57 protein-coding genes and 3 tRNA genes (2 of these 60 running past the window's edge) are annotated in these 55302 nt (G+C 71.8%); 25 read left to right on the forward strand and 35 right to left on the reverse strand.

Annotated features, from left to right (window positions below):
* Together ACXDC7_RS05080 and ACXDC7_RS05085 are read left to right on the forward strand one after the other, a co-directional pair.
* Window positions 1-213, forward strand: the 3' end of a protein-coding gene (locus ACXDC7_RS05080) for a methyltransferase (RefSeq protein ID WP_459221418.1). Its footprint begins 651 nt before the window's first position; the window shows 213 of its 864 coding nt (coding positions 652-864); its start codon lies off the left edge, out of view; the stop codon is at window positions 211-213.
* 22 nt (window positions 214-235) lie between these two features.
* Entirely contained in the window at window positions 236-802 is a 567-nt protein-coding gene (locus tag ACXDC7_RS05085) for a type 1 glutamine amidotransferase domain-containing protein (protein WP_459221419.1), read from the forward strand.
* On the opposite strand, the gene ACXDC7_RS05090 is transcribed toward ACXDC7_RS05085, so the two are convergent.
* The 19 genes from ACXDC7_RS05090 to ACXDC7_RS05180 form a co-directional block, all read right to left on the reverse strand.
* Window positions 803-1396, reverse strand: a complete 594-nt coding sequence (locus ACXDC7_RS05090) for a ClpP family protease (RefSeq protein ID WP_459221420.1) — start codon at window positions 1394-1396, stop codon at window positions 803-805. It lies immediately after the preceding gene.
* 1 nt (window position 1397) lies between these two features.
* Window positions 1398-1991, reverse strand: a complete 594-nt coding sequence (locus tag ACXDC7_RS05095) for a ClpP family protease (protein ID WP_459221421.1) — start codon at window positions 1989-1991, stop codon at window positions 1398-1400.
* Window positions 1992-2054: 63 nt separating this feature from the next.
* The gene (locus tag ACXDC7_RS05100) at window positions 2055-3269 is read right to left on the reverse strand and encodes a glycosyltransferase 87 family protein (RefSeq protein ID WP_459221422.1); all 1215 of its coding nucleotides are present in this window, start codon (window positions 3267-3269) and stop codon (window positions 2055-2057) included.
* Window positions 3266-4465 (reverse strand): glycosyltransferase 87 family protein, encoded by a 1200-nt coding sequence (locus ACXDC7_RS05105; protein WP_459221423.1) that lies wholly within the window; start codon window positions 4463-4465, stop codon window positions 3266-3268. The genes ACXDC7_RS05100 and ACXDC7_RS05105 overlap by 4 nt, the downstream gene beginning before the upstream one ends.
* Window positions 4462-5613: a glycosyltransferase family 87 protein gene (locus tag ACXDC7_RS05110; RefSeq protein ID WP_459221424.1), complete on the reverse strand. Its 1152-nt coding sequence runs from the start codon at window positions 5611-5613 to the stop codon at window positions 4462-4464. The genes ACXDC7_RS05105 and ACXDC7_RS05110 overlap by 4 nt, the downstream gene beginning before the upstream one ends.
* On the reverse strand, window positions 5610-7559 hold the full coding sequence (locus ACXDC7_RS05115; protein WP_459221425.1) for a M13 family metallopeptidase: 1950 nt from the start codon (window positions 7557-7559) through the stop codon (window positions 5610-5612). Before ACXDC7_RS05115 ends, ACXDC7_RS05110 begins: the two co-directional genes overlap by 4 nt.
* A gap of 31 nt (window positions 7560-7590) precedes the next feature.
* Window positions 7591-8799 carry a hypothetical protein gene (locus ACXDC7_RS05120; RefSeq protein ID WP_459221426.1) on the reverse strand — a complete coding sequence of 403 codons (1209 nt, stop codon included), beginning with the start codon at window positions 8797-8799 and terminating at the stop codon, window positions 7591-7593.
* Window positions 8800-8864: 65 nt separating this feature from the next.
* Complete coding sequence (gene rarD / locus ACXDC7_RS05125) at window positions 8865-9782, reverse strand: EamA family transporter RarD (protein ID WP_459221427.1); 918 nt, start codon at window positions 9780-9782, stop codon at window positions 8865-8867.
* Window positions 9783-9858: 76 nt separating this feature from the next.
* Window positions 9859-10779 (reverse strand): hypothetical protein, encoded by a 921-nt coding sequence (locus tag ACXDC7_RS05130; RefSeq protein ID WP_459221428.1) that lies wholly within the window; start codon window positions 10777-10779, stop codon window positions 9859-9861.
* A 172-nt stretch (window positions 10780-10951) separates the two neighbouring features.
* The gene (locus ACXDC7_RS05135; protein WP_459221429.1) at window positions 10952-12049 is read right to left on the reverse strand and encodes a 2-oxoacid:ferredoxin oxidoreductase subunit beta; all 1098 of its coding nucleotides are present in this window, start codon (window positions 12047-12049) and stop codon (window positions 10952-10954) included.
* A complete protein-coding gene (locus ACXDC7_RS05140) occupies window positions 12046-14007 on the reverse strand; it encodes a 2-oxoacid:acceptor oxidoreductase subunit alpha (protein WP_343045863.1) in 1962 nt (653 codons plus the stop codon). Before ACXDC7_RS05140 ends, ACXDC7_RS05135 begins: the two co-directional genes overlap by 4 nt.
* A gap of 145 nt (window positions 14008-14152) precedes the next feature.
* Entirely contained in the window at window positions 14153-15286 is a 1134-nt protein-coding gene (locus tag ACXDC7_RS05145) for a uroporphyrinogen-III synthase (protein WP_179444522.1), read from the reverse strand.
* Complete coding sequence (gene cobA, locus ACXDC7_RS05150) at window positions 15270-16007, reverse strand: uroporphyrinogen-III C-methyltransferase (protein WP_459221430.1); 738 nt, start codon at window positions 16005-16007, stop codon at window positions 15270-15272. Before cobA ends, ACXDC7_RS05145 begins: the two co-directional genes overlap by 17 nt.
* Window positions 16007-16411, reverse strand: a complete 405-nt coding sequence (gene nirD / locus ACXDC7_RS05155; protein ID WP_179444520.1) for a nitrite reductase small subunit NirD — start codon at window positions 16409-16411, stop codon at window positions 16007-16009. Before nirD ends, cobA begins: the two co-directional genes overlap by 1 nt.
* Window positions 16408-19017 (reverse strand): nitrite reductase large subunit NirB, encoded by a 2610-nt coding sequence (gene nirB, locus ACXDC7_RS05160; protein WP_459221431.1) that lies wholly within the window; start codon window positions 19015-19017, stop codon window positions 16408-16410. Before nirB ends, nirD begins: the two co-directional genes overlap by 4 nt.
* A 40-nt stretch (window positions 19018-19057) precedes the next feature.
* Window positions 19058-20557 carry an FAD-dependent oxidoreductase gene (locus ACXDC7_RS05165; RefSeq protein ID WP_459221432.1) on the reverse strand — a complete coding sequence of 500 codons (1500 nt, stop codon included), beginning with the start codon at window positions 20555-20557 and terminating at the stop codon, window positions 19058-19060.
* Window positions 20551-22659: a molybdopterin oxidoreductase family protein gene (locus tag ACXDC7_RS05170; protein ID WP_459221433.1), complete on the reverse strand. Its 2109-nt coding sequence runs from the start codon at window positions 22657-22659 to the stop codon at window positions 20551-20553. The genes ACXDC7_RS05165 and ACXDC7_RS05170 overlap by 7 nt, the downstream gene beginning before the upstream one ends.
* Window positions 22659-24080 carry an MFS transporter gene (locus ACXDC7_RS05175; protein WP_459221434.1) on the reverse strand — a complete coding sequence of 474 codons (1422 nt, stop codon included), beginning with the start codon at window positions 24078-24080 and terminating at the stop codon, window positions 22659-22661. Before ACXDC7_RS05175 ends, ACXDC7_RS05170 begins: the two co-directional genes overlap by 1 nt.
* A 78-nt stretch (window positions 24081-24158) precedes the next feature.
* Window positions 24159-25415, reverse strand: a complete 1257-nt coding sequence (locus ACXDC7_RS05180) for a hypothetical protein (RefSeq protein WP_459221435.1) — start codon at window positions 25413-25415, stop codon at window positions 24159-24161.
* Between the two features lie 27 nt (window positions 25416-25442).
* Between ACXDC7_RS05180 and ACXDC7_RS05185 the strand changes: the two genes are divergently transcribed.
* The 4 genes from ACXDC7_RS05185 (at window position 25443) to ACXDC7_RS05200 (ending at window position 30071) form a co-directional block, all read left to right on the forward strand.
* Entirely contained in the window at window positions 25443-25913 is a 471-nt protein-coding gene (locus tag ACXDC7_RS05185) for a MarR family winged helix-turn-helix transcriptional regulator (protein WP_459221436.1), read from the forward strand.
* A 342-nt stretch (window positions 25914-26255) separates the two neighbouring features.
* Entirely contained in the window at window positions 26256-27785 is a 1530-nt protein-coding gene (mptB, locus tag ACXDC7_RS05190) for a polyprenol phosphomannose-dependent alpha 1,6 mannosyltransferase MptB (RefSeq protein ID WP_459221437.1), read from the forward strand.
* 16 nt (window positions 27786-27801) lie between these two features.
* On the forward strand, window positions 27802-29400 hold the full coding sequence (mptB, locus tag ACXDC7_RS05195; RefSeq protein ID WP_179444512.1) for a polyprenol phosphomannose-dependent alpha 1,6 mannosyltransferase MptB: 1599 nt from the start codon (window positions 27802-27804) through the stop codon (window positions 29398-29400).
* Complete coding sequence (locus ACXDC7_RS05200; RefSeq protein WP_179444511.1) at window positions 29397-30071, forward strand: TMEM175 family protein; 675 nt, start codon at window positions 29397-29399, stop codon at window positions 30069-30071. Before mptB (ACXDC7_RS05195) ends, ACXDC7_RS05200 begins: the two co-directional genes overlap by 4 nt.
* Here the strand turns inward: ACXDC7_RS05200 and ACXDC7_RS05205 are convergent.
* Genes ACXDC7_RS05205 through ACXDC7_RS05225 form a run of 5 tightly spaced genes read right to left on the reverse strand, consistent with a single transcriptional unit; the run spans window position 30037 to window position 34413 of the window.
* Window positions 30037-31074, reverse strand: coding sequence for a 3-hydroxyisobutyryl-CoA hydrolase (locus ACXDC7_RS05205; RefSeq protein ID WP_179444510.1), 1038 nt, complete (start codon window positions 31072-31074; stop codon window positions 30037-30039). The genes ACXDC7_RS05200 and ACXDC7_RS05205 overlap by 35 nt on opposite strands.
* Before the next feature lie 12 nt (window positions 31075-31086).
* The gene (locus ACXDC7_RS05210) at window positions 31087-31887 is read right to left on the reverse strand and encodes an exodeoxyribonuclease III (protein ID WP_459221438.1); all 801 of its coding nucleotides are present in this window, start codon (window positions 31885-31887) and stop codon (window positions 31087-31089) included.
* Window positions 31888-31913: 26 nt separating this feature from the next.
* A complete protein-coding gene (locus ACXDC7_RS05215; RefSeq protein WP_459221439.1) occupies window positions 31914-33203 on the reverse strand; it encodes a hypothetical protein in 1290 nt (429 codons plus the stop codon).
* Window positions 33200-34054 (reverse strand): ABC transporter ATP-binding protein, encoded by an 855-nt coding sequence (locus ACXDC7_RS05220; protein WP_459221440.1) that lies wholly within the window; start codon window positions 34052-34054, stop codon window positions 33200-33202. Before ACXDC7_RS05220 ends, ACXDC7_RS05215 begins: the two co-directional genes overlap by 4 nt.
* Window positions 34055-34104: 50 nt before the next feature.
* A complete protein-coding gene (locus tag ACXDC7_RS05225; protein ID WP_459222804.1) occupies window positions 34105-34413 on the reverse strand; it encodes an aldo/keto reductase in 309 nt (102 codons plus the stop codon).
* Window positions 34414-34424: 11 nt separating this feature from the next.
* Here ACXDC7_RS05225 and ACXDC7_RS05230 point away from each other — a divergent pair, with 11 nt between their 5' ends.
* Window positions 34425-35018, forward strand: coding sequence for a hemerythrin domain-containing protein (locus tag ACXDC7_RS05230; protein WP_459221441.1), 594 nt, complete (start codon window positions 34425-34427; stop codon window positions 35016-35018).
* Window positions 35019-35023: 5 nt separating this feature from the next.
* Here the strand turns inward: ACXDC7_RS05230 and ACXDC7_RS05235 are convergent, their stop codons facing one another.
* Both ACXDC7_RS05235 and ACXDC7_RS05240 read right to left on the reverse strand, forming a co-directional pair.
* Window positions 35024-36001: a Dyp-type peroxidase gene (locus ACXDC7_RS05235; protein WP_459221442.1), complete on the reverse strand. Its 978-nt coding sequence runs from the start codon at window positions 35999-36001 to the stop codon at window positions 35024-35026.
* Between the two features lie 12 nt (window positions 36002-36013).
* Window positions 36014-36505 carry a YajQ family cyclic di-GMP-binding protein gene (locus ACXDC7_RS05240; RefSeq protein ID WP_179444503.1) on the reverse strand — a complete coding sequence of 164 codons (492 nt, stop codon included), beginning with the start codon at window positions 36503-36505 and terminating at the stop codon, window positions 36014-36016.
* A 90-nt stretch (window positions 36506-36595) separates the two neighbouring features.
* On the opposite strand from ACXDC7_RS05240, the gene ACXDC7_RS05245 reads away from it, so the two are divergent.
* The 3 genes from ACXDC7_RS05245 (at window position 36596) to ACXDC7_RS05255 (ending at window position 39212) form a co-directional block, all read left to right on the forward strand.
* Window positions 36596-37876, forward strand: coding sequence for an MFS transporter (locus tag ACXDC7_RS05245; RefSeq protein ID WP_459221443.1), 1281 nt, complete (start codon window positions 36596-36598; stop codon window positions 37874-37876).
* Window positions 37877-37878: 2 nt separating this feature from the next.
* The gene (locus ACXDC7_RS05250) at window positions 37879-39060 is read left to right on the forward strand and encodes an anhydro-N-acetylmuramic acid kinase (RefSeq protein WP_459221444.1); all 1182 of its coding nucleotides are present in this window, start codon (window positions 37879-37881) and stop codon (window positions 39058-39060) included.
* A gap of 70 nt (window positions 39061-39130) precedes the next feature.
* Window positions 39131-39212 (forward strand) — tRNA-Tyr (locus ACXDC7_RS05255).
* Here ACXDC7_RS05255 and ACXDC7_RS05260 read toward each other — a convergent pair.
* The 3 genes from ACXDC7_RS05260 to ACXDC7_RS05270 form a co-directional block, all read right to left on the reverse strand.
* Window positions 39184-40182 (reverse strand): MFS transporter, encoded by a 999-nt coding sequence (locus tag ACXDC7_RS05260; RefSeq protein ID WP_459221445.1) that lies wholly within the window; start codon window positions 40180-40182, stop codon window positions 39184-39186. The genes ACXDC7_RS05255 and ACXDC7_RS05260 overlap by 29 nt on opposite strands.
* 17 nt (window positions 40183-40199) lie before the next feature.
* Complete coding sequence (locus tag ACXDC7_RS05265; RefSeq protein ID WP_459221446.1) at window positions 40200-40334, reverse strand: hypothetical protein; 135 nt, start codon at window positions 40332-40334, stop codon at window positions 40200-40202.
* A gap of 234 nt (window positions 40335-40568) precedes the next feature.
* Window positions 40569-40712 (reverse strand): hypothetical protein, encoded by a 144-nt coding sequence (locus ACXDC7_RS05270; RefSeq protein WP_459221447.1) that lies wholly within the window; start codon window positions 40710-40712, stop codon window positions 40569-40571.
* An 86-nt stretch (window positions 40713-40798) separates the two neighbouring features.
* On the opposite strand from ACXDC7_RS05270, the gene ACXDC7_RS05275 reads away from it, so the two are divergent.
* The 4 genes from ACXDC7_RS05275 to rpmG all read left to right on the forward strand — a co-directional run bounded on the left by ACXDC7_RS05275 (window position 40799) and on the right by rpmG (window position 42039).
* Window positions 40799-41569 carry a class I SAM-dependent DNA methyltransferase gene (locus ACXDC7_RS05275; RefSeq protein ID WP_459221448.1) on the forward strand — a complete coding sequence of 257 codons (771 nt, stop codon included), beginning with the start codon at window positions 40799-40801 and terminating at the stop codon, window positions 41567-41569.
* Between the two features lie 79 nt (window positions 41570-41648).
* Window positions 41649-41721, forward strand: a tRNA-Thr gene (locus ACXDC7_RS05280).
* Window positions 41722-41751: 30 nt separating this feature from the next.
* A tRNA-Met gene (locus tag ACXDC7_RS05285) sits at window positions 41752-41825 on the forward strand.
* 46 nt (window positions 41826-41871) lie between these two features.
* Entirely contained in the window at window positions 41872-42039 is a 168-nt protein-coding gene (rpmG, locus tag ACXDC7_RS05290; protein WP_179444499.1) for a 50S ribosomal protein L33, read from the forward strand.
* A gap of 60 nt (window positions 42040-42099) precedes the next feature.
* On the opposite strand, the gene ACXDC7_RS05295 is transcribed toward rpmG, so the two are convergent.
* Window positions 42100-42606 carry a MarR family winged helix-turn-helix transcriptional regulator gene (locus ACXDC7_RS05295; RefSeq protein WP_459221449.1) on the reverse strand — a complete coding sequence of 169 codons (507 nt, stop codon included), beginning with the start codon at window positions 42604-42606 and terminating at the stop codon, window positions 42100-42102.
* Between the two features lie 61 nt (window positions 42607-42667).
* On the opposite strand from ACXDC7_RS05295, the gene ACXDC7_RS05300 reads away from it, so the two are divergent.
* Complete coding sequence (locus ACXDC7_RS05300) at window positions 42668-43393, forward strand: SDR family NAD(P)-dependent oxidoreductase (protein ID WP_459221450.1); 726 nt, start codon at window positions 42668-42670, stop codon at window positions 43391-43393.
* Here the strand turns inward: ACXDC7_RS05300 and ACXDC7_RS05305 are convergent.
* The 4 genes from ACXDC7_RS05305 to ACXDC7_RS05320 all read right to left on the reverse strand — a co-directional run bounded on the left by ACXDC7_RS05305 (window position 43387) and on the right by ACXDC7_RS05320 (window position 45974).
* A complete protein-coding gene (locus ACXDC7_RS05305) occupies window positions 43387-43869 on the reverse strand; it encodes an SRPBCC family protein (protein ID WP_459221451.1) in 483 nt (160 codons plus the stop codon). The genes ACXDC7_RS05300 and ACXDC7_RS05305 overlap by 7 nt on opposite strands.
* Window positions 43870-43885: 16 nt before the next feature.
* A complete protein-coding gene (locus ACXDC7_RS05310; protein WP_179444495.1) occupies window positions 43886-44104 on the reverse strand; it encodes a hypothetical protein in 219 nt (72 codons plus the stop codon).
* A 58-nt stretch (window positions 44105-44162) separates the two neighbouring features.
* On the reverse strand, window positions 44163-45239 hold the full coding sequence (locus ACXDC7_RS05315; RefSeq protein ID WP_459221452.1) for a cation diffusion facilitator family transporter: 1077 nt from the start codon (window positions 45237-45239) through the stop codon (window positions 44163-44165).
* A 216-nt stretch (window positions 45240-45455) separates the two neighbouring features.
* Complete coding sequence (locus ACXDC7_RS05320) at window positions 45456-45974, reverse strand: TetR/AcrR family transcriptional regulator (RefSeq protein WP_459221453.1); 519 nt, start codon at window positions 45972-45974, stop codon at window positions 45456-45458.
* Between the two features lie 94 nt (window positions 45975-46068).
* Here ACXDC7_RS05320 and ACXDC7_RS05325 point away from each other — a divergent pair, with 94 nt between their 5' ends.
* Together ACXDC7_RS05325 and ACXDC7_RS05330 are read left to right on the forward strand one after the other, a co-directional pair.
* The gene (locus ACXDC7_RS05325; RefSeq protein ID WP_459221454.1) at window positions 46069-46881 is read left to right on the forward strand and encodes an ABC transporter ATP-binding protein; all 813 of its coding nucleotides are present in this window, start codon (window positions 46069-46071) and stop codon (window positions 46879-46881) included.
* The gene (locus tag ACXDC7_RS05330) at window positions 46878-48191 is read left to right on the forward strand and encodes an FtsX-like permease family protein (RefSeq protein WP_459221455.1); all 1314 of its coding nucleotides are present in this window, start codon (window positions 46878-46880) and stop codon (window positions 48189-48191) included. The genes ACXDC7_RS05325 and ACXDC7_RS05330 overlap by 4 nt, the downstream gene beginning before the upstream one ends.
* Window positions 48192-48217: 26 nt before the next feature.
* On the opposite strand, the gene ACXDC7_RS05335 is transcribed toward ACXDC7_RS05330, so the two are convergent.
* On the reverse strand, window positions 48218-49156 hold the full coding sequence (locus ACXDC7_RS05335) for a TetR/AcrR family transcriptional regulator (RefSeq protein WP_459221456.1): 939 nt from the start codon (window positions 49154-49156) through the stop codon (window positions 48218-48220).
* A gap of 186 nt (window positions 49157-49342) precedes the next feature.
* Between ACXDC7_RS05335 and ACXDC7_RS05340 the strand changes: the two genes are divergently transcribed.
* The 8 genes in view from ACXDC7_RS05340 to treZ are tightly spaced (at most 21 nt apart) and all read left to right on the forward strand, a layout consistent with a single transcriptional unit that may run on beyond the window.
* A complete protein-coding gene (locus ACXDC7_RS05340; protein ID WP_459221457.1) occupies window positions 49343-50254 on the forward strand; it encodes an ATP-binding cassette domain-containing protein in 912 nt (303 codons plus the stop codon).
* A complete protein-coding gene (locus ACXDC7_RS05345) occupies window positions 50251-51081 on the forward strand; it encodes an ABC transporter permease (RefSeq protein WP_459221458.1) in 831 nt (276 codons plus the stop codon). Before ACXDC7_RS05340 ends, ACXDC7_RS05345 begins: the two co-directional genes overlap by 4 nt.
* Window positions 51081-51662 carry a class I SAM-dependent methyltransferase gene (locus ACXDC7_RS05350; protein ID WP_459221459.1) on the forward strand — a complete coding sequence of 194 codons (582 nt, stop codon included), beginning with the start codon at window positions 51081-51083 and terminating at the stop codon, window positions 51660-51662. Before ACXDC7_RS05345 ends, ACXDC7_RS05350 begins: the two co-directional genes overlap by 1 nt.
* Window positions 51663-51672: 10 nt before the next feature.
* The gene (locus tag ACXDC7_RS05355) at window positions 51673-52746 is read left to right on the forward strand and encodes a LacI family DNA-binding transcriptional regulator (protein WP_459221460.1); all 1074 of its coding nucleotides are present in this window, start codon (window positions 51673-51675) and stop codon (window positions 52744-52746) included.
* A gap of 21 nt (window positions 52747-52767) precedes the next feature.
* Window positions 52768-53217, forward strand: coding sequence for an FAS1-like dehydratase domain-containing protein (locus ACXDC7_RS05360; RefSeq protein ID WP_459221461.1), 450 nt, complete (start codon window positions 52768-52770; stop codon window positions 53215-53217).
* Complete coding sequence (locus tag ACXDC7_RS05365) at window positions 53214-53621, forward strand: MaoC/PaaZ C-terminal domain-containing protein (protein ID WP_459221462.1); 408 nt, start codon at window positions 53214-53216, stop codon at window positions 53619-53621. Before ACXDC7_RS05360 ends, ACXDC7_RS05365 begins: the two co-directional genes overlap by 4 nt.
* Window positions 53614-54636, forward strand: coding sequence for a UDP-N-acetylmuramate dehydrogenase (locus ACXDC7_RS05370; protein ID WP_459221463.1), 1023 nt, complete (start codon window positions 53614-53616; stop codon window positions 54634-54636). The genes ACXDC7_RS05365 and ACXDC7_RS05370 overlap by 8 nt, the downstream gene beginning before the upstream one ends.
* A gap of 20 nt (window positions 54637-54656) precedes the next feature.
* Window positions 54657-55302 carry the 5' end (the start) of a malto-oligosyltrehalose trehalohydrolase gene (gene treZ / locus ACXDC7_RS05375; RefSeq protein ID WP_459221464.1) on the forward strand. 1133 nt of this gene lie beyond the right edge of the window, so the window shows 646 of its 1779 coding nt (coding positions 1-646); it begins with the start codon at window positions 54657-54659; the stop codon falls past the right edge of the window.

Consider the following 55302-nt stretch of genomic DNA (forward strand, 5'->3'; position numbering starts at 1 on the left):
GCCGGGGTCTCGGTGGCGTACCTGTCCGAGATCGAGCGCGGTCGCAAGGAGCCGTCCTCGGAGATGCTCGGCGCGGTTTCCGGGGCGCTCGGCATCGGCCTGGTCGATCTCACCTCCAGCGTCGCCGAGACGCTGACGCGGCGGCCGGCCGGCGAGATCGCGGCGCCGCGCGCCGAGGCCCGCGCCCAGGGGCAGTTCATGTTGGCAGCCTGACCGAACGAGAGGAGCAGTACGCATGACCACAGCAACACTCGACGGACGCACCATCGCCTTCCTGGTCTCCGGCAAGGGGATCGAACAACCCGAGCTCACCGGGCCGTGGCAGGCCATCAAGGATGCCGGCGGCAAGCCCGTCCTGCTCTCGCCGGACGGCGGCAAGGCCGCCACCGTCAACAACGATCTCGACCCGGCCGAGGACTATCCGGTCGACGGGACCATCGCCGATGCCGATCCGGGCGAGTACGACGGCGTGATCATCCCCGGCGGCACGGTGAACGCCGACACGCTGCGGACCGACGAGGATGCCCGCAACTTCGTGCGTGCCGCCGCGCAGGCCGGCCGCCCGATCGCGGCGATCTGTCACGGCCCGTGGCTGCTGGTCGACGCGGGGCTGGTCGAGGGGCGCACGCTGACCTCCTACCCGTCGCTGCAGACCGACATCCGCAACGCCGGCGGCACCTGGGTGGACGAGCAGGTCAAGATCGACGACAGCGCCGCGCCGTTGATCACCTCGCGCAATCCCGACGACATCCCGGCCTTCGTCGACGCGACGATCAAGCAGTTCGCGGGCGATCGGGGCTGATCACCCGGCCGGCAACGAGACGATCTCGTCGGCGAGCCCGTACTCCACCGCCTCGGTGGCGGTGAACACCCGGTCGCGTTGGATGTCGCGCTGCAACTCGGGCACGCTGCGCCCGGTGTGGTACGCCAGCACCTCGTCCTGCAGATTGCGCAGCCGGGTGATCTCCGCGGCCTGCACTGCCAGGTCCGGCAGGGTGCCCTGGCTCTCCATCGACGGCGGGTGCAACAGGATCCGCGCGTGGGGCAGCACGAGCCGCCGGCCGGGCTCGCCCGCAGCGAAGATCACCGCCCCGGCGGAGGCGGCCTGCCCGACGCAGTAGGTCGCCACCGCCGGGCGCAGGAATCGCATGGTGTCGTAGATCCCGAACATCGCCGTCGCCGAGCCGCCGGGGGAGTTGATGTAGAGGTTGATCTGCGCGTCGGAGTCGACGGACTGCAGGTGCAGCAACTGGGCGATGATCACGTTCGCGACGCCGTCGTCGATCTCCGTGCCCAGGTAGACGATCCGGTCGCTGAGCAGGCGGCTGTAGATGTCGCTGGTCCGCTCGCCGCGGCTGGTCTGCTCGACCACATAGGGAATCGAGTAGCTGGCCATCTCAGACCCCCATCCCGATCGGCTGCGTCCGCTGCCGCGGGGCAACCGAGTCGAGCTGGGTGATCACGTGATCGGCGAAGCCGTACGCGACGGCCTCCTCCGCCGAGAACCACCTGTCCCGCAAGGAATCCTCGGTGACCCGGGCGACCTCCTGCCCGGTGTGCTCGGCCGTCAGGCTGAGCATCAACTGGTTCAGGTACGCGAGATTGTCCGCCGCGATCTCGATGTCGATCGCCGTACCGCGGAACCCGGCCGACCCCTGGTGCAGCAACACCCGGGCGCGGGGCAGCAGGTGGCGCTTGCCCGGCGTACCCGCGGTCAGCAGGAACTGTCCCATGCTCGCGGCCAGGCCCATCCCGAGCGTGCTGACATCGTTCGGGATCAGGGTCATCGTGTCGTAGATCGCCAGCCCCGCCGTCACCGAGCCGCCCGGTGAGTTGATGTAGAGCCGGATGTCGGAATCGGGATCCTCGGCCGACAGCAGCAGCAACTGCGCACACAGCCGGTTGGCGACCTCGTCGTCCACCTCCTGGCCGAGCACCAGGATCCGCTGCTCCAGCAGGCGACCCGTCAATTGATCATCGTACGTGTTCATGATCGCCAGCCTGCCCCGGCGTACCGCCGAGCGGGGCGCGATCTGCTGCCAGCAGATCTGCGGTCAGCGGATCCGGGCCGGGGTGCGGGAGGCGGTACGCGAACGCGCCCACCACCAGCAGCCGGCCAGCAGCGCCACGCCGAGCAGCGGGCCGACGGCGGTCGCGAGCTGACCGCCGGCGCCCAGCCGCAGCCCCACCTCGGTATCGACGTTGAGGTCCTGGAACGGCTCCCACGTCGCCCAGCCCCAGTAGCCGACCGCGAGCAGCCGCAGCCACCCGGGCAGCGGCCGCAGCAACGCCAGGACCGCGATCGGCGCCAGCCAGGTGTAGGCATGGGTCCAGGAGATCGGCGCCGCGACCGTCGACCCGAGCCCGACCAGCAACAGCGCCAGCATCGGCTCGCCCGCCCGCGCCACGACCACCGCCGCCAGCAGCGTCAGCGCCACCACCGCGCCGCCGAGCAGCACCGTCAGCCACAGCGGCAGCTCGGGCGTACGCAGGAAGCGGACGGCGATTGCCAGCAGCGACTGGTTGGTCACCTGATAGGGCGCATCGGGCTCGCCGGGGAAATTGCCGGTGGCGATCCGCGCCCAGTAGCCGGCCGACTCGGCGGGCCGCACCGCGAATCCGATCATGGTCGCGCCCGCCGCCGACAACACGGCCACCAGCGCCGGCCGGCGCCGGCCCACCAGCACCAGCGCCACCACGAACAGCGCGGGGGTGAGCTTGATCGCCGCCGCGACGCCGGTCAGCACGCCCGCCGGCAGCAGTCGGTCCGGCACCCCGAACGGCAGCCAGCGCCCGGCCCGGGCGAGCAGGGTCGGCCCCGGCGCGAGGTCCAGCACGCACAGCGCCATCAGGAAGATCCCGACCTGGCCGAGGAAGAAGACCTGCGCGAGCGGGCCGCCGAGCGCGATCGCGGCCGCCGCGACGATCAGCGCCGGCGCGGCCCGCAGGCCGATCCGGGCGAACACCGCGGCGGCCAGGGCGGCATTCAGCAGCGGCCAGAGCAGGTACGCCGCCCCGGGGCCAGCCGCCGCCAACGGGAGCGTCAGCACGGCCGCGAACGGCGGATAGATCATCGGCAGCCGGCCCGGCGGATCGAAGTACAGCGGCTGGCCCGCGGCCAACCGGTCCGCGGCCGCGAGATAGACGTCCAGGTCGACCTGCTGCGGCAGCCACGGCCACCCGCCGGCGTGCAGCAGCGCGGCCAGGAACGGCCAGGGCAACGCGAGCAGCACCGCGGCGAGCTCGCGCCGGCGTACCCGCGGCGTCACGGCACCGGCTCGTCGGATGCGCGCTCGCGCGCCCAGTCCAGGGTCGCCGCGCACAGGGCGAGCGCCAGCAGCGGGCCGGTGGCGACCACCAACTGCTGCAGGCCGGTCAGGTCGAGCGCGGCGTCGCCGCCGGCGTCGATCGACTTGAACGGCTCCAGCGTCGCCCAACCCCAGTAGCCGACCGCCAGCAGGCGGACGCCGAGCGGTGCCGGTCGGAGCAGCGCCACCACCGCGAGCGGCGCGAGCCAGGTGAAGGTGTGCGTCCAGGCGACCGGGGAGGCGAGGCTGGTGCCGAGGCCGACCAGCAGCAGCGCGAAGGTCAGCTCCCCGCGCCGGGCGATCGCCGTGGCCGCGACCAGCACGGCGACCCCGGCGATCGCGCAGGCCACCAGCGCCGCGGTCTGCCAGGCGGCGTCGCCGCCGAAGCGGACGACCACGGCGCCGAGCGACTGGTTGGTCAGCCGGTACATCGAGTCGGTCTCCTGCGGCAGGTCGCCCGAGGCCAGATTTCCCCAGTAGAGCAACGAATCCGCCGGCCGGACCAGCGCTGCCACCCCGGTTGCCACCGCGGCCGTGATCGTCGCGACCAGCGCCGGCCGCCGCCGTCCGAACAGCACCAGCGCCACGATGAACAGCGCCGGTGTCATCTTGATCGCGACCGCCAGCCCGGTCAGCACGCCGCGCGGCCACAGTCGCTCCCGGCCCGGCCAGATCCGGCTGACCAGGGTCGGGCCGGGCGCCAGATCGAGGATGCACATCGCCATCAGCACGACCCCCACCTGGCCGAGGAAGACCACCTGGTCATACGGGCCGCCGAGCATGATCACCGCCGCGGCCGCGATCGGCGCGCGCCAGCCGCGCAGGCCGATCCGGGCGAACACGGCCACCGCCAGCGCCGCATTCAACAGCGGCCAGGTGAGGTAGCCCGTCTCGGCGTCGGTGATCAGCAAGGGCAGTGCCGCGATCGCCGCGAACGGTGGATAGGTCATCGGCAGGTCGCCGGGATCCTCGGCGTACAGAGGAGTTCCGGCCAGCAGGTCCTCGGCGGTGCGGCGATAGACGTCGAGGTCGACCGCCATCGGATTCCACGGCCAGCCGCCCGACAGCGCCAGCGCGGCCAGGAACGGCCACGGCAGCGCCACGACGAATGCGGTCGGGAACCGCAGCCGCCGGACCCGATCCACCGTCGCGGTCACCGCGGCATCCCCGCGCGCTGGGCGGCGGCGCCGGCGATGACCACCGCGAACCAGGCCAGCGTGAGCAGCAGGCTGCCGGCCGCGACCAGTTCACCGCCCACCCGCGACGCCGGCTGCACGCACGCCCACAGCCCGAGCACGGCCGCGGTCAGTTGCCACAGCCACGGACCGCGGCGGACCAGCATGATCGCCGCCAGCGGCAGCGCGATCACCCACGCCTGCGGAAAGGCGAGCGGCATGATCACGACGCCGCCCAGCCCGGCGGTCAGCATCCCCGCCAGGTGCCGGCCCGAGCGGCACAGCGCGAGGCCGGCGGCCAGCGCCGCGGCGAGGACCACGAGCGCCAGCACCGTGCCGAGCACGGTCGTGGTGGGCTGCTCACCGAGCCCCCGGGCGAGCACCGCGGGGAGCGAGCCGTTCGTCTCGCGCTCGTAGGCATTGCCCTCGGCGAGGTGGCGGCCCGCCAGCGTCGCCGACCAATAGCGCAGCGAGGAGATCGGCGCGGCCAGCCAGGCGAGCAGGGTGATCCCGATCGCCGTCGTCGCGCCGAACAGCCCGGCCCGGCGGTGCCGCGGCGAGGCGAGTTGCAGGATCACGACGACCACCGGAAACACCGCCAGCGCCGCGGCGATCCCGGTCAGCACGCCGCGCGGCAGGCGGGGACCCGGGCGCGGGCGTACCAGATCGGCGATCAGCAGGCAGGTGATCAGCACGGTCACCTGGCCGAGGCGGAAGTTGTCGCGGATCGGCACGGCGAGCGTGATCAGCAGCGCGGCCAGCAGCGGCACCCACGCCGAGCGGGCCAACGCCGGCGACCGGTACGCCAACAGCGGCGCCACCAGTAGCGCGGCCACCAGGCCGGCGGTGATCAACACCCAGAGCAACTGTGCCGCCTCCGGGCCGGCGATCGCGAACGGGATGCCGAACAGCGCCATCGCCGGCGGCATGCTGAACGGCACGCCGCCGCCGCCGTAGAGATCCTCCCCGGACAGCAGCCTTCCCGAGGCGCCGATGATCGCCTGCAGGTCGACCATCGCGCCCCGCCACGGGGTCCAGCTCGCGCCGTCCGCGCGCGAGGCCTCGTACGCCCCGGCGATCAGCGGCAGCGGCCACAACAGCCAGCGCCAACGGCCCGGCGCGCGGGTCACCAGATCTTCACGCGGCGATCCGGCGGCAGCCACAGCTCGTCGTCCCCGTCGGTGCCGAATGCCTCGTGGAAGGCGTCGACATTGCGTACCGTCTGGTTGGCCCGGAACTCCGGCGGCGAGTGCGGATCGGTCGCCAGCCGCTGCTTGACCGCCTCGGGGCGCATCTTGGAGCGCCACACGGCGGCCCAGTTCAGGAAGAGCCGGCGGCCGGCCGGCACGCCGTCGATCTCGGCGTCGGGATCGGCGCCGCTCAGGCGCCACGCCTTGTGCGCGATCGACAGGCCGCCGAGATCGCCGATGTTCTCGCCGATGGTCAGCTCGCCTTTCACCGGGCGCCCGTCTGCGCCCTCCGGTGAGAGCTCTGCGTACTGGCCGACCAGCGCCGTCGTGCGCTCCTCGAACGCGGCGCGGTCGGCATCGGTCCACCAGTTGCGCAGCGCGCCGTCGCCGTCGCAGGTCGATCCCTGATCGTCGAAGCCGTGCCCGATCTCGTGCCCGATCACCGCGCCGATGCCGCCGTAGTTCAGCGCATCGTCGGCCTCGGGATCGAAGAACGGCGGCTGCAGGATCGCCGCCGGGAAGACGATCTCGTTGCGCAGCGGGTGGTAGTAGGCGTTCACCGTCTGCGGGGTCATGAACCACTCGTCCGGATCGGTCGGCCGGGTCAGCTTGTCCAGTTGATCATCGAGCTGCCAGGAGGCCACCGCGAGCACATTGCCGACAAGATCATCGGCGCGAAGGTCGAGGGTCGAGTAGTCCTTCCACTTCACCGGATAGCCGATCTTGGGCCGGAACCTGTCCAGCTTGCGCAGCGCCTCCGCGCGGGTGTCCTCGGTCATCCAGTCGAGCTCGCTGATCGATTGCCGGTACGCCTCGATCAGGTTCGCCACCAGCTCGTCCATCCGGTCCTTGGCGGCGGGCGAGAAATGCTTGTCCACATAGAGCTTGCCGACGTCCTCGCCGATCGAGGCCTCGACCAGGTCGACGCCGCGCTTCCAGCGCTCCTTCAACGTCGGCGTACCGGACAGGGTCGTGCCGTAGAACGCGAAGTCCTCGGCGACGAAACGATCATCGAGGTAGCCCGCGAACGCCGATGCCGTCTGCCAGCGCGCCCAGGCGCGCCAGGTCTGCGCCGGCGTCGCCGCGATCAGCTCACCGAGCCCGGCGAAGTAGCTCGGCTGGGCATTCACCACCCGGGCCAACACGGCGTCGTCGAGCTCGGCACCCGCCAGTAGTTGCGCCCAGTCCAGGCCGGGGCTGGCGGCGGCCAGCTCGTCGCGGGTCTGCGGGTTGTACATCTGGCGCAGGTCCCGGGTGCGCACCTTGTCCCAGTGCAGCGCCGCGATCGCCGTCTCCAGCTCCAGTACGCGCGCGGCCTCGCCAGCGGGGTCGTCGCTGCCGATCAGCTCGAACATCCTGCCCAGGTGGGCCGTGTAGGCCTCGCGGATCTCGGCATAGGTGTCGTCGCGGTAGTACTCCTCGTCGGGCAACCCGATCCCGGACTGGCCGAGGAACAAGATCACCTGCTGCGGATCGCCCGGGTCGGCATCCACCGACATCCCCACCAGCGTGCGGATCCCGCGACGGGTGGCCCAACCCATCCAGTGCGCCAGGGATGTCGCGTCGGTGATCTCGTCGGCGGTCGCCAGCAGCGGCGCGAGCGGCTCGGCGCCGCGCTCGGCCACGGTGTCGGTGTCGACAAAGCTGGCATAGAGCGAGGCGATCCGGCGCTGCGGCGTACCGGTCTGGTCGCCGGGGTCGCCGAGGGAGGTGATGATGTCGCGGACGGCCTCCTCGGCGTTGTCGCGCAGCTCGATGAAGGCGCCGGTGCCGGGCTTGTCGTCCGGGATTGTGGCAGTCTGCAGCCAGGCCCCGTTGACGTGGCGGTACAGGTCGTCCTGGGGTCGGGTCGCCTCGTCGGTGTGGGCGAGCAGCTCGGAAGTCACCGGTCGAGGCTAGCGCGTCTCGCGGGCAGACTCAGCGGTTCGTCCAGCCGATGCTCGGCGGGTCCTGGTCGTAGCTGACGATCGCCGTCGTCTCCACCGTGAAGTCCTGCGTGTCCAACGGGATCTCCTCGCCGGAGTCGCGGACGCTGCCGTCCAGGGTGTAGGTGATCGTCAGATCGGCCAGGGCCACCGGTGCGCCCTCCTCCGTGCGTACCTGGACACCCTTCAGCGGATCGTTGGTGAGCTCGGTCCGCACGGAATCTGGGATGATCTCCTGGCCGCTGGTGGTGGTGTCCTTCATCGCGTACGGGCAGTTCTTCGGCTTCAGCTCGTTGCTGCCGATGCAGCGGTCGATGCCCTTGCGGATCTGCACCAGCGCGTCGCGCCGTCCCGCTTCGGTCAGCGCCAGTGGCACCTGGCCGAGGCGTTGATCAGGACGATTGTCGGTGACCCGGAAACGATGATCGATCTGCAGCGCGTCGGTCGTCGAGGTGACCAGGTAGGAGCCGGGGAAGATCGGGTAGTTGCCCGGTCCGTCGAGCCGGGCGCCGTTGATCAGGAACGGCATGTTCAGGTCGGCCTCGGGTGCCTCCAGCGTCGCCCAGGCCTGCGGCATGGTCCAGCGACCATCGATCTTGGCGACATCGAAGACGCCGGAGACCGGCTCGCCCCCGAGCCTGTAGTCCACCTGGACGCGGGTGTCGTCGCTGGCGACCACGGCGATGTCGGTGATCGGCGCGCGGTTCAGCGAGTCGGCCAGCACCTCCGGGGTGAGCAGCCGGCCGTCCGGCGGCGGGGCGGAGGCATGGGCCAGCGCGCCGGCGGCATCGCCGCGTGCCAATGCCTGCAGGTAGGACTCGACGAACCGGTCCGGCTTGATCGACTGGTCGGCGGGGCCGATCAGGTTCCGGCCGACGAAGAAGACGCCGACCGCGACCACCAGCGCCAGCACGCCGACGATCACCCAGCCGACGACGTTGCGCCGCGGACTCTCCTCCTCGTCCTCCTCGGCCAGCTCGAAGGCGTCGTCATCGGGATCGAAGCCGAGCCGGCGCGCGGACGCCGGCGGCGGCACCGGAGCGCCCAGCGCCCGGGTGGCGTCGGGATCGTCCAGGGGGCCCGGGTCGTCCAGGGGGCCGGGGTCGTCCAGCACTCGCGGGTCATAGCCCATGCCGCGCGCGTTGGTCGCGGTCACCGACTCGTCCTCGGGCTTCGCGGCCCGGCGCGGCTGGTCCGACATCTCGTTCCGTCCTGGGTCTGGTTGCGGCCTGCTCTGCCCGCCGGGTCGGCGGACCGGCCGCCAGCCTATCCGGCGCGGGCCTTCCGGGCGCGGCGGCGGACCACGATGGCGTACCCGGTGAGCAGGGAGAGCGCGATCCAGACCAGTACGAATCCGGCCCAGCGTGCCGGGCTCATCGGCTCGCCGAACCACGCGACGCCGAGGATGAACTGCAGGGTGGGGGCGAGGTACTGGGTCATCCCCATCGTGGAGAGTCGGATCCGCGGCGCGGCCCAGGCGAAACACAGCAGCGGGATCACCGTGACCACGCCGGCGCAGATCAGCAGTGCGTCGTAGCCCGGGCCGAGCGTGCCGAAGCTGCCGACGCCGCGGGCGGCGAGCCAGCCGAGGTAGGCGGTTGCCGGGATCAGCACGACACCCGATTCGATCACCAGCGTGACGATCGGGTCGGCGGGGGCGAACTTCTTGAGTACGCCGTAGGTGGCGAAGCTGGTGGCCAGGGTGAGCGCGATCCACGGCGGGTGGCCGTAGTCGATGGTCAGCACGATCACCGCCGCGAAGGCCAGCCCGATCGCGGCCCACTGTGCCGGGGCGAGGCGCTCGCGCAGCACGAGCACGCCGGCGAGGATCGACAGGATCGGGTTGATGTAGTAGCCGAGCGAGGCCTGCACGACCTCGGCGTGGGTGACCGCCCAGATGTAGACGCCCCAGTTGACCGAGATCACCACCGCGGCCGCCGACAGCAAGAGCATGGCGCGGCGATTGCGGAGGGTACGCAGCAGCGGCCGGCGGGCGATGATCAACGCGATCACCGCGGCGACGACGAAGGCCCAGACGATCCGGTGCGCGAGCAGCTCGACGGCCTGGCTGCGGTTCAGCAGCGGCCAGAACAGCGGGACGAGCCCCCAGATGGCGTACGCCCCGATCGCCGCCAGCACCCCCGCGCCGGACTCCGCCGGAGCTGCCGGTGTCTGCTTTGCCACGCCCCCATCGTGTCGTCAGTTATCGCCCGCCGCACGCGTGTCCGGGCGGCGATACCTCACGAAGGGATCGGGCGGGTCAGGCGGCGCGCTCGGCGAGCAGCCGGCGGAGCAGTGTCGTGACCCGGACGAAGTCGGTGCGCTGGTCGCCGGCGTCGGCCCGCAGGACGCGCCAGCCGCCGCCGACCCAGGCCTCGTCGCGGCGGATGTCGCTGCTGAGCTGTGCGCCGTCGCGATGGTGCGCGCCCTCGTACTGCAGGGCGATCCGCTCCCGGCGATATCCCAGATCGGCCTCGGGGGAGTGGGGGTCGTCGGGATCGAGCCGGAGCTGCGTCTGTGGTTCGGGCAGTCCGGCCTCGATGATCGCGAGCCGCAGGCGCGTCTCCGGCGGTGAATCCGACCCCTGGCGGACCAGGGCAAGTGCCTCGCGGCCGAGGACGACCCCGGCCCGCCACTCGTTCAGCTCCAGGATGTGGCTCAGGTCCGCCCGCGCGCACCACGGTTCGAGGTGGGCATCCAGATTGCGCCGCGGCCGCCGGATCAGTTGATCCCCGATGATCACCGCCTCGGCGAGGGTGAGTGCGGGTAGCAGCTCGAACCAGGCGCGGGCCCGGGTGGCAATGCGCAGGCCGCCGACGGTGGTGATCTCCTCCTCCGTCACGCGGGCGGCGTGGCCGCGCACGCGTCGCCGGCGCGCCGGCTCGCAGGTGTTGCCGCGGCTGATGTGGAGGGTGGAGTCCGAGGCCAACCTCGTCGGCAGCCAGAAACCGTGGAGCTGTCCGGCGCTGGCATGGGAGACCCATCCATCGGGGGTGAGCGCGAGCACGGCACGGGCATGCTCGGCGAGGGGAAGCTCGCCCGCCGGTGCTCGGATGTCGCGACTGGGCGATTGCAGATCGCTGGCCCGGAGTCGCTTCTCGGTCACGGGGTACGCCGCGGCATCGGCCAGCGTGAATGCCCGCCCGCGCAGGGCCCGCGGCAAGGGCTCGGGACTCGGCATGCCTCGATCCTGCCGCCGCGTCGGCGCCTGAACCAGCGGGTGGCGGGGTTGTCCACAACCTGTTTCCCCGGGCTTGATTTGTGTCGTCAGTTATCGCCGCCTGACGGTCCCGTCAGGCGGCGATAACTGACGACACAAATCGGGGGTGGGGTGGGGTGGCGTGGGGAGAAGGTCAGGCGACGGTCCAGGTGTCCCGGCCGGCGAGGAGGGCCTGCAGCTCGGTGTCTGCACCCGACGGCTCGCCCTCGCGGCGCTCGCCCTGGGCGGTCCGGATCTGCTCGCGGGCGAGGTCGTCGTAGGTGGCCCGGGGAACATCGCGGAAGATGCCGATCGGGGTGCGGTTCAGCACGCCGGCATCGGTCAGCCGGGACAGCGCGAAGGCATACGACGGGTCGTCGCGATGAGCGTCGTGGACGACGATGGCGTCCTCGCCGACCTCGGCCACCCTGGCCACCGAGAACTCCCCGCTCACCGGGTCCCGTACCAGCCCGAGCTCGCCGGCGCCGAAGATCACCTTCTCGCCGTGCTTGAGCGGGATGATCGCCTGCGGCGCGGTGTCCTTGTCCTTGATCGCGTCGAACGCGCCGTCGTTGAAGATCGGGCAGTTCTGGTAGATCTCCACCAGCGCGGCACCGCGATGTTCCGCGGCGGCGGTCAGCACCTCGGTCAGGTGCGCCCGGTCGGAGTCGATGGTCCGGGCGACGAAGCTGGCCTCGGCCCCGAGCGCCAGCGACACCGGGTTGAACGGCGCATCCAGCGAGCCCATCGGCGTCGACTTGGTGATCTTGCCGACCTCCGATGTCGGCGAGTACTGCCCCTTGGTCAGCCCGTAGATCCGGTTGTTGAACAGCAGGATCGTGAAGTTCACATTGCGGCGCAGTGCGTGGATCAGGTGATTGCCGCCGATCGACAGGGCGTCGCCGTCGCCGGTGATCACCCACACGCCGAGATCCTCGCGCGCGGTGGCGATGCCGGTGGCGATCGCGGGCGCGCGGCCGTGGATCGAGTGCATCCCGTAGGAGTCCACGTAGTAGGGGAAGCGCGACGAGCAGCCGATGCCCGACACGATCACGGTGTTCTCCTTGCGGATGCCGATCTGTGGCATGAACCCCTGGAACGCCGCGAGCACGGCATAGTCGCCGCACCCGGGGCACCAGCGCACCTCCTGGTCGGAGGTGAAGTCCTTGCGGTTCAGCGGTTCCAGGGCCAGGGGTACGCCCGCCAGCCCGCGCGGGCCGGCCGTCGAACCGTTCGTGATCACCTCGGTCACTGCTGCCTCCCATGATCGAAGACGACTTCGTGTTGGCCGTGCTGCTCCGGCTCCGCGGCCAGTTCGGACTCCTCCGGCACGGGTCCGACCTCGTCGCGGACCAGCTCCAGCAGGTCGTGGGCGAGCTCTGCCAGCGAGATCGGCAGGCCGCGTACCCGCGAATAGGACTGCACGTCCACCAGGTACTTCGCGCGCAGCAGCATCGCCAACTGGCCGAGGTTCATCTCGGGCACGATCACCTTGTCGTAGCGCCGCAGGACCTCGCCGAGGTTGGCCGGGAACGGGTTCAGGTGCCGCAGGTGCGTCTGCGCGATGTGCCCGCCGGCATTGCGCACCCGGCGTACCGCCGCCGCGATCGGGCCGTAGGACGAACCCCAGCCCAGCACCAGCAGCCGCGCCTTGCCGTCCGGATCGTCGACCTCGAGATCGGGGATCTCGCGCACGATGCCGTCGATCTTGGCCTGCCGCAGGTTGATCATCTTCTCGTGATTGGCCGGATCGTAGGACACGTTGCCGGTGCCGTCGGCCTTCTCGATGCCGCCGAGCCGGTGCTCCAGCCCGGCCGTCCCCGGGATCGCCCACGGCCGCGCCAGCGTCTCCTCGTCGCGCCGGTACGGCAGGAAGGTCGGCTTCTCGTTGCCCTTGGCGTCCGTCGCGGTGCCGTTCGGCTCGGTCGCGAAGCCCGGATCGATCGGCTCGATCGCCGCCAGATTCGGCACCTCCCACGGCTCCGCTCCGTTGGCGAGATAGCCGTCGGAGAGCACGACGACCGGGGTGCGGTACTTGATCGCCCAGCGCGCCGCCTCCACCGCCGTGTCGAAGCAGTCGCTCGGGGTCTGCGCCGCCAGCACCGGCACCGGCGCCTCGCCGTTGCGGCCGTAGAGCACCTGCAGCAGGTCCGCCTGCTCGGTCTTGGTCGGCATGCCCGTCGACGGGCCGGCGCGCTGCACATCGCAGATGATCATGGGCAGCTCGGTCATCACGCCGAGGCTGATCGTCTCCATCTTCAGCGACACGCCCGGGCCGGAGGATGTGGTGACTCCCAGGTGTCCCGCGAAGCTCGCGCCGAGCGCCGCGCCGACCGCGGCGATCTCGTCCTCGGCCTGGAAGGTCGTCACCCCGAACGCCTTGTGCTTGGACAATTCGTGCAAGACGTCGGAGGCCGGTGTGATCGGGTACGCGCCGAGGAACAGCGGCAGCCCCGCCTTGTGCGCGCCCGTGATCAGGCCGTAGGCCAGCGCCGTGTTGCCGGTGATCTGACGGTAGGTGCCGGTCGGCATCGGCGCCGGGTCGACCTGGTAGGTGACCGCGAATGTCTCGGTCGTCTCGCCATAGGCATGGCCGGTCCGGAAGGCGGTGAGGTTGGCGTCGCGGATATCGGGCTTGTTGGCGAACTTCGTCGACAAGAACTCCAGCGTCGACTCCACGGGCCGGTGGTAGAGCCAGCTCAACAGCCCGAGCGCGAACATGTTCTTGGCGCGCGAGGCGTCTTTGCGGGACAGGCCGAAGTCCTTCACGGCCTCGACGGTCATCCCGGTCAGGTCCAGCGCGTGCACCTGGTAGGCCTCCAGCGAGCCGTCCTCGAGCGGGCTCTCGGCGTACCCCACCTTCTGCAGATTGCGCTTGGTGAACTCCGCGCTGTCGGCGATGATCAGCCCGCCGCGCGGCAGATCGGACAGGTTCGCCTTGAGCGCCGCCGGGTTCATCGCGACCAGCACGTCCGGCCGGTCGCCGGGGGTGAGAATGTCGTAATTGGCGAAGTGCAACTGGAAGCTGGACACGCCGGGCAGCGTGCCGGCGGGGGCGCGGATCTCGGCCGGGAAGTTCGGCAGGGTGGAGATGTCGTTGCCGAACAACGCCGAGTCCGCGGTGAACCGGTCGCCGGTGAGCTGCATGCCGTCGCCGGAGTCGCCGGCGAACCGGATCACGACCCGGTCGAGGTTCTTGACTGCTGTCACCCGTTGGCCTTTCGCATCTACGCCACGCCGGTTTCCGCAACGGCGGCGTCCCGAATTTCGGAGCAACGTCCATCGTAGGTGCTCAACCACGGTTGACCGCATCCGCCAGTTGCTGGGACGCGGACCGGGCGCGCGGGAGCGGCGCTCAGCGGGCGACGGACGCCGCGGGCACGGCCAGCCGGTAGCCGCGGCGGATGACGGTACGCACGAGGTCGCTCGGCGCCAGGGTGCCGCGCAACCGCGCGACCGCCATCTCGGCGGCGTGCGGGTCGACGGAGCTGCCCGGGAGGGCGCGCAGGATGTCGTCGCGGTGCACGACGGCGCCGCCCGCCTCGGCGAGCACCCGCAGCACGGCGAGGCTGGCGGGCGAGAGCGGCAACACCTCGCCGTCCAGCAGGGCCGCGCCGCGCAGCAGCCGCAGCTCGCCGCCGCAGGTGAGCAGCCGCAGCCCGCGCCGCTCGCCGAGCTCGCGGACGATGCCGCGGACCAGGGCGCCCAGCCGGAAACGGTCGGGCACCAGGGGCTGCACGCCGAGCTCGAGCAGTGGCCCGGCGGTGATCACGCCGACCGCCGCGGCCAGGACCCCGTCCTCGTCGGCGAAGGCCTGCGCGACCTCGGCCAGCACCCGCTGCTCGGTGGCGGCGTCGAGGAAGGCGGCGACGCCGGGGGCGGAGGTGAAGGCGACGGCATCGCATTCGCGGCGGGCGACGAGCCGCACGCTCTCGGCGACCGCAGCCGGGTCGGGCGCCGGCCCCCAGCGGTAGACGACCAGCGAGCAGACCTCGGCACAGGCGGTCGCGAAGGCCTCGTCGAGGCCGTCCGCGCCGGACCCGTGGTGCTGGATGGCGATCCGCTGACCGGCCACCCCCTCACTCAGCAGCAGGTCGGCGATCTCGGCGCTGGTCTCGGACTCGGCGACCCAGTCCGCGGTCAGCCCGGCGGCCTGCAGTGCCCCGCGCGCCTTGGGTCCGCGCGCGATCAGCCGCGACTGCCCGAGCACACGGAGGAGTGGGGTCGCCACCCCCGCGGCGTCGGCCGCCTCCAGCCAACCGCGAAAGCCGACGCCGGTGGTGATCACGGTGACGTCCGGCGGCTTCTCGATCAGTTCGGTGGTACGCCGGAAGAGCTCGCTGTCGTCGACGTGCGGCACCACCGAAAGGGTCGGGGCGTGCAGTACCGACGCGCCCCGGCGCTCCAGGGCTGCGGCGAACTCGGCGGCCCGGCGCTGCGCGGTGAGGACCACGCGGCAGCCGGAGAGCTGATCAGGCGACGGCTGCATCGACCACCTCGCCCAGCTCGGCGCCCAGCGCGGCCACCGGGCCGATCACGATCACCGCGGGGTTGGCCAGTTGCGTCTTCGTGACCCGCGCGGGCAGCTCGGCGAGCGGGGCTCGGACCACCCGCTGCCCGGCGTCCCAGGCGCGCTGCACGACGGCGGCGGGCGTGGCGGCGGGTTTGCCCGCCCGCAGCAACCCGGCGGTCAGCTCCGTCAGCCGCGCCATGCCCATCAGTACGACCAGCGTGTGCGGCCACGCGGCGAGGAATGCGGGCGACAGCTCGTCGTGTCCGGAGATGACCAACAGCCCCTGGGCGACCCCGCGGTGGGTGACCGGGATGCCGGCGGCGGCGGGTGCGGCGATGGCCGAGCTCACCCCGGGCACCACCTCGACCTCGACGCCGGCGGCGCGGCAGGCCGCGACCTCCTCGCCGCCGCGGCCGAGCAGGAACGGGTCGCCGCCCTTCAGCCGGACGACCGCGCGCCCGGCCCGGGCGTGGTCGACCAGCAGCGCGTTGATCTCGGCCTGCGGCACGGGGTGATGGTAGGGCGTCTTGCCGACGTCGATGATCTCCGCGCGCAGGCCGACCAGCAGCCCGCGCGGGGCCAGCCGGTCGGCGACGACCACGTCGGCGGACTGCAACGCCCGCAGGCCGCGGACCGTGATCAGGTCGTCCGCGCCCGGGCCGCCGCCGACCAGCACGACGCGGCCCGTCCCGGGCATCAGGCGACCTCGGCGCGGGGGATCGCGACGGCCGGGCGTACCTGCACCCACTCCTCGCGCACCCGGACGTCCCAGCGGCCCAGCTCGACGCCGGGCTCGCTCAGGCACTCGCCGGTACGCAGATCGAACACCTGCTTGTGCAGCGGGGAGGCGACCGTCGGCACCAGCTCGTCGCCGATCCGCGCGGAGCCGACGATGCCGCGGGCGATCACGTTCACCCCGGTGAACGGGTCGCGGTGGCCGACGGCGAACACCCGGTCGTCGTGCAGCCGGAAGATCGCCACCTGTCGGCCGGCGACGAGTGCGGCGACCCCGCGCTCGACGGGCAGCCGCGCGACCGTGCAGACCGTGGTCCAGGCGGGGAGGGCGGAGGTGTGCCGGTGGTGGAGCTCGGTGGTGGTCATTGGGGGTCCTTCCTGCGGGTGGGGAGCCGGGAATCCGAGATCAGTACGGGTTCGCGATCGGGCGTGATCAACTGCAGCCCGCCGGAGGCCGCCGCGGCGCGCTCGGCCGGGGTCGCCGGCCGCCGCTGACCGCGCTCGCCGACATAGGCAAGATCGGGATCGGGCGTCTGCGCCGCATTGACGAAGGATCCGAACCGGGCCAACTTGTCCGGGTCGTCGAGCACCTCGCCCCACTCGTCGCGATAGCCCGCGACGTGGGCGGCCATCGCGGCGTCCAGATCGGCCGCCACCCCGAGCCGGTCGTCGACGATCACCTCGCGCAACCGGTCCAGCCCGCCGTCCAGCGACTCCAGCCAGCCGGCGGTGCGCTGCAACCGGTCGGCGGTGCGCACGTAGTAGATCAGGAAACGGTCGATCAGCGTGATCAACCCGTCGTCGTCCAGGTCCTCGGCGAAGAGCTGGGCATGCTTGGGCGAGAAGCCGCCATTGCCGCCCAGGTAGAGATTCCAGCCCTTGTCCGTGGCGATCACGCCGACGTCCTTGCCGCGCGCCTCGGCGCACTCCCGGGCGCAGCCGGAGACTCCCAGCTTGATCTTGTGCGGCGCCCGCAGTCCGCGGTAGCGCAGCTCCAGCCGGATCGCCATCGCGACCGAGTCCTGTACGCCGTAGCGACACCAGGTCGAGCCGACGCAGGACTTCACGGTCCGCAGCGCCTTGCCATAGGCGTGGCCCGATTCGAAGCCGGCCTCCACCAGGCGCCGCCAGATCTGCGGCAACTGCTCCACCCGCGCCCCGAACAGATCGATCCGCTGGCCGCCGGTGATCTTGGTGTAGAGCCCGAACTCACGCGCCACCTCGCCGATGGTGATCAGCCCGTCCGGGGTGATCTCGCCGCCCGGGATGCGCGGCACCACCGAGTAGCTGCCGTCCTTCTGCAGGTTGGCGAGCATGTGGTCGTTGGTGTCCTGCAGCGCGCCCTGTTCGCCGGAGAGGATGTGCCCGTTGCCGAGGCTGGCGAGGATCGAGGCGACCACCGGTTTGCAGATGTCGCAGCCGCGCCCGCCGCGGCCGTGCCGGGCGATGATCTCGGAGAAGGTGCCGAGCCCGGTCAGGCGTACCGCCTCGAAGAGCTCGGCCCGGCCCAGCGCGAAGTGCTCGCAGAGCGCGCGGGAGACCTCGATCCCGGCGGCCGCCAGCTCGGTCTCCACCAGCCTCTTGACCAGTGGCAGGCACGACCCGCAACTGGTGCCCGCCTTCGTGCAGCCCTTCACCGCGGCCAGATCGGTGCAGCCGTGCTCGCTCACCGCCGCGCGCACCGTGCCCGCGGTCACGTTGTTGCACGAGCAGACCGCGGCGGCATCGGGCAACTGCTCGGAGCCCGGCGCGGCGGTGCCGCCGACCAGGTAGGCCGACGGGTCCGCGGAGAGTTCGGTGCCGAGCAGCGGCCGCAGGGTCGGGTACGCCGACGCGTCGCCGACCAGGATCCCGCCCAGCAGCGTCCGGGCGTCGTCGGAGACGACCAGCTTGCCGTAGCGGCCGGTGACCGGATCGGCGTGCACCACCTCCAGCGCGCCCGGGGTCGTCGCGAACGCGTCCCCGAACGAGGCGACATCAACGCCGAGCAGCTTGAGCTTGGCCGAGGTGTCCGCACCCGGGAAGGTGCCCTGCCCGCCGAGCAGGCGGTCGACCGCGATCTCGGCCATCGCATTGCCCGGGGCGATCAGCCCCCACACGGCACCGCCGATGCAGGCCACCTCGCCGATGGCCAGGATCGCCGGGTCGCTGGTCCGGCAGCCGGCATCCACCACGGCGCCGCCGCGCTCGCCGATCGCCAGCCCGGCGTCTCGGGCCAGCTCGTCGCGCGGGCGTACCCCGGTGGCGAAGATCACCAGATCGGCGTCGAGCTCGGCCTCGCCCAGGTCGAGCGCGCGGACCGCGCCCGCGTCGTCGGCGAGCACCTGCTTGGTGGCGGTGCCGGTCCGCACGTCCACGCCGAGTCCGGCGATGATCCGGGCCAGCTCGGCGCCGCCGCCCTCGTCGACCTGCAGCGGCATCAGCCGCGGCGCGAACTCGATCACGGTCGCCTCGGCATTCATCGCCCGCAGCGCGCCGGCCGCCTCCAGGCCGAGCAGCCCGCCGCCGATCACCGCGCCGCGGACCGGACGGTCCAGCCGTGCCGCCAGCTCGTGGACGCAGGCCTCGATGCTGCGCACGTCGTCGATCGTGCGATAGACGAAGGAGTTGATCAGATCGCTGCCCGGGACCGGCGGCACGAACGCCCGGGATCCGGTCGCCAGGACCAGCGCGTCGTAGCCCAGCTCGCGTCCGTCGGCGAGGGTGACGGTACGCCGATCGCGGTCGATTGCCGTCGCGGCGACCCCGCTGACCAACTGCACACCCGGCCGCTCCCACAGCCCGGGATCGCCCAGGGCGAGGGCATCCGCGCCGCCGGTGAAATAGCTGGTCAGGGCGACCCGGTCGTACGGCGCGTGCGGCTCCTCGCCGACGACCGTGACGGCGGCGGATCCGTCGCGGTCGGCCAGCGCCTCGACGAACCTCTGGGCGACCATGCCGGCGCCGATCACCACGATTCGCTGGTCGGTCATGATCACCTCCGGTTTCGATCCACCTGCTCGGTCCCCGACGCTAGGTGGCGCTTGTTTCGGCGAGCGGTGCGGAATGTTTCGGCCCTGCAACAAGGCCCTCACTCCCGTCACGATCACCGGTGACCCTGTCCGCCGCGGCCCGCAGCAGCGCGGCGACCAGACCGGTGCAGGAGCCGCAGCCGGTGCCGGCGCGGGTGGCGCACGCCACTTCTTCCACGGTCCGGGCGCCGCAGTCGTGGGCCCGGTCGATCTCGGCCCGGTTCACGCCGTTGCAGCGGCAGACCGTGGCGGCGGCGGGCAGGTCCGCGGGATCGGTACGCCGCCCGTCGCCGGCGAGCAGGAGCTCCGCGGGGTCGGGCGGCAGCGCCGTGCGCCGCTCGAAGGCCACCGTGAGGTCGGCCGCCGTGCGCGGGGCCCCGACGCAGACGGCGCCGACCAGTCGGTCGTCGCGGACCGCGATCCGCACGGCGCGCCGGGCCGCGGCATCGGACAGTTCCAGCACCCGCGTACCGCCGGCCTCCGTCGTCGCCCAGTCGAGCTCGCCGAGGGCGGTCACCTGCAGGCCCACCGCCTTCAGCGCGATCACCTCGCCGGCCGCCTCCGGCGGGCGCCGGGCCTCGCCGCGCAGCCGGCTCGCCAGGCGGTCGGCCTGTGCCCAGCCAGGTGCCAGCAGGCCGGGGCAGCCCTCGTCCGGTGTCTCCGCGCAGTCGCCGATGGCCGCGATCGCGGGGTCGGCCGGGCTCAGCAGGTCCTCGCCCACCACGACCCCGCGCCGGATCGGCAGGCCGGCGGCGCGGGCGAGTTCAGTGCGCGCAGAGACGCCGGCGGTGACCACCAGCAGCGAGGTCGGCACCCGGGTCGGGCCGGCCGCCGTGGCCAGGGTGAGGACGGTCAGCCGGGTGCCACGGTGGCCCCAGCCGCGTACCTCGGCGTTGTTGATCACCCGTACCCCGAGATCGGCGAGCGTGGCCTCGGCGATCCGGCCGGCGCCCTCGGGCAGTTGGCGCTGCAGCGGGTACGGGCCGTTGTTGATCAGCGTGACGTTGACGCCGTGGGTACGCAGCCCGCAGGCCAGCTCCACCCCGAGCAGCCCGCCGCCGAGCACGGTGATGTCGTCATGGGTGGCGGCGGCCGCCAGCAGCTCGCGGCAGTCGTCGAGGTCGCGCAGCGTGCGCACCCCGGGCGGCGGCTCGTTCGGGGCGCCGGGCAGCGGCAGCCGGGCCCGGGCCCCGGTGGCGAGCACGCACAGGTCGTAGGGGTGTTCGGTGCCGGCGCTGTCGCGCACGCGGCGGCGTACCCGATCGATCGCGGTCGCCGCGACCCCGCGCAGCACCGTCGCCTCCGGCGGCGGTCCGGGAAGCTCCAGCGAGCCCAGCTCGGCGCGGCCGGCGATCACCTCGGAGAGCTGCAGCCGGTTGTACGCGGCGTAGGGCTCGGCGCCGAGGACGGTGATCTTCGCGCCGCTGCCCGCCAGCCCCGCGCAGAACCGGGAGCCGACCATGCCGTTGCCGATCACCACGATCCGCATCCCGTTCAGCATGCCGCCTCCTTGATCTTCGTCACCTCGACCGCGCAGACCTTGAACTCGGGCATCCCGCTGACCGGGTCGGTCGTCGGATTGGTCAGCGTGTTGGCGCGCTCCTGCCCGGGGAAATGGAACGGCATGAACACCACGTCGGGCCGCAGGTCGGCGCTGATCCGCGCCGGCGCGCAGGCCTCCCCGCGCGCCGAGCGGACCCGGACCAGCTCGCCCTCGGCGACTTCCAGGCGCCGGGCCAGCCGCGGGTGCAGCTCGACAAAACCGCTGCCCTGCACGCGATTCAGCGCGGCCACGCGGCGGGTCTGCGCGCCGGACTGGTACTGCTGCAGCACCCGCCCGGTGATCAGGTAGATCGGTGCATCGGGTCGAAGATCATCGTCCACCGGGGCGGGCTCGACCGCGATCATGGCCGCGCGCCCGTCGGGGGTGGCGAACCGCTCGGCGAACAGCCGCGGCGTGCCGGGATGATCATCGGCCGGACAGGGCCAGTGCAGCGCCTCGCCGCGGTCCAGCCGTTCGGGGGTGATGCCGCCGTAGTCGGCGATCCCGCCCGCGCTCGCGCGGCCCAGCTCGGCGAGCACCGCATCGGGATCGGTGGGGAAGTCGGCGCGGCAGCCGAGCCGGCCGGCCAGGTCGGCCAGCACGCGCAACTCGTCGCGCACCCCCTCGGGCGGCGGGACCGCGCGCCGGCGCCGCAGCACACGGCCCTCCAGCGAGGTCATGGTGCCGGTCTCCTCGGCCCACTGGGTGACCGGTAGTACGACATCGGCCAGCTCCGCGGTCTCGGAGCGGAAGAAGTCGCACACCACCAGCAGGTCGAGCGCCGCGAGCCGCTCGGTGATCACCTGCGCATCGGGGCCGCTGATCACCGGGTTGGCGCCGTGCACGAACAGGGCGCGCGGCCCGCCCGGCGTACCGAGCGACCGCAGCAGTTGGACGGCCGGTACGCCCGGGCCCGGGATCGTCTCGGGAGCGACTCCCCACACGCTCGCCACGTGTTCCCGGGCGGCGTGATCGGTGATCTTGCGGTAGCCGGGGAGCTGATCGTTCTTCTGCCCGTGCTCGCGGCCGCCCTGGCCGTTGCCCTGGCCGGTGATCGCGCCGTAGCCACTGCCGGCGCGCCCGGGCAGGCCGAGCGCCAGCGCGAGGTTGATCACCGCGGTCACCGTGTCGGTGCCGTGGGCGTGCTGTTCCGCGCCCCGACCGGTCAGCAGATACGCCCCCGCACCGCCGCGTGCGGGGCTCGCGGCGGCGAGCAGCCGGGCGGCCTGGCGCAAGGCATCGGCTGGTACGCCCGAGGCCCGCTCGACGCGTTCGGGCCACCACTGGGCGGCTGCCGCGCGTACCCGTGGCCATCCCGTGGTGCGGGCCGCGAGATAGTCCTCGTCGCAACGGTCCTCGGCGATGATCACTTGCAACAGGCCGAGCAGCACCGCGAGATCGCTGCCCGGAAGATTGCGCAGATGGATGCCGGCGCCATCGTCGGTGAGCCGCGCGGTCTCGCTGCGCCGCGGATCGATCACGATCAGCCCGCCGCGCTCGCGGACGCTGGCGAGGTGGCGGACCGCCGGCGGCATCGTCGCGGCGAGATTGGACCCGGCGAGCAGGACGGCGTCGGCGCCGCCGAGATCGGCCAGCGGGAACGGCAGCCCGCGGTCCAGCCCGAAGGCGCGGTTGCCCGCCGCGGCCGCCGACGACATGCAGAACCGGCCGTTGTAGTCGATCATGGCAGTGCCGAGCGTGAGCCTGGCGAACTTGCCGAGCAGGTAGGCCTTCTCGTTGGTCAGCCCGCCGCCGCCGAAGACGGCCACGGCGTCGCGCCCGGACTCGTCCTGCACCCGGCGTACCCGCTCGATGATCACGGCGTACGCCTCGTCCCAGCTCGCCGGCACCAGCTCACCGTCGCGCCGGACCAGCGGCGTGGTCAGCCGGTCGGGATGGTCCAGCAGCGTCGCCGCGGTCCAGCCCTTCTGACACAGCCCGCCGCGGTTGGTCGGGAAGTCGCGCGGGGCGACGCTGACCGTGCGGTTGCCGCCCGTCTCGTCGACGGTCAGCGTGATCGCGCATTGCAGGGCGCAGTAGGGGCAATGCGTGTCGGTCATCAGATCCGGGCGCCGAAGCCGCGGCCATAGAGGCGCCAGGTGAGGATGCCGAAGATCAGGTACACGCCGATGATCGCCAGCAGGGCGGGCACGATCGAGCCACCCGACAGCGCCATCGACAGCGAGAATCCCTGCGGGATGACGAAGCCGCCGTAGGCGCCGATGGCGCCGACGATGCCGATCGCGCCTCCGGTCAGGCGCAGGGTGGCGAGCCGGCCGGCGGGGGAGCGGTCCGGTTCGGTGGCGGCGAAAACCGCCGGGATCATCCGGTAGATCGAACCGTTGCCGATTCCGGTGAAGACGAACAGGCAGACAAAGCTGATCATGAAGGCGGTCAGGCTTCCGGCCTGGAGGGCGAAGATCGCGCCGCCGGCACCGAGCGCCATTCCGGCGAACGAGATCACCGTGATCACCCAGCCGCCGACCCGGTCGGCGACGATCCCGCCGAGCGGCCGGGACAACGAGCCGACCAGCGCGCCGAGGAAGGCGATCTTCAGGCTGGCCTCGGGGAAGGCGTCGGTGAGCAGCTTGGGGAAGGCGCCGGCGAAGCCGATGAAGGACCCGAACGTGCCGATGTAGAGCAGGGACAACAGCCAGGTCTGCGGACGGCGTACCGCCGCGGCGAACGACTTCGGGTCGGCCTTGGCGTCGGCGACATTGTCCATGAAGCGCCAGGCCAGCATGGCCGCGAGCAGCACGAACGGGACGAAGACCCAGCCGACCGCGGGCAGGTTGGGCACGGTCGTACCGGCCGACATGGTCGTGGCGCCGATCAGTACCACCAGCGGCGCGGTGAACTGCACGGCCGCCGTGCCCAGGTTGCCGCCGGCGGCGTTCAGGCCGAGCGCGGCACCCTTCTCCGCCGCGGGGTAGAAGAAGGAGATGTTGGTCATCGAGGAGGCGAAGTTACCGCCCCCGAAGCCGGCCAGCGCGGCGATCACCAGCAGGACGGGGAACGGCGCGTGCGCCGACACCGCGAGCGCGAGCCCGACAGTCGGCGCCAACAGCAGCAGCGCCGAGATCACCGTCCAGTTCCGGCCGCCGACCAGCGGGACCGCGAACGTGTAGGGGATCCGCATGGTCGCGCCGACCAGGATCGGGATCGACACCAGCCAGAACTGCTCGGCATTGCTCAGCGCGAGCGGACCCGTGTAGCCCCACGCGGCAAGCATCGGCACCGCGATGCCCCAGAGCGCGAAGACGCCGAAGCCGAGGAACTCGGCGAAGATCGACAGCCACAGATTGCGCCGGGCGATCGCGCGCCCTCCGCCGTCCCACTGGGCGCGGTTCTCGGGGTCCCAGCCGTGCAGCCAGCGGCCGGGCGCACCGCGCAGGCCGGCACGCGCGGCGCTCGCCCCGGCGCTCGTCGTGGCGTCGGGCGCGACGTCGGGGGTGACGTCCGGGGATTGGGTGGTGGTCACGGCGGCCTCCTGCTCGGGTGTGCCGCCGACGCTAGGAGGGCCGTGTTTCAGCCGATCGCGGTGCGCGTTACCGGCTGATCACCGCTTGCTCACCGGGGCGCCGGCTGCCCGTGAGGCGCGCCGGCGGGCGAACAGCACCGACATCGCCAGCGCGACCAGGCCGATGCCGAGGGCGGGCAGGCTGCTCGGCCCGTTCCCGATCACGGCCGCTCCCATCACCACCAGCACGGCGAGATTGGCGATGCCCAGCCCGCGCGGCCCGCCCCGGATCAACCAGGCGAGCACGCACATCACATACATCGCGATGAAGGTCGCGCTGGAGGCCGCCAGCCCGGCGACGATCAGTTCCGGCCGGGCGAGCAGGACCGCCGTGGTCAGCGCGAAGAGGATGCCCATCAGGCCCAGCGCGCGCCGGCGACGGGCCAGGCCGCGCGGCAGCATGGCCCGCTCGGCCGCACCGATGATCATCGTCGACACGCCACGCAGCCAGGCGACCGCGTTGATCAGCATGGCCACGACGGCGACGCCGACGCCCGCGGCCGTCGCGGCCGGCCCGAGGCCGGCGGCGAGCTGCAACAGGCCGCCCACCGGGTCGAGGCGTTCCGGCGCCACATTGGCGGCGATGGCCACGGTGAGGCCGATCGCGACGACGCCGAGCACGGCCAACGCGGTGGCGGCGATCGGCACGAAGTCGCGGTGCGGATCGGGCAGCTCATCGCTCAGGAAGGTCAGGTTCTCGAAGCCGATGAACGCCCAGCAGGCGAGGGTCACCCCGGCGGGCAGGAGCTGCCACCAATCGGCGCCCGGTAACAGATCGGCGCGCTGGCTGCCGCCGGCCAGGGCGGTGACGATCAGCCAGCCGCAGACGATCAGCAGCGACCAACTGCCGAGCAGGCCGACGGCATCCCCGGTCCGCAGCCCCGCGAGATTCGTCGCGAGGGCGGTGCCGAGCACGGCAAGCGCGGCGATCGGCTCGGCGGCCGGCCAGCCGGTGGCCAGCGCGACGAACCGTCCGGCGACCATCGCCCCGGTCGGCAGGCCGATCCCCACCACGCCGACGAACATCACCGGGATCATTCCGCCCGCGACATCGCCGAGGCCGCGGCGGACGAGCGACTCGAGCCCGATCCCGCCCGGATCCCGGCGCACGGACGCGCCGAACATCAGCAACATCGGTACGCACATCGCGAGCGCGACCAGCCAGGCGAGCACCGCGGCGTCGCCGGCCGCGGCCAGCACCGCGCTCGGCGTACTCAGCAGGCCCGCGCCGGCGATCGAGCCGATGGCGAGCGCCAGCGCCCGGACATATCGGTACGCGGAGCGTCGGGAGGTCATACGACAGGAGGTTGCTATAATGACAACATGTTGTCAACATCCGAGCCCGATCCGGGTGACCTGCACGGCGCGTACCGGCTGCTGATCGCCGATGTGTACGAGTTGGCCGCGCTGACCCGGCGGATCAGCGACGCGGAGACCGCCCCGCTGGGACTGACGTCGGCGCAGTGGCATGTGCTCAGCGCGATCAGCGAGGAGCCGCGAACGGTGGCCGCCGTGGCCCGCCGGCTCGGGTTGACCCGGCAGGCGGTGCAGCGGGTGGCCGACGTGTTGGTCGATGCCGGGCGGGCGGAGCGGCGGCCGAATCGCGATCACCGGACTGCCCCGCTACTGGCGATCACCGCCGACGGGCGCGCCGTCCTCGATGAGCTGTGGACGACCACCCGCGAACGCCGGGCCGACCCATTGCGCCGGGCCGGGCTGTCGCCGGAGGACCTGGCACAAGCCGACGCCACCCTGCGCGCCGTCCTCGCCGCCCTTCGCGACGGCTCCGCCTGATGCCCGGATCCGCCATGCTCCCGCGGGCCGAACCGGCAGGCGCGGGCCGAACCGGCAGGCGCGGGCCGAGTAACGTTCGCGGGTGCCGGTTGGGTTCGCGTTTGGGTGGGCCTGACCTCATCCGCGGGCTGAACCGGCAGGTGCGGGCTGAGTAACGTTCGCAGGTGCCGGTTGAGCTCGCGGGTGCCGGTTGGCCTCGCAAGCTGGATGGCGTACCCGACGCACAGAGGCCCAGAACCCGACTGCGGTCGTATTTCCCACCGCCGGGGCGCTCCCGTAGCCTGTCTCACCGGACCCCGATGCCCTGATCCCCGGGCCCGACGTCACTGGAAGGAGCCGCCCGTGCTGCAGGCTGCCGGCTCGCTGTGGTTGACGCGGGTCCGCGCATTCTGGGCCGGGCTGGTCACCGAGGTTCCGCGGGCCTGGGCCGTCGCGGCGGTACGCCGGGGCCTGCTGGCGACCGCGATGATCTCGATCGGCGCCTTCACCCCGGCCTTCACCCCGGCGAATTCGCCCTGGCTGACGTACCTGCCCTGGCTCGGCGAGAGCCAGACCTGGAAGCTGATCGCCACGGTGCTCACGCTGGTCGGCACGCTGATGCTGGTCGACGCGTGGTTCCAGCTCCGCCCCCGCGTGCACGGCCCCCGGCCCGATCTGCGGGTCGTGGTCGCGCTCTGGGCGCTGCCGATGCTGCTGGGGCCGCCCATCTTCAGCCAGGACTCCTACGCCTATGCGGCCGAGGGCTGGATGCTGCACAACGGCGAGAATCCCTACGAGATGGGCGTCGGGATGATGCCCGGGCCGTTCGGCGAGCAGGCGGTGCTGGTCTGGCGCTACACCATCGCGCCGTACGGGCCGTTGTCGCTGCAGCTCAGCGAGTTCGTGGTCGGGCTGTTCAACTTCAACCCGTACTGGTCCTCCACCCTGGGCATGCGGCTGCTCTCGATCGCGGGCATGGCGCTGATCGCCGGCTGCCTGCCGGGCCTGGCCCGCCGCTTCGGCGCGGACCCGGCGACGGCGATCTGGTTCGCGGTCGCCAACCCGCTCGCCGTCACGCACTTCATCGGCGGCGCCCACAACGATGCCTGGATGCTCGGCCTGGTCGTGCTGGCGCTCTGGCTCGCCACCCGCGGTCGCTTCCTGCTCGCCTGCGTCGCGGTCGCCGCCGCCACCGCGATCAAGCTGCCGGCGATCGTGGTCGCCGTCCCGGTCGCGCTGATCGCGCTGCCCGTGTCGAAGCGGGGTACGCGCTGGCAGCGCGAGTTCCAGATGATCGTGCATGTCTCGATCGCCTCGACGCTGACGGTGCTGGCCTTCGTCGCGATCTCGCTCGCCACCGGCCTCGGCTGGGGCTGGATCGAGGGGCTGAACGTGCCCGGCATCGTCGTCACCATGGCGCCCTGGGTGCTGCTGGGCGAGGTCGCCCGGATCGGTCTCTACGAGCTCGGCCTCTACGACGCCGGGCGCCGCGCGGTGCGGATCTTCCGGCAGACCGGGATGGTCGCCACGGTGGTCGGCATCTTGTGGCTGTTCCACCGCTGGGCGTTGCGGCGGCCGATGGACTTCGTCACGGCGGCCATCGCGGCCATCACGGTCGGCGGCCCGGCCCTGCACCCGTGGTACTTCACCTGGGCCTCGACGCTGCTGCCGCTGACCAATGCCTCCCTGCTGGTCCGCCGGATCGGCGCCTTCACGGTGACCATCGGCATGTACGCCAGCATCATCGTCTACTGCTTCCTCAACGACACCCTGCTGCTCGGCATCATCGCCGTCGTGCCGTTCCTGTGGCTCGGCTGGATCAACGACCGGATCCACTTCCCCGCCCGCGGCGTGCCGCGGCCCGGCCGGCCCGAGCTGGTCCCGGCGCACTGAGGCGGGGGAGCGGGCAATGACCTGGGGTGAACTGCTGAGGCGCCGCTGGGCGGTGCTGCGGGCGCTGGTCGCCGACGCATGGGCCGTTGCGTCGGTACGCCGCGGCATGGTGGCGAGCCTGCTGCTCGCGCTCGGCGCGATCTCCCCGGCGTACCTGCCGGAGAACTCGCCGTGGTACGACATCGTGCCCTACCTGAACACCCCGCCGATGCGGGCGCTGGCGACCGGTCTGACATTGTTCGGCGTGATCATGCTGGCCGACGCGTGGTTCCAGCTCCGGCCGCGGATCGGCCGCCCGCTGGTCGACATGCGGGTCGTGGTGGCGCTGTGGACGCTGCCGATGCTGTTCGCGCCGCCGGTCTTCAGCGACGATTCCTACGCCTATGCCGCCGAGGGCTGGCTGATCCACAACGGCGTCAACCCCTACAACGAGGGTGGCGTCTCCCAGATCCCGGGCGTCTGGGCCGAGCAGGTGATCCCGATCTGGCGCTACACCCCGGCGCCCTACGGCCCGGTCGCGCTCCAGATCAATCATCTGGTCGTCGACCTGTTCGGCTTCAATCCCTACTGGTCCTCCACGCTCGGCATGCGGCTGCTGTCCATGATCAGCATGGTCGTGGTCGCCGCGTGCCTGCCGGCGCTGGCCCGCCGGGTGGGCGCCGATCCGCGGCTGGCGCTGTGGTTCGCCATCGCCAACCCGGTGGTGATGATCCACGTGATCGGCGGCGCCCACAACGACGCCGTGATGCTTGCCCTGCTGGCGCTCGCGCTCTGGATGGCCAACAAGGGCCGCTTCCTGGTCGGCTGTCTGCTCGTCGCCGCCGCCACCGCCGTCAAGATCCCCGCCATCGTCGGCGTGGTGCCGGTGGCGCTGCTCGCCATGCCGCCGCAACCGGCCGGCCGGGCCAGCACGCTGGCCCGACAATGGCACAGCGCGCTCGTGGTCGCCGTCGGCACGGTGGCCACGGTGATCGCCTTCGTGGTGATCTCGCTGGCCTGCGGACTCGGCTGGGGGTGGGTCCAGGGCCTGAACGTGCCCGGCATGGTCAGCACGATTGCCCCGACCACGATGCTGGGCGAGATCGTGCAGAACGCGCTGAATGAGCTCGGTTACTACGACATCGCCCGTCGGGTGGTCCGCATCTTCCGCCAGGTCGGCATGATCATCACCGTCTTCGGGGTGCTGTACCTGTACTTCCGGCACGCCTATCGGCGCCCGATCGACTTCCTCGCCTACGCCCTGGTGGCGATCACCATGGGCGGCCCGGCGCTGCATCCGTGGTACCTCACCTGGTGGGGCACCTTCCTCCCGCTCACCCACTTCTCCCGCCGGGTGGTCCGGCTGTCCTGCTGGGGCGTGATCATCGTTCTGGCCTTCAGCTTCCTGCAGTACGCCGATCGCAACTCCCAGGGCATCATCGGTATGGTCGGCATGCTTGCCATCGTGTGGGCCGGCTGGGCCAACGACCGGCTCGCCTTCGGCGGGCCACCCAACGGGGGCGGGGCCGGGCCCTCGGGCCGGTTGCGGCCGGAGGAGCTTCGGCCCGATGCTTTCCGGTACGAGCCGCCCTCGCGGCGCCCGGACCGCCGACTCGTGACGGGATCGACCAGATGACCGAATCGTCCACCCACGAACCACTGAAACCGCCCGCGCACCGCGGCGGCCGGCTGGCCTTCGTCGACACCAGCCACCGCTTCGGGGCGTTCACCGATGCGGCGGTGGCGATTGCGCTGACGCTGCTGGCGCTGCCGCTGCTGGAGGGCGTCGTCGAGGCGTCGGCGGAGCACCTGACGACCCTGGAGTACCTGTCCGAGCGGCGCGCGGAACTGATCGGGTTCGTGATCAGCTTCCTGGTGATCGGCGTCTTCTGGTTGCAGCACCATCGGATCTTCCGCGCCGACACGCCGATGTCGCCGGCCCGCTCGCTCGTCAACCTCGCCTGGCTGCTGACCATCGCCTGGCTGCCGGTGGCGACCGCGTTGGACACGGGGCTGCCCGGCGACGCCGCGCAGACCCTGGTCTACATCGGTTCGATGGCGCTCAGCAGTTGGCTGTTGTTCGTGCTCGCCGTCCTCGAGTACGCCGCCCGGGCGCGAGCCGGCCTGCCGAATCCCGATCGATCCATCCTTGCGGCACCGCTGGCCATGTCGATCCTCTACACCCTCGCCGCGCTCATCGGCGCCCTGACCGGCACGGGCGCGCTGGCGCTGTTCCTGCTGGCGCTCACCTGGCCGCTGCGCGGCCTGTTGGTCAGGCTCGGGCTGCGCTCCCGTCCGACGGAGTGAAGGCCGCCTCGACCTCGGCGGGGTCCACCTCGTCCAGCGAGGCGTGCCGCCACTTCGGGTTGCGGTCCTTGTCGACCAGTTGCGCGCGCACGCCCTCGGCGAAGTCGGGCTCGGCCAGGAAGCGCCGGCCGAGGACGAGATCTTGGGCCAGCACCTCGTGCACCGACGACATCGCAGCGGCCCGGCGCAGCGCCGCGAGGGTGACGGAGACCGAGAAGGGTGAGCGCGCCCGGATCGCCTCCGCGGCGGCACGGGCGTCGGCGTCGTCGGAGGCCTCCAGCCGGGCAACGATCTGTGCGGCATCGTCGCCGGCGTAGGCCTCCAGCCACGCCGGCAGCTCGACGGGCTCGGGCACGCTGGTCAGCTCGTCGATCGACTCGCCGCGGGCCAGGGTGTCCAGCACCTGCGGGATGCTTGCGGAGTCGATCATGGCGTCGGCCAGCCCGGCCGTGATCGCGCTGGGGCCGTCGATGGTGGAGCCGGTCAGGGCCAGATGGGTCCCGAACTCGCCGGGGGCGTTGGCCAACAACCACAGCGCGCCGACATCGGGGAACAGGCCGATGATCGTCTCCGGCATCGCGATCTTGGTCCGCTCGGTGACCAGCCGCCGGTTGCCGTGGGCCGAGATGCCGACCCCGCCGCCCATCACGATGCCGTCCATGATCGCCACATACGGCTTGGGGTAGTCGGCGATCTGGGCATTGACGGCGTACTCGCTGCGCCAGAACTCATACGGCTGATCAAGGTCGCCCGCGGCGATGGCCTCGCGTACCGCCCGCACGTCGCCGCCGGCGCACAGGCCACGCTCGCCGGCGCCGGTGATCGCGACCGCAGCGATGGCGTCGTCGTCGGCCCAGCGCCGCAGGACGGTGCCGATGTCGGTGACCATCGGCGTGGTCAGGGCGTTGATCGCCTTCGGCCGGTTGAGCTCGATGCGGCCGAGCGCGCCGTCGTCGGCGAATCGGACGTCGTCGGTGTCCAGGGTGAAGTAGTCGACCACCATCGCACCCTAGCCTCAGCGGTAGTCGACGACCACCGGGGCGTGGTCGGACATCCGCCGGTCGTAGCTCGGGTCCCGGCGGGTGCCGCCGATGGTGGCGGCCGCGGCCAGGCCGGGGCTGGCGAGCTGGTAGTCGATCCGCCAGCCCGCGTCGTTGTTCCACGCCTGCCCCCGCCAGCTCCACCACGAGTAGGGCCCGGGACCGTCGGGGTGCAGCCGGCGTACCACGTCGACCAGCGTCCGCGGGGACAGGATGGACCCGAACCACTCGCGCTCCTCGGGCAGGAATCCGGGGGAGCGCCGGTTGGCCCGCGGGTTGGCCAGATCGTGTTCGGTACGGGCGATGTTGAAGTCGCCGGTGACCACGAACTCGCGGCCCGCGCGACGCGCGTCGCGACGAGCCCTGGTCAGGTGCCTCGCCAGCGCCGGGAGGAACCGCATCTTCCGCCGGTACGCCTCGGCGCGCTCGTGATCATCCGGAGAGGCCCCCTTGGGCAGGTAGAGGGAGGCGACGGTGATCTCGGGCAGGTCGACCTCGATCCAGCGCCCCTCGTGGGCGAACTCCCGAGCGCCCATCGACGTGCGCACCGCCAGCGGCGCCTCCCGCGAGGCGACGGCCACCCCGTTGCGGCCGGGCAGCGAGCCGGCGTCGTAGGAGAGGTGATAGCCCTCGAACACCTCGCCCGGCACCAGCTCCGGCGCTGCCCGCATCTCCTGCAGGGTGACGATGTCGGGACGCTCGGCCTCCAGCCAGTCCCGCAGGCCGCGGCGCTGCGCGGCGCGGATGCCGTTCACGTTCAGGGTGGCGATGCGCACGCGGCGTGATGCTAGCGGGACGGGCATCAGTTGGGCGCGGCGACCGCCGAGTCCACCAGCGGCTCGGTGAGCCGGACGGCGCCGAGCATCAGCGTGACCGACCCGATCACGGCGCCGAGGAACAGGGTCGGGCCGTACCAATTGCCGGTCAGTGTTTCCATCCCCAGCGGGGCGATCAGCAACAGCGCCGCGACGGCGGCGGTGCCGACCGCCCAGCCCAGCGGGAGCGCGGTTTCGGTCAGCCGGGCGCGGCGGAGCACGGCAGGCTCGGTTCCGGCGAGATGCAGCAGCCGGAAGGACGGGGCCTGGTCCAGGGCCCGGGTCGCCTGGTTGACTCCGGTCGAGGTGGCCGCCAGCAGCACCGAGATGATCAAGGTGACACAGGCGCCGGTGAAGATGTCGGTATTGATCGTCGGGTAGCTCTCGGTGTCCTGGGGCAGCGACGGCGCGATGCACGCGATGCCGGCGATGAAGGTGGCCAGCGCGACGCCGCCGACGGCCCGCCAGGCGCCCCGGGGATCATCGGAGAGGCGACGGGTGGCGAGCAACTGGGGGGCGGTCCGCGCCAGCCCGGCGCCGATCTTGCCCACGCACCACAGGACGAACGGTCCGACCACCCCGAGCACTCCCAGGCAGATGGCGAAGGAGACCATGATCACGGTCACATTCTGCTGGCCGGATGCCACGGCCCAGACAGCAAAGGCACCGATCGCCAGCGCCAGCCGCAGCGCCGACAGTGCCTTGGGGCTGACCCGGTTGGCCACGCCGAGCGGGCTCACCGCGACGCCGGCCAGGCTGATCGCGGCCGAACCGGTCGCGATGATCACGATCGCGGCGACCGCACCGAGCAGGGCGAGCGGGCCGAGCTGCAGCTCCGCCCAGTCGAACGAGCGACCCTGGAAGTTGAGCAACGCGACCTCCGGCAGGGCGATCTCGTAGAGCACGGTGCCGAGCAGCGCGCCGGCGAGCGCTTGGGCCGCTGCCTCGACCAGGGTCAGCGTGCCGATCTGGCGGGTCGTCGCACCGGCCAATCGCAGCGCCGCGAGCCGGGCATTGCGCCGGGAGATCGCCAGCCGGGCGGCCGCCCCGCCGAGGGTCATCACCGGCACCACGAGGATGATCGTCGCCACCTGGGCGAGGACCATGTAGAGGTCGTCGGGGTCCCCACCGGCTCGCGCGGTGAAGGCCTGCAGGCCGCCGAGCACCGTGAGCAGGGCGCCGGTGGCGACGGTGAGGGCAAGCACCGCCAGCGCGGTGATCATGCCGAGTTCGCGCTGTCGCCGGGCGAGCAGCCAACCGAGACGGAGCAGGCTCATCGGCGTACCGCCGGATCGAGCGCGGGAAGCACGGTCGTGGTCTCCAGCACCGCGGTCCGCTCGGACTCCGGTTCGCCGAAGCTCAGCTTGGGGCGACGTTCGGGAGCGGGGGGCTGCGTACCGGGCGCGAAGTACTCACCGGTGATCCGGCCGTCGGCCATCGTGATCGTCCGGGAACACGACGCGGCGACCGAACGATCATGGGTGACCACGACCAACGCGGCACCGGCCGCGGTGACCGTACGGGCGAGCACGTCCAGCACCTCTGCGCCGGTGCGCTGGTCCAGCGCCCCGGTCGGCTCGTCGGCGAAGACGACCGACGGCTCGACGACCAGGGCCCGGGCGATCGCCACCCGCTGGGCCTGCCCGCCGGACAGCTCGCCCGGCCTGCGGTCGTGCATCCCACCCAGGCCGAGCCGGTCCAGCCAACCGCCGGCGCGCGCGGTGGCCTCCCGCGCGGACAGGCCGCCGAGCATCAGCGGCAGGGCGACATTCTCGGCGGCCGGCAGCTCCGGCAGCAACTGGCCGGACTGGAAGACAAAGCCGAAATCGGTACGCCGCAGCGCGGTCCGCTGTCGATCCGACAGCGTGGCAAGATCATGACCTCGATACAGCACCGCCCCGCCGGTCGGCCGGACGATGCCGGCCAGGCAGTGCAACAAGGTGGTTTTGCCCGATCCGGACGGCCCCATGATCGCCAACGATCCGGGTCGCACATCAAGATCAACACCGGCCAGGGCGCGGGTTTGTCCCGTGCCCTTGCCGTAGGTCATGGTCAGCCCGCGGGCACTCAGCAACATGGTGCCCATCGTTGTCGGCGTCAGCCGGTACGCCATCCGGCCGCGGGCCATGCCGGCCCGCGCCGGGGCCGAGCCGCGGTCGCACTCCGCGATGCGTCGTCTCAGACCAACGGCGGGTCGAGCAACGCGAAGCCCTCCTGTCGCCGGTAGGGAAAGTGCGGGTACGGGGCCTCGACGGCGCTCACCGCGTCGAGCCGGGCGAGCTGGCCCGCGTCCAGCGTCAGCGTTGCGGCGTCGAGGTTGTCCCGTAGCTGCTGCGGCGTCCGCGCGCCGATGATCACCGAGGCCACGGTCGGCCGGCCGAGCAACCAGGCGATGGCGACCTGCGGCCGCGGCCGCGCTGGCGGCGGCGCGGGCGGGAGTGTTCGGGTCGGACGCGGAGACGCGCGACGAAAGCGAATAGTCGATATATCGTTGCGGGATGGACATCACCGAAGAGATCCTGCGTCAGCACGACGAGCAGCGCCGCGCCTTCGCCGCGCTGGAGGAATGGCCGCGTGACGACACCGAGGGGCTGGCCGCGATCTGGCGGCGCCTGGCGATCCTGCTGGAGAACCACGCCGAGGCTGAGGAGCGCTATTTCTACCCCGAGCTGCTGAAGCTCGGCACCGGCGCCGCCGACGCGCCCGACGTGGAGGAGGAGGCCGAGGACGCGGTCTCGGACCACAACAACATCCGCAAGGCGATCCGGCGGGCCCGGCGAGCCAGGACGGGCTCGCCGAAGTGGTGGGCCGCGGTCACCGACTGCAATGTCTACAACAGCCGGCACATGGGCGAGGAGGAGCGCCAGGATCTCGCCGACTTCCGGCAGCAGGCGAGCCTGGAGCTGCGCCAGGAGATCGCCGTGAAGTTCCTGCGCTACGAGGCGATCCGGGCGACCACCGGCGAGACGCCGAAGGACAAGGATCCGGAGAAGTTTGTCGAGAAGAACAAGCGCCGCGGCGGGACCGTGTCCAAGAAGAAGCAGGCCAAGAACCCGCGCGCCAAGTCGAAGAAGGCGGCGAAGGCGAAGTAGCCGGCTCAGCCGTCCAGGTTCTTGACGAACTCGCGCGACGGCACGAAGAAGGTGGTGCCGGTGACCGCGCGGGAGACGTCGAGGATCTGGTCGTACTTGCCGACCGGATCGCCGATGAACATCCGCTCCAGCATCTTCTCGACCACCCACAGATAGCGCGAGTAGCCGATGAAGTAGGTGCCGTACTCGCCCTTGCCCGGCACCGCGAACGGCATGTTGTCGCGCAGGATGTCGTGTTCGCCGTCCTCGTCCTCGATGGTGCACAACGTCTTGTGCGACTTCTGGTCCGCCGGACCGGCGTCGGGCAGCTCGACGTTGTCGAACTTGGTACGCCCGATCACCCGCTCCTGGTTCTCGGTGGACTCCGAGCGCCAGCGGGACAGGTCGTGCAGGTACTTCTGGGTCACGACATAGGCGCCGCCGGCGTAGTCGGGATCCTCGTCGCCGACGATCGTGTCCGCGCGCAGCGCCAGGCCCTCCGGGTTGGCGGTGCCGTCGATGAACTCCAGCAGATCTCGGCCGTCGAAGTAGCGGAAGCCGGACACGTCGTCGACGCAGGTCACCGAGTCGCCGAAGGCCTCCAGCACCAGCTTCTCGAACTCGATCACCAGGTCGACGGAGTCGGCGCGGATGTGGAAGAGCAGGTCGCCGGGGGTGGCGACCGCGGTGTGCACCGAGCCCTTGATCTCGGTGAACGGCTTGAGTTCCTTGGGCAGCGGCTTGTCCGTCAGCCGGCCCCAGGCGTCGTGCGAGATGCCGACATTGCAGGTGAAGATGTGATCGGCGGCGCGGATGTTCACGTCCTTGATCAGGTCGCCGGTGCTGGCCACCACGGAGCGGGCCTTCGCAGCCGCCTCCTCCCCGTCATTGATCGTCAGGACGAGGAATGCCGCGGCCGCGGTCATCGGTGCGTCGACATACTGCGGCTCGGTGTCGATTGCGTGCTGGTTGTCGACGATGCCGCCGACGGCTTCGTTGCTCATCGGTGTCTCCTGCTATCGGTAGTTGACGAACTGGACGGCAAAATCGTAGTCGGCGCCGGTGATCAACTTCTGCACGGCCTGCAGGTCGTCGCGGGACTTGCCGGTGATCCGCAGCTCGTCGCCCTGGATCTGCGCCTTGACGCCCTTGGGCCCCTCGTCGCGGACCAGCTTCGAGACCTTCTTCGCGTTCTCGGTGCTGATCCCCTCCGTCATCGAGCCGGTGATCTTGAACAGCTTGCCCGAGCTGCGCGGCTCTCCGGCATCCAGGGCCTTCAGGCTGATCCCGCGCTTGATCAACTTCGACTGGAAGACATCGAGCACGGCCTTCACCCGCTCTTCGGAGTTCGCCTCCATCTCGATCAGCTCGCCGGACCAGCGGATGCCGGCGTCGGTGTTCTTGAAGTCGAAGCGCTGGCGTACCTCCTTGGCCGCCTGGTTGAGCGCATTGTCGACCTCCTGGCGGTCGACCTTGCTCACCACATCGAACGAACTCTCCTTGGCCACGTCGCCTCCCCTCTCCCGATTGCCGGCGTGTCACACCCTAGCCCGCACCGGGCGCCGGGCTTAGGCTGCCGAGGGTTGCAAGGAGGCGCCATGTCCCAGCAGGCAACGCCCGCAAAGGCGCGCCGCGCGCTGATCGCCGGCTCGGTCGGCAACTTCATCGAGTGGTACGAGTTCGGCGTCTACGGGTTCCTCGCCACCGCGATCGCGGCGAACTTCTTCGCCCAGGACGGCGGCGCGCCGCTGGAGGCGCTGATCCGCACCTACGCCTCGTTCGCGCTCGCGTTCTTCTTCCGGCCGCTCGGCGCCTGGCTGTTCGGCCGGCTCGGCGACCGGTTCGGCCGCCGGCCGGTGCTGATCGCGGTGCTGGTGTTGATGTCGGTGGCGACGACGCTGATCGGCGTGCTGCCCACGGCCGCCACCGTCGGCGCGGCCGCGCCGGTGCTGCTGACCTGCGTCCGGGTGCTGCAGGGGCTGTCCGCGGGCGGGGAGTTCGGCGGCGCCGTCGCGGTGATGACCGAGTTCGCGCCGCCCGGGCGCCGCGGCCGCTACGGCGCCTGGCAGTCGTTCACCGTCGCGCTCGGGCTGCTCGCGGGGGCGGGCACGGTCTGGCTGGTCGGCGCGGTGCTGGGCGCCGAGCAGTTGCAGGCCTGGGGCTGGCGGATCCCCTTCCTGCTGGCGCTGCCGCTCGGCGCGGTCGCGCTGTTCCTGCGCCTGCGGCTGGACGAGACGCCGCAGTTCGAGCGGTTGCGCGCGGCGGACCCGGGTGCCGTCGAGACCGCCCCGCTGGGCGAGACGGTACGCGCGATCGGCCTCGGCATCGCCCGGCTGATGGGCTGGGCGGCCGCGGGCTACACGTTCCTGGTGGTGCTCCCGGCGTACCTGGAGAAGGCGCTGGGCTCGAGCGTCGATGCCGCGCTCACCGCGGCCGTGCTGGCCAATCTCGGGTTCGCCGCCGCGATCCTGCCGGCCGGCTGGGCGAGCGACCGGGTCGGCCGGCGCCCGATCATGCTGCTCGGCGCGGGCGCGACCCTGGTGCTGGCGCTGCCGCTGCTCTGGCTGCTCAGCGCCGATGTGGGCATCGTGCCGCGGGCGATCGGGTTGCTGCTCGCCGGCGCCAGCGTGGGCCTGATGGCCGGGCCGGGGCCGGCGATGCTGTCGGAGATGTTCCCCACCTCGGTCCGCTACACCGGCCTCGGCCTGTCCTACTCGCTGGCCAATGCCGTCTTCTCCGGCAGCGCCGGGCTGATCATTACCCAGCTCGTCGCCTGGTCGGGAAACAAGGCCGTCCCGGCGTACTACGTGATGATCACCTGCGCGGTCAGCTTCGTCGCGCTGCTCACCCTGCCCCGCAAGCCCGAACCGGAGAGATGATCATGGCCCGGCTGAGGGTGATCGGGCTGATGTCGGGGACGTCGTTCGACGGGATCGACGCGGCGGCGGCGGAGATCGAGCTGGTGGAACGAACGCTGCGGGTACGCCCGCTCGGCATGATCACCGATCACTACCCCGACGAGGTACGCCAACTGCTCCGCGCCGCCCTGCCGCCCGGCCGGATCGAGCTGGCGCAGGTGAACCGGCTGACCACCGAGATCGGCCGGTCGTTCGCGGCGCTGGCCGAGCGGGCGGTGGCGACGCTGTGCGCGGGCCGGGCCGACCTCGTCGCCAGTCACGGCCAGACGGTGCACCACTGGGTCGAGGACGGCGCCGCGCGGGGCAGCCTGCAGCTCGGGCAGCCGGCTTGGATCGCCGCGCGTACCGGCCTGCCCGTCGTCTCGGACTTCCGCTCCGCCGATGTCGCGGCCGGCGGGCAGGGCGCGCCGCTCGTCGCGCTGTTCGACGGCTGGTGGCTGCGCTCGCCGGCGTTCGCCGAGCTCGGCGCCCGGCCCGCCGCGCTCAACCTCGGCGGGATCGCGAACCTCACGGTGGCGACGGACCCGCCGGTCGCGTTCGACAGCGGGCCGGCGAACGCGTGGCTCGACGCGATCATGCAGCGCGACGGCGGCGCCGACTTCGACGACGGCGGGCAGACCGCGGCGGCGGGGCGGGTGCGGGAGGCGCTGCTGGCCGACCTTGCCGCGGACCCCTACTACGCGCGCCGGCCGCCGAAGAGCACCGGCAAGGAACACTTCAACCTCGCCCGGCTGGACGCCGCGGTTGCCGCGCACCGGCCGATCGCGCTGCCCGACCTGATGGCGACGCTCGTGGAGCTGACCGCGCGTACCGTCGCCGAGGCGGCGGCCGACCAAGGCGTGACCGGCCTGGTGGTCTCCGGCGGCGGCGCGAGGAACCCGGTGCTGATGGGCCGGATCGCGGCACTGTCGAGGCCGGCGCCGGTGCGGTCGAGCGAGGCGTACGGGCTGCCGGTCAGCGCGAAGGAGGCGCTCGCGTTCGCGGTGCTCGGCTGGCTCACCGCGCACCACCTGCCCGGCGCGGTGCCCTCGACCACCGGCGCGTCGAGGGCGAGCGTGCTCGGATCGATCACGCCCGGGCAGGCCCCGCTGTCGGTGGCGCCCCTGTCCGCTCTGCCCGATCGGCTGGAGCTGCTGGCGGCCTGACTTCGCGGATTGGTGCCGCGGCTCGCGCGCTTGCTATCCTCATCGCCGGTCGTTCGCGAGGACGGCCGATGGCAGGTTGCCCGAGCGGCCAAAGGGAGCGGTCTGTAAAACCGTCGGCATTGCCTACGTTGGTTCGAATCCAACACCTGCCACCGAACGCCGGTCCAGCGTCGTGAGCACAGCGGCGAAGGCGATGGCCGCCGCGGCGATCAGCGCGGTGGCCGTCCAGCCAAGCAGGCCGACCGCCAGCGGACCGAAGGCCGTGCCGAGGCTGCCGCCCACGAAGTAGACCACCATGTAGGCGCCGTTGAAGCGGGCCGGCGCGGCGGGGTCGATGGCCAGCACGGTGCTCTGGTTGGCCACCTGGGCCGCGAACAGTCCGGCATCGAAGAGCGCCAGACACGCCAGCGTCTGGACCGGGCTGCTCAGGCCGAGGGCAACGCCGACCGCGGCGGCGCCGGCCAGCGCGAGCCCGCAGAGAATCACGCGGCGTGGGCCGATCCGGTCGGTCAGGGCGCCCGCGAGGGGAGTGATCAGCATCCCGGCGAGCCCGGCCAGGGCGTACCGGCCGATCCGCTCGGCCGGGTAGGAGTAGGGCGGCTCGGCCAACGCGGCCGCGAGTCCCGCCCAGATCGCGCAGAAGGCGAAGAACCATGCCGAGCCCCGGATCGCCGCCGAGCGCAGGAGCCGGTTCCGGACGATCAGGCGGGGCAGCGAACGGACGGTCGCCAGGTAGTCGCGGTCGGCGCCGGCGGGCGCTCTCGGGATCAGCGCCAGGCAGCCGGTCGCGCTGCCCGCGCAGGCCGCCGCGAACACCAGCAGCATCGCCCGCCAGCCGTACGCGTCGCTCAGCCAACCGCCGGCGATCCGGCCCGCCAGGATGCCGGCCGAGATGCCGGCGGTGACCATGCCCAGCGTCACCGCGCGTCGTTCGGAACGCGCGAGCCGGCCAGCGACCGAGCTGATCCCCGCGCCGACCGCGGAAAAGGCCCCGACCACGCCGATCAGGCCGCCGAGCGCCGGTGTGCTGCCCACCGCCGCCGCCGACGCGAGGGTGACTGCCAGGCCGCCGAACTGAGCGGCGAGCACGCGGCCCGGCGGGAACCGGTCGACCAGGGGCACGAGCAGGCAGAGCCCGATCAGGTAGCCGACGGGTGCGGCGGCGAGGGCGACCCGATCGCGCCGATGGTGGAGTTCAGGGCATCGGCGACGTCCGCCATCGCCGGTTGCAGCGGGTACGCGCTCCCGGTCCCGATCGCGGCGGCCAGCGCCATGAAGATCACCGCTGGGCGTGCGAAGTCGTTGTGTGGTGAGGTTTGCGGCGGGTGCGTCGTTCACCGGATCGACGCTAGGGAGCGGGGCGCCCCGGCGCTGGCGGAAATGCGACGCGACCGCGGCCGCCGCGTACCGACGCGGTGAGGGCGAGGCGATTACCGGGCCGCGTGATCATTTTGTCGTCCGATTCCGCGCGGGAATGACCACAAAACGCTCACGGCCGCCGGGCCGGCTCAGGCCTCGGCGACCTCGCCGGCGTAGGTCGTGTAGGTGGTGCCGCAGCCCTCGGCGTGCCGGCGGATCTCGACCAACGGGACGTGCTCCTCGGTGTAGCGGCGCTCGAATGCCGCCTTGTCGGCCGGCTCGTCGTAGACCACGGTCAGGCGATATCGGCGGTGCTCCTCGGCGCGGGTACGCCGAAACTCGATTGCCCGGCGGTGTTGCCCACCCTAGCGTCGTGATCATGGACCCCGAAAGCATGGACCCCGGCAGCACGGACCCCGACGGGCACTTCGGCGCGAGCGTCGCGGCCACCTATGACGACGACATTCCCGAGGGCGACCACGGTCCCACCGGCATCGCCCGCACCGTCGACTTCCTCGCCGAGCTGGCCTCCGGCCGACCGGCGCTGGAGTTCGCGATCGGCACCGGCCGGATCGCGCTCCCGCTGGCCGAGGCGGGCGTACCCGTCACCGGCATCGAACTCTCCCGGGCGATGGTCGAGCGCCTGCGCGCGAAGCCCGGCGGCGCCGAGCTGCCCGTGACGATCGGCGACATGAGCACCACCCGGGTGCCGGGCTCCTTCGGGCTGGTCTATCTGGTGTTCAACACGATCAGCAACCTGACCAGCCAGGACGCCCAGGTCGCCTGCTTCGGCAACGCCGCCGCCCATCTCGAACCCGGCGGCCGGTTCGTGGTCGAGGTCGGCGTACCCGGTCTGCGGCGCCTGCCGCCCGGCCAGACCGCGGTCCCGTTCGACCTCAGCGACGACCACCTCGGTTTCGACACCTACGACACCGTCACCCAGGCGATGACCTCGCACCACGTCACCATCCGCGACGGCGTGGCCGAGCGGACGTCGGTCCCGTTCCGGTACGCCTGGCCTGCGGAGTTCGACCTGATGGCGCGGATCGCCGGGATGCGGCTGGTCGAGCGGTGGGACTGGTGGGATCGCAGCCCGTTCACCGCCGAGTCCCGGCGCCACGTTTCGGTGTGGGAGCGGCCCGCCGGGTGAGGCATCGCCGCGATTGGCGCACGCGGGCGGCCAGCGTGTATCTTTGTGCGTCGGCAGCGCCCCCGAGGGCTGTTGCCACGCCCCGATAGCTCAGTAGGCAGAGCGTCTCCATGGTAAGGAGAAGGTCTGCGGTTCGATTCCGCATCGGGGCTCTGCGGAGCGGCGAGGCAGGCCGCTCCCGCGGCGAGGTAGCTCAGTTGGTGAGAGCGCACGACTCATAATCGTGAGGTCGCGGGTTCGAATCCCGCTCTCGCTACCGCGTACCCGCCACCCGAAGACGAAGCAGACCAAAGGAAACGACCATGGCCAAGGCATCGGACGTCCGGCCGAAGATCACGCTCGCCTGCACCGAGTGCAAGGAGCGGAACTACATCACCAAGAAGAACCGGCGCAACGACCCGGATCGCCTGGAGCTGAAGAAGTTCTGCCCGCGCTGCCACAGCCACACCGCGCACCGCGAGACCCGCTGAGCTGACGCCGCAACGAGCCGCCCGACCGCCGAGGTCGGGCGGCTCTTTCGTGTCCGCGGCTCACTCCCGGGCCCGCAGGTCGACCAGCAACTCCTGCAGCAACCGGGCCAACTGATCGCGTTGCGCCGGGTCGAGGCCGGCGACCAGTTCTGCCTCGTGCCGCAGCAGGTCACCCACCGTCTCGTCGATGCGCCGATGGCCGAGCGCGGTCAGCGTGATCAGGGCGCCCCGCCCGTCCCGCTCCGACCCGGCCCGGGTGACATAGCCCGCGGCAACCGCCCGCGCCACTCGCTGCGTGATCGCGGCGGCGCTCACCCCACACCGGGCCGCGATGGTGCCGGGCGGCAGGGCATAGGGCTCGCCGGCCCGCTTCAGCGTCGCCAGCAGATCGCGCGTGGCCTCATCCATCCCGAGCCGCCGCATGGTCCGGCGCCGGTCGTCGTGCAGCAGCTTGGCCACCTGCCAGATCCGCGTGATCACCCCGATCGACTCGACGGGCAGGGTCGGATCCTCGCGCAGCCAGGCCCGCTGGATGGCTGCGGCATCGGTGTTGTCCTCGACCGGCACGACGGCTAGTTTAGGGCTTCAGTAGATAGTTAAGGCCTAAAGAAATCGTGAGGGAGTGGAAATGGTTCAGCGGACCGTGGTGGTGACCGGCGGCGGGACAGGGATCGGACGGGCGAGCGCGGAGTGGTTCGCCCGGGCCGGCGACCGGGTGATCATCGCCGGGCGGCGCGAACCGGTGCTGCGGGAGGCGGCCTCGGCGATCGGTGCCCGGGCCGTGGTCGCCGACCTGTCCGAGCCGTCCGGTGCGCGGGCGTTGGCCGAGGCGATCGACGGCGAGATCGGCGTGCTGGTGAACAATGCCGGCGGGAATCCGGACCTGCAGGGTACGCCGGTCCCGGCCGGTCTGGACGGCGTGCGCGCGGCCTGGCAGCGCAACTTCGACGCCAACGTGCTGACGGCCGTGCTGGCCACCGAGGCGCTGCGCGAGCGGATTGCTGATCATGGCCGGGTGATCACGATCGGCTCGATCGCCGCGCGAAGCGGCGCGGCCTCCTACGGGGCGGCGAAGGCTGCGGTGGAGGCGTGGAATCTCTCCCTGGGCGGCGAGCTCGGCCCGCGCGGCATCACCTGCAATGTCGTCTCGCCGGGGCTGATCATCGACACCGAGTTCTTCAACGGGCAGCTCAGCGACGAGCGCAAGGAGATGTTGATCTCACAGACCGCGACGAACCGGGCCGGCGTACCCGACGACGTGGCGGAGACGATCGGCTGGCTCGCCTCGCCCGGCGCCGGGCACATCACCAAGCAGGTGATCCACGTCGACGGCGGGGCGTACGCGGGTCACTGAGCGGGTCGGGAACCGCTGGCGGCCGCCAGCACCACCGGATCGGTGCAGCCGCGGGCGAAGCCGGCCAGGCGGTCCTCGATCTCGCGCCCGAGGAGCGCGCCGCCGATCCGTTCGGCGAGCGGGGCGAGCCAGCCCGGTCGGCAGGCGAAGCTGTACTTCCAGGTCGCGCGGGTGCCGTCCGGCACGCCGGTGAAGCGCCAGCCGCCCGCCAGGGTGGCGAAGAACCACGGCCCGCGCACCATCCGCATCCCGACATTGGTCGGCGGGTTCCACGACACGTACTCGCTGATCATGGTCAGCCCCCACCGGTGCCGGGTGTAGGTGTGTACGCCCTTGCCCGGACGCGTCGCCCCGTCGAGGAAGTGTTGTCGGTCGATGAACGGGTCCCAGCGCAGCCGGGTCTCGCCCGTGGTCTGGGAGACGGCAAAGGCGGTGGCGGGATCGACGCCGACGACCACGCTCGACTCGACCTTCACCAGGCCTCCTCCTCGGTCACGAGGGCTTGTGCCCGTGCCGTTCGCGGGACTCGCGGTTGAGCTGGCGTACCGTCTGGAACCGCAGGACCAGCCCGACGATCACGAACGCGCCCGCGATCGCGAAGCAGACGATCGGCGCGCTGCGGCCCGGCGGCACGTTCGCCGCGAGCACGGCCAGCAGCGCCGCAGCGAAGCAGGCGAAGGTCGCGATCGACCATCGGAGCGAGGAAGTCATCGCCTCCCAGACTAGGCGGTCGCGGGGCGGGGCGGCCGGGATCCTCGCGCGGCAGGCGTCAGGAGACCAGCCGGTGCGCGCCGGCGGGGCTGACATGGACGACGGCCCGGGTCAGCCGCGGTACGCCGTCGATCAGCCGCTGCTCGACGGCGTGGGCAATCTCGTGCCCGGCGGTCACCGGCAGGTCGTCGCCGACGGTGACATCGGCATCGGCGTGCAGCGTGTGCCCGATCCAGCGCAGCCGGATCGCGCGTACCCCCAGCACGCCGGGAGTGCCGGCGATCTCGGCGCGCGCCCGGGCGACCAGCCGGGGGTCCACGGCGTCCATCAGCCGCGCGCCGACCTGCTTGATCGCCGAGCGGAGGACGCCGAGGATCGCGAGAGCGATCAGCAGCCCGATGACCGGATCGGCCCACGTCCAGCCGACCGCCACGCCGGCGGCGCCCAGCACGACCGCGAGGGAGGTGAACCCGTCGGTACGGGCGTGCAGCCCGTCGGCGACCAGCGCCGCGGACCCGATCCGGCGGCCGACCCGGATGCGATACCGGGCAACCAGCTCATTGCCCACGAACCCCACCACGCCCGCCGCCGCGACCGCCCACAGGTGCGACACCTCGCGCGGATTCAGCAGCCGGTCGATCGCCTGCCAGGCGGCCACCACGCTGGACAGCGCGATCATGGCGACCACGAACAGCCCGGCCAGATCCTCGGCCCGCCCGTAGCCGTAGGTGTAGGTGTCGTTGGCCGGGCGCCGGGCCAGCCAGAAGGCGATCAACAGCGGCACCGCCGTGGCGGCGTCGGCGATGTTGTGCAGCGTGTCGCCGAGCAGGGCCACCGAGCCGGTGAACCAGAACACGCCCGCCTGCACGGCTGCCGTCAGCACCAGCGCGCCGAGGCTGATCCAGAGCGCCCGGCGCCCGCGCTCGTCTGCCTCCAGTGCATCGTCGACCTGGTCCGCCGCGTCGTGGGAGTGCCCGCCGACCAGGTCCGAGAGCGCGTGCCGCAGCCGCGGCCACCAGCCCGAGCCGTGATCATGCCCGTGCCCGTGATCGTGCCCATGCCCGTGATCATGCCCGTGCCCGTGCCCGTGCCCGTGATCATGCCCGGGGTGTTCGTGCCGGTCGCCGTTCGCCATGACAACGCCCTCCCTGGATGCGGATGCCCCCGCCAGTATGCCGCCGGTCGCGGCTCCGTCCTCGATCCAGTCGTGTCGTCAGTTATCGCCCCCTGGCCAGCTCCCCAGAGGGCGATAACTGACGACACTCTTGGGTGGGGAGAGCCGCGCCGGAGGAGGGAGGGCCCAGCATCAACCCCGCAAGTTCTCAACCCCGCAAGCTCTCAACCCGCAAGCTCAGCCGGGGGCGGCGCCGCCGGCAATCGCCTCCGCCGACGGGGCGGTGTCGGGGTCGAGCAGCCACTGGGCGGCCACGCCGATCAGCAGGGCGTACTGCCGGGAGCCGTCGCCGCCGAATGCCTCGGCGAGCACCTCCCGGGCCCGCGCGCCGCGTTCGGCAAGGCCCTGCCGGATCGTCTCGTTGTGCTGGGCCAGGGTGATCGCCTCGAAGTTGACGAACCACAGCGATCGGTTCTCCTCGATGGAGTCGATCACCCGTCGCCAGCGTTCGGTGGCCGACAACTCGCCGCCGACGGCATCGAACAGGTGCCGCCCCCATTCGCCGTTGAGGTCCAGCACGGCCTGGTTGAGCAGGACCTCCTTCGACCCGAAGTGGTAATTGATCGACGCCTGGTTGGTGCCGCTCTCGGCGATCAGCTCGCGCACCGTCGTGCCCGCGTACCCGCTTCGCAGGAGGCATGCCCGGGCGGCCGCGAGCAGGCGGTCCTTGGTCGGCGAGTTCGTGTCCTGGTCCATCGCTCGAGGATGCTAACAGTTGCATTTCATACGAATGTTTCATACGCTCGTATCACCCGGCGGCGAGCGACCGCCGGCGAGAAACGGGCCATCCATGAACGACACCAACCGCCGAGGTCCCGCGCCGCGGCGATCGGCTTCCAGTCAGCCGGACGCGCCCGCGCTCCGGTTGCGCGGGCTCGCCTGCGCCTATCCGGGTGACGCGGGTCCCGTGCACGCACTGCGCGGCATCGACCTCACGATCGCGCGCGGCTCCTTCACCGCGATCATGGGCCCGTCCGGCTCGGGCAAGACCACGTTGCTGCACTGTTCCGCAGGGCTCCAGTCGCCGACCGGCGGCCGGGTCGAACTGGCCGGCCAGGTGCTCGGTGGCCTGGACCAGACCCGGCTCGCCGAGCTACGCCGTCGCGAGCTCGGATTCGTGTTCCAGTCATTCAACCTGCTGCCCGCGCTGACCGCCGCCGAGAACGTCGAGCTGCCGCTGCGTCTGGACGGACGCCGCCCCGATCGCCGGGCAACCGTCGAGCTGCTCGACCGGGTCGGGCTCGGTCAGCGAGCCCAGCACCGGCCGAACCAGCTTTCGGGAGGTCAACGGCAACGGGTGGCGATCGCCCGTGCGCTGATCACCGAACCGTCGATCGTCTTCGCCGACGAACCGACCGGCGCGCTGGACCTGCACAGCGCGCGCGAGGTGCTGGGCCTGCTCCGCAGCCTGGCCGATGCCGGCCAGACCATCGTCATGGTCACCCACGATCCGTCGGCCGCCGGCAGCTCCGATGAGGTGCTGTTCCTCGCCGACGGGCGGCTCGTCGATCGCGTCGGCGAGCCGTCGGCGCGCGCCGTGGCCGCGCGGATGGCGGTGCTGATCGAGAACGCCGAACGCGAAGCAGCCGAGGCGGGACGATGATCAGCGTCGCGCTGCAGTCGGCGGCGTACCACCGGCGTTCGTTGCTGGCCACCGGCCTGGTCGGCCTCGTCGGTACCGCGCTCGTGGCAGGCATGGCCGGCATCCTGGCGAGCGGTCTGGCGCCCGGCGCGAACGATGCCGATCGTCCGTTCCTCACCCAGTTCCCGGCGATCATGGGCAGTTGGATCCTGGCGATCGTGGTGTTCGCAGTGGTCTCCACGGTGGGGGTCGCGCTCGACGGGCGTACCGAGGAGATCGGCGGGATGCGCCTGATCGGTGCCACTCCGGGGCAGGTCCGCCGGATGGTCGCGCTGGAGACCGCGGCGGTCGCCCTGGCCGCGGCGCTGCCCGGCGTGGCGGTGAGCTATCTGGTCGGCTGGGTGATCGTCGCGCAGGTCCGCGATGTCGGGCTGATCCACCCGGAATCTGTGTATCGTCCCGGCCTGGGCTGGCCGGTCCTCGCCGCGGGGCTGATCGTGCTCGCCAGCATCGCGGGCGGGTATCTCGGCGCGCGTACGCTGGCCGCGCGGAGCCCTGTCGAGGCCGCCGGTCCGAGCGATCGTGCGTCCCGCTCGGGCCGGGTACGCCGAATCGTGGCGGCGGCATTGATCATGATCGGCCTGATCTCCTCGGCAAGCTCGCTGGCGATGCCCGCATCCAGTGTCTATGCCACCGCGGCAACCGGGCCGGGCTGTGTGCTGGTTGCCGTCGGCCTGTGCCTGTTGGCCCGCGAGCTGGTTGGGCTCGCGGAGCGCGTACTGCGATTGCTGCCGGCGGGTCGTTCGGCGAGCTGGCACCTGGCACGGATCAACCTGCGCACCGTGCCGGATCGGATCCGACCGGCGGTCACATTCCTGACGCTGTTTCTCGGGGTGTCCACGGGAATCCTCACCATGCAAGGGATCGAGAATGCCGCGAACGGAGGCGCCGGCGGGATCGGCGTGGTGATGGCATCGATCAACTACCTGGTTGTCGTGTTGATCGCCGCGTTCATGGCGATCGCGTTGGCCAACAATCTGATCGCCGCGATCAACGGGCGACGTGGCGAGTTTGCGACCATGTCATCGGTCGGTGCGACCGAGCCGCAGGTGCGGGCCATGCTTCTTTGTGAGACGTTGGTTGGCCTCGCCGTGGCGACCCTGGCCAGCACGCTCGGCGCCGTGGTGGCGGTGATCCCGTTCGCGATCGCGAAACTGGGTGATGTCCGGGCCGCGGCCGCCCCGGGGCCCTACCTGTTGATGATCGCGATCGGCGCAGCGCTGACGGTGGGGGTCACGGTGTTCGCCGAGCGGGCAGCGGTCAGCAGGTGATGATCATGGTCGATCGGGAGGCGGGCTCACCCCCGCCCGGATCGGGCGGCCTTTGCCGATGCCTTGGCGAATTCCTTCGCTGCGGTGTACTCGACGTGCTTCGCGGCCTCGATCCGGGAGGCCTCGTTGACCCGTTCGGTCGCCCGCTTGCGCAGGGCGACGGCCTCGCGCCATTCGCGTTCGGCAACGGCCGCCGCGGCGTCCGGGGTGAGCGGCGCAGGGGTGGCCGGGGGGCCGGTCCGGGCCTGCGTTTCGAGCCGGTCGAAGAAGGAATCGAGCTCGGTCCGGAGATTGTCCGGGTCTCCCAGCTCGGTGCAGCCGTCGAAGTAGCTGCCGTCGGCGATCGTCGGGTGCAGATCCGGAAAGCGTTCGGCGGTCGCCACTTCCCGGATCGCCTCCACGGCCATCGGATCGAGATTGGTGCTCGGGTCGCGGCGCGCCAATTCCTGGCTGACCGACTCGGTCGCCAGCACCGACAGCCGGGTGATCACGTCGAGCTTGGCGGCGAGCGGCAGGTCGAGCGTACGCATCGCGCGCAGGCCGTTGTCGGTCATCCGCATCATGTTGGGCAGCGCGAGCTGGTTCACGCCGGCGCCACTGGCGTACAGCTCGAAGAGCCACGGGTGCGCGTGCAGCGTCGCCCGCACCGCGTCCATCCAGTCGCGCAGCCCGGCGCGCCAGTCGGTGGCGTCGATCACCGCGTCGGCGGCCTGGGCGTTCGCCCGGTCGAGCATCAGGATCTGCAGGTCGTCCTTGCTGGAGACGTAGCGGTAGAGCGCCATCGTGGTGAAGCCGAATGACTTCGCCACCCGCTGCATCGTCAACGCCGCCAGTCCTTCGGCGTTCGCGATCTCGATCGCCGCATCGACGATGCTCTCGTGGCTCAGCTCGCGCTTCGGCCCGCGGCTGGGCGAGGTCTCCATCCCCCAAGCGATCGCCAGCGCCCGCGGCAGCTCATCCGTCATGCGGGTCACTGTATGCCAGACATACTGCTTTCCCCACATACTGCTTGCAGGGCACACAGTTTCGTGCCACGCTGTGTGCAGACAAAACAGTTTATTCAGTACGCAGAAATCGTGTCGTCAGTTATCGCCCCCTCGGCGAGGCCGCAGGCGGCGATAACTGACGACACGAATGGAGGGAGAGGGGCAATGGACGGCACGATCGAAACCCACGGGCTCGCCAAGAGCTTCGGCGCGAACCGGGTGCTGGACGACCTGACGCTACGCATCGACGGTGGCGTGTTCGCGCTGCTCGGCCGCAACGGAGCGGGCAAGACCACGCTGGTCAGCATCCTGACCACGCTGATCCGCGCCGATGCCGGCACCGCGCGGGTGGCGGGTCACGATGTCGCCCGCGACCGCCGCCGGCTGCGCGCGGCGATCAGCACCACGGGACAGTTCGCCGCGATCGACGAACTGCTCACCGGCCGGGAGAATCTGGTGCTCTTCGGCCGACTGCGGGGGCTGCCCGCCGCCGTCGCTCGCCGCCGCGCCGCCGAACTGCTCGACCAGTTCGGGCTCGCCGACGCGGCCGGCCGGGCCGCGAACACCTATTCCGGCGGGATGAAGCGTCGCCTCGACCTGGCCGCCAGCATGATCACCAGGCCCGCGGTGCTGTTCCTCGACGAGCCGACCACCGGGCTCGATCTGGAGAGCCGGCAACAGGTCTGGCGCGATGTCCTCGCGCTCGCCGCCGACGGCACGACGATCTTCCTGACCACGCAGTACCTCGAGGAGGCCGAGGCCCTGGCCGACCGGATCGCGATCCTCGACGGCGGCCGGATCGTCGCCGACGGCACCGCGAGCCGGCTCAAGGCGATCGTCGGCGGCGAATCCCTCGCCCTGGTGCTGCCCACGGGTGAGGTGTTGCACGAGGCTCCGACGGACGGTACGCCGGACGCGGTCGCGGCCGCCCTGAGCGAACTTCCCCCGCATGACCCGGCCGCCCGCCTCGAGCTGCGCCAGCCCACCCTCGACGACGTCTTCCTCGCCCTCACCGCGCGCCAGCGCGCCGACCGCCCTGCCGATCGGCCCGAGATGATCACCGGAGGTGCCCGATGAGCACGGACCAACTCACCCGACGCGACCACACCCGAGGCGACCACACCGCGCGCGACCTCACCGCGCGGGGTGTCTCGCCGCTGCACTCAGGGGCGATCTTTGCCGGGCGCAGCCTGCGCCACAGCCTGCGCGACGGCGAGGGCATCGTGATGGCGATCGTCCTGCCGCTCACGCTGATGTTGATGTTCACCTACATCTTCGGCGGGGCGATCCTCGGCCCGGGCTATCTCGACTACGTCGTGCCCGGGGTGCTGGTGCTGTGCGCCACCCAGGGCGCCGCCTCCGTCGCCGCGGCGGTCAGCCGCGATCTGTCCACCGGTGTGATGAATCGCTTCCGGACCCTGCCGATCGCCTCGGCCACCGCGCTCGTCGGACACGTGGCGGCGAGCATGGTGCGCAATCTGATCGGTTCGTCCGTCGTCCTCGGCGTGGCGCTGCTGCTCGGCTACCGACCGACCGGGGGAGCGCTGTCGCTGCTCGCCGCACTCGGCCTGATGATGATCTACATCCTGACCATCACCGCGATCATGGCCACCATCGGCCTGATCTCCGGATCGCCGGAAAACGCCGCCAACTACGGCTTCTTGTTCTTCATCCTGCCCTACGTCTCCAGCGGCTTCGTGCCGGTGCAGACAATGCCCGGATGGCTGCAGGTGTTCGCCGCCAATCAGCCCTACACGCTCGTCATCGAGACACTGCGCGGCTTCCTGCAGGGTACGCCTGTCTCGCCGGGCGTCGGGATCGGTGCGCTCGCCTGGTGCGTCGGGCTGATCATCGCCTGCGGCGCACTGTGCGGCTGGCTGTTCCCGCGCAAGATCACCCGCTGATGATCAACGAGGGACTGGCGGGCTTCGAGCGCGATCGCGACCGGGCCGTCGCGGCGCTGCGTGGCCGGGTGCTCGAGCTCGGCGCCGGGCGCGGCGCCAACTTCGACCGGCTGGCGCCGGGCGTCGACTGGATCGGGCTGGAGCCGAACCGCCGCCTGCGCGATCGACTTGCCGTCCGCGCCCGCGCCAGCGGCCATCCGGCCGCGCCGCTCGCCGCGCGCGCCGAGGCCGTTCCGCTGCCCGACGCGAGCGTCGATGCCGTGCTCGCCACGACCGTCCTGTGCAGCGTGGACGAGGTGGCGCGCGCCCTCGCCGAGGCGTACCGCGTCCTGCGCCCGGGCGGGCGGGTAGTGCTCGCCGAACACGGCGCCGCGCCGCGCGGCACTGCGGCGCGGACGCTCCAGCGCCTGCTCCGACCCGCGACCCGCCTGCTCGACCACGGCTGCGACCCGCTGCGCGATCCCGAGGCGGCGGTCGCGGCGAGCCCGCTGCGGCTGGACCGGGTCGCCCGCCACGCGATCACCCCGCTGCCGGGCGTCGAGCTGCCGCTGCTGGTGATCGAGGCGAGCCGGCGCGGGTAGCATCCGCGACATGAGCCAGGTCGACCAGGCCGCCCGGCGCCCGACCCTCAAGCAGGTCGCGGCGCGGGCCGGCGTCGCGGTGTCCACCGCGTCGCTGGTGTTCAGCGGCCGTGGACCGGTCTCGGACGAGATGGCCGCCAGGGTCCGGGTCGCCGCGGCCGAACTCGACTATGCGGGCCCCGATCCCATCGCCCGATCGCTGCGCCGGGGCCGGGCCGGCGTGGTCGGCGTGATCGGCGAGGGCACGCTGATGCAGGCGCTGCGCGATCCGTACGCGCTCGGCCTGTTGGACGGGATCATGACCGGCCTGGACAACACCTCGACCGGGTTGTTGCTGATTGCCCAGTCCGGCAGCGATCCGGAGGCGGCGATCGACCAGATTGCCGGCACCGCGCTGGATGCCGTCGCGTTCCCGCTCTGCGGCCCGCGGAGCAATCCGGTCGTCGAACACCTGGCCGGTCGCGGCGTACCGATGGTCGGCACCGGCGCACCCGAGGACGACCGGGTCGTCCAACTGACCGTCGACAACCGCGCCGCGCAGGCGGAGGTGGCCGCCCACGTCCGCGACCTCGGCCACACCCGCGTCGCGCACATCGCGATGCCGCTGAACGTGGCGGAGTACGCGGTGGGTACGCCGCGGCCGTTCGGGCCGGCGGAGGTGACCCGCTCCGACTTCCCCGACGCCCAGCAGCGGGTGCGCGGCTTTCGCGACGTCTTTCCCGACGGGCCGATGATCACGGCCCCGGTCTCCATCGAGGGTGGCCAGGCTGCCGCGCGCGCCCTGCTGGCGGCCGACCCGCGCCCGACCGCGATCATCACCCAGGCCGACACGCTGGCCGCCGGCGTGATCCGGGCGGCGGAGGATCTCGGCCTGCGCATACCCGACGATCTCAGCGTCACCGGCTTCGACGGGGTCGACCTGCCGTGGCTGCCGGTCACCCTGACCACGATCGACCAGGGCGGTCAGGCGCAGGGCCGGCGACTGGCCGAGATGATGCTCGCGCTGGCCCGGGGCGAAAAACTCGCCGATGAGCCGGCCCCCTACCGCCTGCTGATCGGCAACAGCACCACCGCCCCGCGCTGAGCGGGCCGGTACCGTGGCGCCATGATCTCAGCCGAGCACGTGGGCCGCAGCTATCCGCCCGGCGATCCGACCCCGGTCAGCGCCGGCCGGATCGCCGCCTTCGCCGACGCCATCGGCGACCCCGACCCCGCCTATCGCGGTGCCGATGCCGCCGCGCCGCCGACCTTCGTGATGAGCGTGGCCGCCGACGCCTGGCGCGCGATGTTCGACGATCCCGAGCTCGGGCTCTCCCTCGCCCGCACCGTGCATGCCGATCAGCGCTTCCACTGGTCGCGACCGCTGCGCGCCGGCGACACCATCGCCCCGCAACTGACGATCACCAGCGTGCGCACCCGCGGCGCGACCGAGACCATCGGCATCCGTGTGGTGATCTCCACCGTCGCCGTCGAGGGCGGTCCGGCCGAGCCGGCCGGCGAGGAGATCTGCACCGCGGAGTCGACCTTCGTGCACAACCGCGAGGCCGCGGCATGACCGCTCTCGCCGAGGGCCAGCGGATCGGCCCGCTGACGGTGCCCGTCACCCGGACCACGCTGGTCCGCTACGCCGGCGCCTCCGGCGACTTCAACCCGATCCACCACTCCGATCATGCGGCGCGCGAGCTCGGCCTCGACGGCGTGATCGCCCACGGCATGCTGACCCTGGCGATCGCCATGCGCGCCGTCACCGATGCCGTCGGCGGCCCGGGCCGGGTGGTGGGCCAGTACGCCCGGTTCCGCAAGCCGGTGCCCGTGCCGGACGACGGCGTCGGCGTCGAGCTCGTGGTCACCGGCGAGGTCGCCGAGATTGTCGACGGCATCGCGACGATCAGGCTCGAGGTGATGTGCGGCGAGGAGAAGGTGCTCGGCCAGGCCAGCGCGCAGGTGCGCGTTGACTGATCTCGCCGAGCTGACCACGCTGCGGGTCGGCGGACCTGCCCGCGAGTTGGCGACCGCCTCCAGCGTCGACGAGCTCGTCGCGTTGATCACCGAGGCCGACGAGCAGGGTACGCCGGTGCTGCTGATCGGCGGCGGCTCGAACCTGCTGATCGCCGATGCCGGCTTCGACGGCCGGGTGATCGTGATCGCGAACCGCGGGATCGACTCCGATGTCGATTCCTGCTCCGGTGCGATGATCACCGCGCAGGCCGGTGAGCCGTGGGACGCATTCGTCGCGCACACCCTTGAGCACGGCTGGGCCGGGTTGGAGGCGCTCTCCGGTATCCCGGGGCTGGTCGGCGCGACGCCGATCCAGAACGTCGGCGCCTACGGGGCGGGGGTCGCCCAGACCATCGCCCGGGTGCGCACGTGGGATCGCGCCGAGCGACGGATCGTCACCTTCGCCGGAGCCGACTGCGGCTTCTCCTACCGGCACAGCAGGTTCAAGGCGAATCCGGACCGGTTCGTGGTCCTCGACGTCACGTTCCAGTTGCCGATCGGCGACCTCTCCGCACCGGTCCGCTATGCGGAGCTGGCCCGGCGCCTGGGCGTCGAGCAGGGCGAACGGGCGCCGGCGACGCGGGTGCGCGAGGCCGTGCTCACGCTGCGCCGCGGCAAGGGCATGGTGCTCGATGCCGATGATCACGACACCTGGAGCGCCGGCTCGTTCTTCACCAATCCGATCATCGACGCCGCCGCGGCCGACGCGCTGCCGGCCGACGCGCCGCGCTTTCCCCAGCCGGACGGGCGGGTGAAGACCAGCGCGGCCTGGCTGATCGACCATGCCGGCTTCGACAAGGGCCACGGCACCGGCGCCGCCCGCCTGTCCGGCAAGCACGTGCTCGCCCTGACCAACCGGGGCGACGCGCGCGCCGTCGACCTGCTCGCGCTGGCCCGCGAGATCCGCGACGGCGTACGCGAGCGCTGGGGCATCACCCTCGTCAACGAACCCGTGATCATCGGCGATCAACTCTGACCCACCGTCTGGGAGGCATCGTGATCAGCTTCGACGTCTGGGCGCCACGCCCGCAGCGCCTCACCCTGCTCGCCGACGGGCGCCGGTTTCCCATGCGGCGCGAGGATTCCGGCTGGTGGCGACCCGTCGACCTGGACCCGGAGCTGCTCCGGGCGGGCGTCGACTACGGCTATCTGCTCGACGACGAGGAGACCCCGCTGCCGGATCCCCGCAGCCGGCGACAGCCGAACGGCGTGCACGGCCTGTCGCAGACCGTCGACCCGACCGCCTTCGACTGGACCGATCACGCCTGGACCGGTCGCCAGCTCGCCGGCTCGGTGATCTATGAGCTGCACATCGGGACCTTCACCCCCGAGGGGACGCTGGATGCCGCCATCGGCAGGCTTGATCACCTGGTCGCGCTCGGCGTCGATCTTGTGGAGCCCCTACCGGTGAACGCGTTCAACGGCGAGCACGGCTGGGGCTACGACGGGGTCGACTGGTACGCCGTGCACGAGCCCTACGGCGGGCCGGAGGCGTACCGCCGCTTCGTCGATGCCTGCCACGCCCGGGGCCTCGGCGTGGTGCAGGACGCCGTTTACAACCACCTCGGGCCGAGCGGCAACTACCTGCCCCGGTTCGGCCCCTATCTGCTGGAGGGCGCCGAGACGCCGTGGGGAACCCAGA

It is taken from the genome of Naumannella huperziae, from assembly GCF_054073625.1.

Coding starts and splice junctions, on each gene's coding strand:
- ACXDC7_RS05085 (WP_459221419.1), top strand. CDS start 236: ATGACCACAGCAACACTCGACGGACGCACCATCGCCTTCCTGGTCTCC.
- ACXDC7_RS05090 (WP_459221420.1), bottom strand. CDS start 1,396: ATGGCCAGCTACTCGATTCCCTATGTGGTCGAGCAGACCAGCCGCGGC.
- ACXDC7_RS05095 (WP_459221421.1), bottom strand. CDS start 1,991: ATGAACACGTACGATGATCAATTGACGGGTCGCCTGCTGGAGCAGCGG.
- ACXDC7_RS05120 (WP_459221426.1), bottom strand. CDS start 8,799: ATGTCGGACCAGCCGCGCCGGGCCGCGAAGCCCGAGGACGAGTCGGTG.
- ACXDC7_RS05130 (WP_459221428.1), bottom strand. CDS start 10,779: ATGCCGAGTCCCGAGCCCTTGCCGCGGGCCCTGCGCGGGCGGGCATTC.
- ACXDC7_RS05145 (WP_179444522.1), bottom strand. CDS start 15,286: ATGCAGCCGTCGCCTGATCAGCTCTCCGGCTGCCGCGTGGTCCTCACC.
- cobA (WP_459221430.1), bottom strand. CDS start 16,007: ATGCCCGGGACGGGCCGCGTCGTGCTGGTCGGCGGCGGCCCGGGCGCG.
- nirD (WP_179444520.1), bottom strand. CDS start 16,411: ATGACCACCACCGAGCTCCACCACCGGCACACCTCCGCCCTCCCCGCC.
- nirB (WP_459221431.1), bottom strand. CDS start 19,017: ATGACCGACCAGCGAATCGTGGTGATCGGCGCCGGCATGGTCGCCCAG.
- ACXDC7_RS05165 (WP_459221432.1), bottom strand. CDS start 20,557: ATGCTGAACGGGATGCGGATCGTGGTGATCGGCAACGGCATGGTCGGC.
- ACXDC7_RS05170 (WP_459221433.1), bottom strand. CDS start 22,659: ATGACCGACACGCATTGCCCCTACTGCGCCCTGCAATGCGCGATCACG.
- ACXDC7_RS05180 (WP_459221435.1), bottom strand. CDS start 25,415: ATGACCTCCCGACGCTCCGCGTACCGATATGTCCGGGCGCTGGCGCTC.
- ACXDC7_RS05185 (WP_459221436.1), top strand. CDS start 25,443: ATGTTGTCAACATCCGAGCCCGATCCGGGTGACCTGCACGGCGCGTAC.
- mptB (WP_179444512.1), top strand. CDS start 27,802: ATGACCTGGGGTGAACTGCTGAGGCGCCGCTGGGCGGTGCTGCGGGCG.
- ACXDC7_RS05200 (WP_179444511.1), top strand. CDS start 29,397: ATGACCGAATCGTCCACCCACGAACCACTGAAACCGCCCGCGCACCGC.
- ACXDC7_RS05205 (WP_179444510.1), bottom strand. CDS start 31,074: ATGGTGGTCGACTACTTCACCCTGGACACCGACGACGTCCGATTCGCC.
- ACXDC7_RS05215 (WP_459221439.1), bottom strand. CDS start 33,203: ATGAGCCTGCTCCGTCTCGGTTGGCTGCTCGCCCGGCGACAGCGCGAA.
- ACXDC7_RS05220 (WP_459221440.1), bottom strand. CDS start 34,054: ATGGCCCGCGGCCGGATGGCGTACCGGCTGACGCCGACAACGATGGGC.
- ACXDC7_RS05230 (WP_459221441.1), top strand. CDS start 34,425: ATGGACATCACCGAAGAGATCCTGCGTCAGCACGACGAGCAGCGCCGC.
- ACXDC7_RS05235 (WP_459221442.1), bottom strand. CDS start 36,001: ATGAGCAACGAAGCCGTCGGCGGCATCGTCGACAACCAGCACGCAATC.
- ACXDC7_RS05245 (WP_459221443.1), top strand. CDS start 36,596: ATGTCCCAGCAGGCAACGCCCGCAAAGGCGCGCCGCGCGCTGATCGCC.
- ACXDC7_RS05250 (WP_459221444.1), top strand. CDS start 37,879: ATGGCCCGGCTGAGGGTGATCGGGCTGATGTCGGGGACGTCGTTCGAC.
- ACXDC7_RS05265 (WP_459221446.1), bottom strand. CDS start 40,334: ATGGCGCTGGCCGCCGCGATCGGGACCGGGAGCGCGTACCCGCTGCAA.
- ACXDC7_RS05275 (WP_459221448.1), top strand. CDS start 40,799: ATGGACCCCGAAAGCATGGACCCCGGCAGCACGGACCCCGACGGGCAC.
- rpmG (WP_179444499.1), top strand. CDS start 41,872: ATGGCCAAGGCATCGGACGTCCGGCCGAAGATCACGCTCGCCTGCACC.
- ACXDC7_RS05300 (WP_459221450.1), top strand. CDS start 42,668: ATGGTTCAGCGGACCGTGGTGGTGACCGGCGGCGGGACAGGGATCGGA.
- ACXDC7_RS05310 (WP_179444495.1), bottom strand. CDS start 44,104: ATGACTTCCTCGCTCCGATGGTCGATCGCGACCTTCGCCTGCTTCGCT.
- ACXDC7_RS05315 (WP_459221452.1), bottom strand. CDS start 45,239: ATGGCGAACGGCGACCGGCACGAACACCCCGGGCATGATCACGGGCAC.
- ACXDC7_RS05320 (WP_459221453.1), bottom strand. CDS start 45,974: ATGGACCAGGACACGAACTCGCCGACCAAGGACCGCCTGCTCGCGGCC.
- ACXDC7_RS05325 (WP_459221454.1), top strand. CDS start 46,069: ATGAACGACACCAACCGCCGAGGTCCCGCGCCGCGGCGATCGGCTTCC.
- ACXDC7_RS05330 (WP_459221455.1), top strand. CDS start 46,878: ATGATCAGCGTCGCGCTGCAGTCGGCGGCGTACCACCGGCGTTCGTTG.
- ACXDC7_RS05335 (WP_459221456.1), bottom strand. CDS start 49,156: ATGACGGATGAGCTGCCGCGGGCGCTGGCGATCGCTTGGGGGATGGAG.
- ACXDC7_RS05340 (WP_459221457.1), top strand. CDS start 49,343: ATGGACGGCACGATCGAAACCCACGGGCTCGCCAAGAGCTTCGGCGCG.
- ACXDC7_RS05345 (WP_459221458.1), top strand. CDS start 50,251: ATGAGCACGGACCAACTCACCCGACGCGACCACACCCGAGGCGACCAC.
- ACXDC7_RS05350 (WP_459221459.1), top strand. CDS start 51,081: ATGATCAACGAGGGACTGGCGGGCTTCGAGCGCGATCGCGACCGGGCC.
- ACXDC7_RS05355 (WP_459221460.1), top strand. CDS start 51,673: ATGAGCCAGGTCGACCAGGCCGCCCGGCGCCCGACCCTCAAGCAGGTC.
- ACXDC7_RS05360 (WP_459221461.1), top strand. CDS start 52,768: ATGATCTCAGCCGAGCACGTGGGCCGCAGCTATCCGCCCGGCGATCCG.
- ACXDC7_RS05365 (WP_459221462.1), top strand. CDS start 53,214: ATGACCGCTCTCGCCGAGGGCCAGCGGATCGGCCCGCTGACGGTGCCC.